The organism is Xanthomonas sp. BRIP62409 (genome assembly GCF_003992965.1).
Classification (GTDB): Bacteria; Pseudomonadota; Gammaproteobacteria; order Xanthomonadales; family Xanthomonadaceae; genus Xanthomonas; species Xanthomonas euroxanthea.
Genome location: NZ_QEZJ01000033.1, coordinates 57672 through 115148, shown reverse-complemented (window position 1 = coordinate 115148; position 57477 = coordinate 57672). Strand labels below are relative to the sequence as shown.

The 57477-nt window shown below is 66.9% G+C and carries 50 protein-coding genes, 1 tRNA gene and 3 pseudogenes (1 of these 54 cut by a window edge); 23 read left to right on the top strand and 31 right to left on the bottom strand.

The features are described 5' to 3' along the window. The 4 genes and pseudogenes from EO170_RS20280 to EO170_RS20265 form a co-directional block, all read right to left on the bottom strand. Nucleotides 1–151, bottom strand: a 151-nt coding sequence (locus tag EO170_RS20280; RefSeq protein ID WP_164741119.1) for a transposase, incomplete at its 3' end; no start/stop codon positions are given. A gap of 922 nt (nt 152–1073) precedes the next feature. Further along, a complete protein-coding gene (locus EO170_RS20275; protein WP_126947732.1) occupies nt 1074–2078 on the bottom strand; it encodes a hypothetical protein in 1005 nt (334 codons plus the stop codon). Between the two features lie 150 nt (nt 2079–2228). Then, nucleotides 2229–2929: pseudogene (locus EO170_RS20270) on the bottom strand (site-specific DNA-methyltransferase). Continuing rightward, nucleotides 2847–3032: pseudogene (locus EO170_RS20265) on the bottom strand (Com family DNA-binding transcriptional regulator); the annotation flags it as partial. The pseudogenes EO170_RS20270 and EO170_RS20265, both read right to left, overlap by 83 nt. On the opposite strand from EO170_RS20265, the gene EO170_RS21855 reads away from it, so the two are divergent. From EO170_RS21855 to EO170_RS20255, 3 genes are all read left to right on the top strand, one after another. Then, nucleotides 2943–3140, top strand: a complete 198-nt coding sequence (locus EO170_RS21855) for a hypothetical protein (protein WP_241239477.1) — start codon at nt 2943–2945, stop codon at nt 3138–3140. The pseudogene EO170_RS20265 and the gene EO170_RS21855 overlap by 90 nt on opposite strands. A 472-nt stretch (nt 3141–3612) precedes the next feature. Continuing rightward, entirely contained in the window at nt 3613–3819 is a 207-nt protein-coding gene (locus tag EO170_RS20260) for a hypothetical protein (RefSeq protein WP_126947730.1), read from the top strand. A 53-nt stretch (nt 3820–3872) separates the two neighbouring features. Then, the gene (locus tag EO170_RS20255) at nt 3873–4094 is read left to right on the top strand and encodes a hypothetical protein (RefSeq protein ID WP_241239476.1); all 222 of its coding nucleotides are present in this window, start codon (nt 3873–3875) and stop codon (nt 4092–4094) included. A 127-nt stretch (nt 4095–4221) separates the two neighbouring features. On the opposite strand, the gene EO170_RS20250 is transcribed toward EO170_RS20255, so the two are convergent. The 4 genes and pseudogenes from EO170_RS20250 to dtd form a co-directional block, all read right to left on the bottom strand. Beyond that, nucleotides 4222–4297 (bottom strand) — tRNA-Ile (locus EO170_RS20250). Between the two features lie 284 nt (nt 4298–4581). After that, nucleotides 4582–4895: pseudogene (locus EO170_RS20245) on the bottom strand (hypothetical protein). Nucleotides 4896–5080: 185 nt separating this feature from the next. After that, a complete protein-coding gene (gene rpoD, locus EO170_RS20240; protein WP_016902493.1) occupies nt 5081–6955 on the bottom strand; it encodes an RNA polymerase sigma factor RpoD in 1875 nt (624 codons plus the stop codon). 107 nt (nt 6956–7062) lie between these two features. Then, nucleotides 7063–7503 carry a D-aminoacyl-tRNA deacylase gene (dtd, locus tag EO170_RS20235; protein ID WP_126947728.1) on the bottom strand — a complete coding sequence of 147 codons (441 nt, stop codon included), beginning with the start codon at nt 7501–7503 and terminating at the stop codon, nt 7063–7065. On the opposite strand from dtd, the gene EO170_RS20230 reads away from it, so the two are divergent. After that, entirely contained in the window at nt 7502–8518 is a 1017-nt protein-coding gene (locus EO170_RS20230; protein ID WP_181901282.1) for a lauroyl acyltransferase, read from the top strand. The genes dtd and EO170_RS20230 overlap by 2 nt on opposite strands. Before the next feature lie 76 nt (nt 8519–8594). On the opposite strand, the gene EO170_RS20225 is transcribed toward EO170_RS20230, so the two are convergent. Next, a complete protein-coding gene (locus EO170_RS20225; protein WP_104650062.1) occupies nt 8595–9116 on the bottom strand; it encodes a GNAT family N-acetyltransferase in 522 nt (173 codons plus the stop codon). A 244-nt stretch (nt 9117–9360) separates the two neighbouring features. Between EO170_RS20225 and ribA the strand changes: the two genes are divergently transcribed. The 3 genes from ribA (at nt 9361) to EO170_RS20210 (ending at nt 12612) form a co-directional block, all read left to right on the top strand. After that, on the top strand, nt 9361–10494 hold the full coding sequence (ribA, locus tag EO170_RS20220) for a GTP cyclohydrolase II RibA (protein WP_104650061.1): 1134 nt from the start codon (nt 9361–9363) through the stop codon (nt 10492–10494). 139 nt (nt 10495–10633) lie between these two features. Beyond that, nucleotides 10634–11110, top strand: a complete 477-nt coding sequence (locus tag EO170_RS20215; RefSeq protein ID WP_126947738.1) for a PH domain-containing protein — start codon at nt 10634–10636, stop codon at nt 11108–11110. Next, a complete protein-coding gene (locus EO170_RS20210) occupies nt 11107–12612 on the top strand; it encodes a PH domain-containing protein (RefSeq protein ID WP_126947726.1) in 1506 nt (501 codons plus the stop codon). Before EO170_RS20215 ends, EO170_RS20210 begins: the two co-directional genes overlap by 4 nt. A 90-nt stretch (nt 12613–12702) precedes the next feature. On the opposite strand, the gene EO170_RS20205 is transcribed toward EO170_RS20210, so the two are convergent. Further along, entirely contained in the window at nt 12703–13761 is a 1059-nt protein-coding gene (locus EO170_RS20205) for a CDP-glycerol glycerophosphotransferase family protein (protein WP_126947724.1), read from the bottom strand. Between EO170_RS20205 and EO170_RS20200 the strand changes: the two genes are divergently transcribed. Continuing rightward, on the top strand, nt 13762–14586 hold the full coding sequence (locus EO170_RS20200) for a glycosyltransferase family 2 protein (RefSeq protein WP_104584075.1): 825 nt from the start codon (nt 13762–13764) through the stop codon (nt 14584–14586). 120 nt (nt 14587–14706) lie between these two features. Here EO170_RS20200 and EO170_RS20195 read toward each other — a convergent pair whose 3' ends face one another. The 5 genes from EO170_RS20195 to def form a co-directional block, all read right to left on the bottom strand. Next, complete coding sequence (locus EO170_RS20195) at nt 14707–15984, bottom strand: O-antigen ligase (RefSeq protein WP_104650057.1); 1278 nt, start codon at nt 15982–15984, stop codon at nt 14707–14709. Nucleotides 15985–16136: 152 nt separating this feature from the next. Beyond that, nucleotides 16137–17858: a glycosyltransferase family 39 protein gene (locus EO170_RS20190; protein WP_104584073.1), complete on the bottom strand. Its 1722-nt coding sequence runs from the start codon at nt 17856–17858 to the stop codon at nt 16137–16139. Nucleotides 17859–17906: 48 nt separating this feature from the next. After that, entirely contained in the window at nt 17907–19217 is a 1311-nt protein-coding gene (gene rsmB, locus EO170_RS20185) for a 16S rRNA (cytosine(967)-C(5))-methyltransferase RsmB (RefSeq protein ID WP_126947722.1), read from the bottom strand. Next, nucleotides 19217–20140: a methionyl-tRNA formyltransferase gene (fmt, locus tag EO170_RS20180; protein ID WP_104650054.1), complete on the bottom strand. Its 924-nt coding sequence runs from the start codon at nt 20138–20140 to the stop codon at nt 19217–19219. Before fmt ends, rsmB begins: the two co-directional genes overlap by 1 nt. Nucleotides 20141–20248: 108 nt before the next feature. Then, nucleotides 20249–20761: a peptide deformylase gene (gene def / locus EO170_RS20175; RefSeq protein WP_104584070.1), complete on the bottom strand. Its 513-nt coding sequence runs from the start codon at nt 20759–20761 to the stop codon at nt 20249–20251. 131 nt (nt 20762–20892) lie between these two features. On the opposite strand from def, the gene EO170_RS20170 reads away from it, so the two are divergent. The 9 genes from EO170_RS20170 to EO170_RS20130 all read left to right on the top strand — a co-directional run bounded on the left by EO170_RS20170 (nt 20893) and on the right by EO170_RS20130 (nt 30573). Further along, nucleotides 20893–22029 carry a LysM peptidoglycan-binding domain-containing protein gene (locus EO170_RS20170; protein WP_104584069.1) on the top strand — a complete coding sequence of 379 codons (1137 nt, stop codon included), beginning with the start codon at nt 20893–20895 and terminating at the stop codon, nt 22027–22029. A gap of 71 nt (nt 22030–22100) precedes the next feature. Then, complete coding sequence (gene dprA, locus EO170_RS20165) at nt 22101–23237, top strand: DNA-processing protein DprA (protein ID WP_126947720.1); 1137 nt, start codon at nt 22101–22103, stop codon at nt 23235–23237. Nucleotides 23238–23280: 43 nt separating this feature from the next. After that, nucleotides 23281–23754, top strand: a complete 474-nt coding sequence (locus tag EO170_RS20160; RefSeq protein WP_003484452.1) for a DUF494 family protein — start codon at nt 23281–23283, stop codon at nt 23752–23754. A gap of 37 nt (nt 23755–23791) precedes the next feature. After that, nucleotides 23792–24532 carry a pilin gene (locus tag EO170_RS20155; RefSeq protein ID WP_126947718.1) on the top strand — a complete coding sequence of 247 codons (741 nt, stop codon included), beginning with the start codon at nt 23792–23794 and terminating at the stop codon, nt 24530–24532. A 27-nt stretch (nt 24533–24559) separates the two neighbouring features. Next, nucleotides 24560–25801, top strand: a complete 1242-nt coding sequence (locus EO170_RS20150) for an RDD family protein (RefSeq protein WP_126947716.1) — start codon at nt 24560–24562, stop codon at nt 25799–25801. Between the two features lie 182 nt (nt 25802–25983). Further along, nucleotides 25984–28479: a DNA topoisomerase I gene (locus tag EO170_RS20145; RefSeq protein WP_104584082.1), complete on the top strand. Its 2496-nt coding sequence runs from the start codon at nt 25984–25986 to the stop codon at nt 28477–28479. Nucleotides 28480–28488: 9 nt separating this feature from the next. After that, nucleotides 28489–29052: a Sua5/YciO/YrdC/YwlC family protein gene (locus tag EO170_RS20140; RefSeq protein ID WP_126947714.1), complete on the top strand. Its 564-nt coding sequence runs from the start codon at nt 28489–28491 to the stop codon at nt 29050–29052. Nucleotides 29053–29140: 88 nt separating this feature from the next. Next, nucleotides 29141–29908, top strand: a complete 768-nt coding sequence (locus tag EO170_RS20135; RefSeq protein WP_126947712.1) for a DUF4124 domain-containing protein — start codon at nt 29141–29143, stop codon at nt 29906–29908. After that, entirely contained in the window at nt 29905–30573 is a 669-nt protein-coding gene (locus EO170_RS20130) for a DUF4124 domain-containing protein (protein WP_126947710.1), read from the top strand. Before EO170_RS20135 ends, EO170_RS20130 begins: the two co-directional genes overlap by 4 nt. A 277-nt stretch (nt 30574–30850) precedes the next feature. On the opposite strand, the gene EO170_RS20125 is transcribed toward EO170_RS20130, so the two are convergent. Continuing rightward, nucleotides 30851–31627, bottom strand: a complete 777-nt coding sequence (locus tag EO170_RS20125; protein ID WP_126947708.1) for an SDR family oxidoreductase — start codon at nt 31625–31627, stop codon at nt 30851–30853. Nucleotides 31628–31733: 106 nt separating this feature from the next. On the opposite strand from EO170_RS20125, the gene EO170_RS20120 reads away from it, so the two are divergent. Beyond that, complete coding sequence (locus EO170_RS20120) at nt 31734–31949, top strand: hypothetical protein (protein WP_047127474.1); 216 nt, start codon at nt 31734–31736, stop codon at nt 31947–31949. A 259-nt stretch (nt 31950–32208) separates the two neighbouring features. Here the strand turns inward: EO170_RS20120 and sppA are convergent, their stop codons facing one another. The 4 genes from sppA to EO170_RS20100 form a co-directional block, all read right to left on the bottom strand. Next, complete coding sequence (gene sppA, locus EO170_RS20115) at nt 32209–34110, bottom strand: signal peptide peptidase SppA (protein WP_104650047.1); 1902 nt, start codon at nt 34108–34110, stop codon at nt 32209–32211. A gap of 84 nt (nt 34111–34194) precedes the next feature. Continuing rightward, nucleotides 34195–35571, bottom strand: coding sequence for an MATE family efflux transporter (locus tag EO170_RS20110; protein WP_104650046.1), 1377 nt, complete (start codon nt 35569–35571; stop codon nt 34195–34197). 390 nt (nt 35572–35961) lie between these two features. Beyond that, nucleotides 35962–36552 carry a DUF3106 domain-containing protein gene (locus tag EO170_RS20105; protein WP_164741116.1) on the bottom strand — a complete coding sequence of 197 codons (591 nt, stop codon included), beginning with the start codon at nt 36550–36552 and terminating at the stop codon, nt 35962–35964. Continuing rightward, the gene (locus EO170_RS20100) at nt 36539–37582 is read right to left on the bottom strand and encodes a hypothetical protein (protein ID WP_126947706.1); all 1044 of its coding nucleotides are present in this window, start codon (nt 37580–37582) and stop codon (nt 36539–36541) included. Before EO170_RS20100 ends, EO170_RS20105 begins: the two co-directional genes overlap by 14 nt. 469 nt (nt 37583–38051) lie before the next feature. Between EO170_RS20100 and EO170_RS20095 the strand changes: the two genes are divergently transcribed. Continuing rightward, nucleotides 38052–40274, top strand: coding sequence for a primosomal protein N' (locus EO170_RS20095; RefSeq protein ID WP_126947704.1), 2223 nt, complete (start codon nt 38052–38054; stop codon nt 40272–40274). Between the two features lie 358 nt (nt 40275–40632). Here EO170_RS20095 and EO170_RS20090 read toward each other — a convergent pair whose 3' ends face one another. Genes EO170_RS20090 through EO170_RS20080 form a run of 3 tightly spaced genes read right to left on the bottom strand, consistent with a single transcriptional unit; the run spans nt 40633 to nt 42646 of the window. Beyond that, nucleotides 40633–41295: a glutathione S-transferase gene (locus EO170_RS20090; protein WP_126947702.1), complete on the bottom strand. Its 663-nt coding sequence runs from the start codon at nt 41293–41295 to the stop codon at nt 40633–40635. Further along, nucleotides 41292–42122: an NYN domain-containing protein gene (locus EO170_RS20085; RefSeq protein WP_164740259.1), complete on the bottom strand. Its 831-nt coding sequence runs from the start codon at nt 42120–42122 to the stop codon at nt 41292–41294. The genes EO170_RS20090 and EO170_RS20085 overlap by 4 nt, the downstream gene beginning before the upstream one ends. Then, a complete protein-coding gene (locus EO170_RS20080; RefSeq protein ID WP_126947699.1) occupies nt 42119–42646 on the bottom strand; it encodes a hypothetical protein in 528 nt (175 codons plus the stop codon). Before EO170_RS20080 ends, EO170_RS20085 begins: the two co-directional genes overlap by 4 nt. Nucleotides 42647–42764: 118 nt before the next feature. Here EO170_RS20080 and EO170_RS20075 point away from each other — a divergent pair, with 118 nt between their 5' ends. Both EO170_RS20075 and EO170_RS20070 read left to right on the top strand, forming a co-directional pair. Continuing rightward, a complete protein-coding gene (locus EO170_RS20075) occupies nt 42765–44057 on the top strand; it encodes an NAD(P)/FAD-dependent oxidoreductase (protein WP_126947696.1) in 1293 nt (430 codons plus the stop codon). Nucleotides 44058–44109: 52 nt separating this feature from the next. Then, nucleotides 44110–44724, top strand: coding sequence for a trimeric intracellular cation channel family protein (locus EO170_RS20070; RefSeq protein ID WP_104584094.1), 615 nt, complete (start codon nt 44110–44112; stop codon nt 44722–44724). A 150-nt stretch (nt 44725–44874) separates the two neighbouring features. On the opposite strand, the gene rpoH is transcribed toward EO170_RS20070, so the two are convergent. From rpoH to rhlB, 6 genes are all read right to left on the bottom strand, one after another. Beyond that, a complete protein-coding gene (gene rpoH, locus EO170_RS20065; protein ID WP_024938885.1) occupies nt 44875–45750 on the bottom strand; it encodes an RNA polymerase sigma factor RpoH in 876 nt (291 codons plus the stop codon). A 199-nt stretch (nt 45751–45949) separates the two neighbouring features. After that, nucleotides 45950–46675 (bottom strand): uracil-DNA glycosylase, encoded by a 726-nt coding sequence (gene ung / locus EO170_RS20060; protein WP_115677953.1) that lies wholly within the window; start codon nt 46673–46675, stop codon nt 45950–45952. Between the two features lie 5 nt (nt 46676–46680). Further along, nucleotides 46681–47523, bottom strand: coding sequence for a response regulator (locus tag EO170_RS20055; protein ID WP_164739090.1), 843 nt, complete (start codon nt 47521–47523; stop codon nt 46681–46683). Nucleotides 47524–47531: 8 nt separating this feature from the next. After that, the gene (gene ftsX / locus EO170_RS20050; RefSeq protein ID WP_104650040.1) at nt 47532–48482 is read right to left on the bottom strand and encodes a permease-like cell division protein FtsX; all 951 of its coding nucleotides are present in this window, start codon (nt 48480–48482) and stop codon (nt 47532–47534) included. Next, complete coding sequence (gene ftsE, locus EO170_RS20045; protein WP_104584147.1) at nt 48479–49165, bottom strand: cell division ATP-binding protein FtsE; 687 nt, start codon at nt 49163–49165, stop codon at nt 48479–48481. Before ftsE ends, ftsX begins: the two co-directional genes overlap by 4 nt. A gap of 75 nt (nt 49166–49240) precedes the next feature. Continuing rightward, entirely contained in the window at nt 49241–50959 is a 1719-nt protein-coding gene (gene rhlB / locus EO170_RS20040) for an ATP-dependent RNA helicase RhlB (protein ID WP_126947693.1), read from the bottom strand. A 198-nt stretch (nt 50960–51157) separates the two neighbouring features. Here rhlB and trxA point away from each other — a divergent pair, with 198 nt between their 5' ends. Beyond that, nucleotides 51158–51499: a thioredoxin TrxA gene (gene trxA / locus EO170_RS20035; RefSeq protein WP_005923050.1), complete on the top strand. Its 342-nt coding sequence runs from the start codon at nt 51158–51160 to the stop codon at nt 51497–51499. Nucleotides 51500–51716: 217 nt separating this feature from the next. Continuing rightward, entirely contained in the window at nt 51717–53612 is a 1896-nt protein-coding gene (gene rho / locus EO170_RS20025) for a transcription termination factor Rho (protein WP_104584097.1), read from the top strand. Nucleotides 53613–53728: 116 nt separating this feature from the next. Here the strand turns inward: rho and aceK are convergent, their stop codons facing one another. Next, complete coding sequence (gene aceK / locus EO170_RS20020) at nt 53729–55468, bottom strand: bifunctional isocitrate dehydrogenase kinase/phosphatase (RefSeq protein WP_126947690.1); 1740 nt, start codon at nt 55466–55468, stop codon at nt 53729–53731. Nucleotides 55469–55729: 261 nt separating this feature from the next. Continuing rightward, on the bottom strand, nt 55730–57477 hold the 3' portion of the coding sequence (locus tag EO170_RS20015) for an NADP-dependent isocitrate dehydrogenase (protein WP_126947687.1). 484 nt of this gene lie beyond the right edge of the window; the window shows 1748 of its 2232 coding nt (coding positions 485–2232); its start codon lies off the right edge, out of view; its stop codon occupies nt 55730–55732.

Here is a 57477-nt window from a genome sequence, read left to right as displayed (position 1 = left end):
CGGCCTCCATGCCACCGTACTTGGACTTCCAGACGTAGTACGTCGCGTCGGATATACCCAGCTCACGGTACACATCCTTGACCTGGCGCCCGCCCTCCACCTGCTTCAGCGTGGCGACAATCTGGCTCTCGGTGAACTTGCTCTTGCGCATCGTTGGTCTCCTTGGTGGTTAGTGTGCCCGGAGACCTCTAGTTATGGATGGATCAATTTTACGGGGAGTCGACAATGGAATTACCTTTTGGGGAGGTAATCAACCTCCCAAAAAATACTCTTGAATTTTAATCACATAACTTTTTATGGGAGGCTGATTACCTTAAATGACCCCAAAAGGTAATCTGTAATTTCCCTTTTGCATCAACCGCTTAGACCCTGTTTCAGGTCACCGATTACCGATTACCTAGTTCCGATGATCATTTGCCGAAATGCACTGGGAGGCCCAGCCACGGAACGCATCGGCACCCTGCCCGCAGAGACCCCAGGAGCGCAGGGATCCGCAGGGAAGAGAGGCCCCCTTGAACCGCGCGGATCGGCAGCAGTAGCGCGGCCCAGTGTCACCCTGCGTGGATGCAGCGAAAACCATGCATGAAGACCGCAGGCGTGGTGGGGCGACGATTGCGCGCGCCAGGGGTAGCGCCATTCGCAGACGTCGGAGTTTTCCTACTGCGCCCGATGTAGAACGCAGGCACCATGAGGCCCAGGTCGGAGCGCTGTTACTCCAGGGTGCCGTTGGACGGCCGCATCGAGCTTGGGCGTGGCTCCACACGGTAGGTACGGGGTCCTACCTGACCGCGCTCCAAGAGGTACACGATGGATGAGACAATCGAGCCCATGAATATGAACGAATCCAGAGAAGTCGCAGGGAGCAGGCACCAGAGAGGCGAGTTCTACACCCTCAGTCCTGACACGCGTGGAAGCCAAGGCCACGGCGTCGTGTTCGAGACCAAAGCGGACTTCCCTCTGCCCAAGCATTCAATGACCTGTTCGGTTAAACCACATTAAAGGCGAATTTTGCCAATAGCCCACCGCAGCATAGCCATAAGCAATGCCATCAAGGTGACTGCATGAGTCTCACGTTATAGCGAAAAGTGGGGAAGCTCAGCAGGGTATTTAGCAAGCCGCCAAGCAGCCCGGAATAAATTTTCCACCTTTAGACATAACACACTAAACTCAATCAGCGGATCACTTTTAGCATTCTCGCCACCAGCCCCGTAGGAGGGTCGGCCGATTCGGATTGTTCTGACGGGCCCGTTAGCAGTAAAAACTTCATCCAAGGTTATCGATGAATAATCAGGATCGCCGGCCATCGGCACTGAATGCAGCAACTTGTTTCTTACCAGACCCAGCAGACGAAGCCATCCAGGGTTTTCTTTGGTGCCAATTTCAGCCAACAGTAATGCGACCAAGGGATTATATCTAGCCTCTGAATTAATTGACTTACTTAACCAATCCTCAAGTCGCGCCAGGTCATTGATATTGGATTTTGCTCCCGCATGAATTGCAGCAACTCTCGCCAAATGATCGCGGGCGCTACAAAGTTCTGCAGCCACCGAATGAAAACTTGAGTGTATATTTGTCAGATGGGTGTTGGAAAACCATTTTCCCACCTTAGCTTCATCTTCAATCGCCCATCGCAATTGATCATGATAGCCATCAGAAATATTCTTAATGCTCGTACCGGCGGCTTTTAAGTGCCTGCATATAAATTCAGCCGAATTTGAATACTCTTCATCCCCTGCTTGGCTGGCCTGAAATGATACCGCCTCCCAAGTTTCTGCGGCTGAAAGTTTACTTACAACATCTCGCGCGCAAAACTCAAAAACTTCCATCTGAATGCGCTCATCATCCGGACTATTTCGATATTTGGCACACATTCCGACCATTTGCGCACCGCACTTCGTGACAAATCGCAGATTGGCAGCAGGATCTTTAAACACAACTGAAGCGCATTTATTACCGACAGGCAGCGGAAAAACACTCCACCCCTCCTGAGTCTGAAATGCACGAAGCCCACCGGTAAAATGGACCTCTTGCGTAGTGTATGTTTTGCTTATTTTAAACTCAGTTATCTTTAGGCTCACCTGACAATTCCTACGCTCCTAGTTCCCGGATGGTGTGGAATTTTTTTCGAAAAATCAAATAGTCGCTATTTCTTGAAAAATAAAACCCGAAAGCTATTGCAAAGCAGCCGCCCGGATGAGGCGGCTTGCGGTGGGTGCACGAGTTAAGTGTTATGAGGCTGTCAGCCGGTCACGGGCCACAGCTGTGTATCGGTCCGTCATCTCAATGCCGACCGCCTCCAAGCCTTCCAGTTGAGCAGCCACCAATGTGGTGCCGGAACCCGCGAACGGATCGAGCACACGTCCCCCTGACTCGCAAATCCGCACCAACTGCCGCATCAATTCGGTGGGTTTGCCGGTCAGGTGGTGCTTGTCGGCTTTACGCACCGACTCACGGATGACACCCGGCAACACCGGCGCACGACGATCCAGCGGCATGTTGCCCTTGCTGCCCCACACGATGTATTCGGCCTGGTTGCGGAAACGGCCCAGCTGCGGCCGCACGCCCTCAGTTTTGTCCCACACGGTGATGCCGCGCCAGGTGAAGCCAGCAATCTGCAGGGCGTCGGCGGTCAGCGGCAGCTGCCGCCAGTCGGTGAACAGCAGCACCGGCGCGCCATCCTTGAGCACGCGTGCGCACTCGGACAACCACAGGTGCATCCACTTCAGGTGCGAGCGCTGGTCGCGCTCATCGCCGACAAAGTCCGCGTGACCACCATCCCGGCAGTACTTGGTGAGGGCGGCCGGGCGCGTGCGGCGGCGGTAAGACCGCCACTGGCATATGGCGGATCAGTGATCAGCGCGTCGAACGAATTGGCTTCGAGCGTCGGCAGGATGGTCAGGGCGTCGCCCTGCAGGAGCTGGTTTTTCATGGTGAGAGCCTTCTTGGATTCGCTCGCGGCGATCGGAGGTGAGGCTCTCGGCCTTCAGGTGATTGAGCGTGCCGCAACGTGGGCACTTGATCTGGAATTCATCGAAGGCGCCGGCCTTGCACAGCAGGCGGGCGCATTCCCCACAACGGAGGTTCTTGAGCATTGCGTGGTCTTGCGGTGGGACGAGATTACGCCGCTGCTCGTGGCGTAATTCGGTCAGGCTGGCACTACTGGAACTGAAAAGTTGCTGCATGGAGTGATGGCGCAATTCGCGCCGGCATACGCTTATGTCGGCCAACACTGCCTTAAGGATCGCGGCGCTCACCAATCGTTTCGGCACCGCCACAGCTGTGAAGTGTGTTGCCTCGAGACTATTGCTATAGCGTTGCGAATTTTCCCGTTGACACGCTCCGAGCAGCGGAGCGAGTATTCCAACGTCGCCGCACATCCGGCGACCGGGATTGGTCTCCCGAATCAAAAGGCGCACCAGCGCCCATCGATCGATGCACGGCGCTTTTTTTCGCCCGCATCGTCGCGGGCGCATGCCGGCCAGCTTTATGGCGGGCGGTGCGCGGGGGCCGCAAGGCCCACCGGTTCCTTTTGGCCGGCAGACCAACCGCGCACTGTCCGCCACCCCGATTGGTCTCGGCGTGGCGGATTCCAAAACACAAAAGGAGTCCAGCATGTCTTACAACACCCAAGTAGCGCCCGTGTCTGCGGCGCGCCAGATGCCCCAGCATGTGGGTCTAATCGCCAACACCCTCGAATGCAGCCATACCGCATGGCTGAGCCTGATAGCACGCCTCGGAAGTACAGGCGCTATCACGATTGCCGACGCTGCTGCAGCGATCACTGCCGTCGATGCCTTAGGTGCGCAGGTGCGGCGATGAGCACTAGCAAACAGTTCCGCGTCTGCACGGACGTCACCCTCAGCTTCGAAGTGATGCAGGGCTATGTGCTGGCCATGCTGCATTCCCACGCGCAGCCTGGTCTGCCGCCGGTCCTGATCGCCTGCGAAGCCACCGGCCTTGATGAGGTCTTGCCGGGCGGCGATGCGCAGAGCGTCGTGCTGGGCCGGCTGCATGTCTGCATGCATGAAGACCCGGCAGTTGATGTCCTCACCTGGCTGCGCAAGCAAGCGTACCGCAACGGAGCGGCACGATGACTACCGCACACGCAATTGCTTATCCAGAAGACGCCAACTACGCGATCAGCGAAGAAGAAGACGTTTCCCGATAGTTTCCCGAGTCAAAAAAAAGGCACTTGGACGCGCGTCGAAGTGCTTTTTTTATTGGTGGGCCCACCAGGATTCGAACCTGGAACCAAAGGATTATGAGTCCTCTGCTCTAACCGTTGAGCTATAGGCCCGGCAGGGTGGGTGGCGAGATGCGGAGCATGTCGGACCGTCCAGCTGAGGCGAAAGTTTACCTGTCCGCGCGCGTCGCTGTCTGCCGACATCCGGCGTCGATGAGGACAAGCGCCTACACCCACCTGCGCTTGCCCGCACAAAAAAGCCCGGCGCAAGCCGGGCTCTTGAATCTGGACGCAGTCAGTGAGCGTTGCCCACCATTGGCAGTGCAAGATCCGTAGCTACAGGCACCCAGCAATCAGCACACCAGCACTCCCGAATCCCCACTCCCCAATCTCAGCCTCTAAGCCACCTCAAGCTGCGCATCGACCAACTGCCGGCCCGCGCGGAATCCCTGCGCGATGGCTTCCTGGTAGGTCTCCCAGCCCGCTTCCCGACCACTGATGCGTGGCTGGCGTTTGCCGCCCAATGCATACACGTCGACCCACAGCGTCCACCTGGCGCCAGGGGACGCCTGCTCGGCGCGTACGCGAATCTCGTGCTCGCGGTATGTGGTGGTTTCAAACCGGCTTTGCCTGCTCATACGACGGCCTCGTTCCATTCGTCCATCAACTTAGAAGCCACGGCTAGAACGTCACGTGAGCCTGGAACAAACATTGGCTTCATGTTGCGCCGCTGTCTGGCTTCGTCGCCGAGGCGTGAACGTCAGCTGCGCCATCCCCGACGCATCTTGGTTCGGCAAACGTCCACCCAACAAGCATAGCCTGCGATACGCCCCACAACGCAACAGCCCCGCAAGTGCGGGGCTGTTGTGTGATCACTGCACCGGTACGACGACCGGATCAGTCGATGTCCAGGAACGAGCGCAGCTGCTCCGAACGGCTCGGGTGACGCAGCTTGCGCAACGCCTTGGCCTCTATCTGACGAATCCGCTCGCGGGTGACGTCGAACTGCTTGCCGACTTCTTCCAACGTGTGATCGGTATTCATGTCGATACCGAAGCGCATCCGCAGCACCTTGGCCTCGCGCGGGGTCAGCCCGGCCAACACGTCACGCACCGTTTCGGAGAGATTGATGTTGGTGGTGTTGTCGATCGGGGATTCCACGTTGGTGTCCTCGATGAAGTCGCCCAGATGCGAATCCTCGTCGTCGCCGATCGGGGTTTCCATCGAGATCGGCTCCTTGGCGATCTTCATCACCTTGCGGATCTTGTCCTCGGGCATGTCCATTTCCTTGGCCAGCTCCTCCGGCGTGGCCTCGCGGCCGAACTGCTGAAGCATCTGGCGGGAAATGCGGTTCAACTTGTTGATCGTTTCGATCATGTGCACCGGAATACGGATGGTGCGCGCCTGATCGGCGATCGAACGGGTGATGGCCTGACGGATCCACCACGTTGCATACGTCGAGAACTTGTAACCGCGACGGTATTCGAACTTGTCCACGGCCTTCATCAGGCCGATGTTGCCTTCCTGGATCAGGTCGAGGAACTGCAGGCCGCGGTTGGTGTACTTCTTGGCGATGGAGATGACCAGGCGCAGGTTGGCCTCGACCATTTCCTTCTTGGCCTTGCGTGCCTTGGCTTCGCCATAGGCCATCGCGCGGCTGATCTCCTTGATCTCGCCCAGGGTCAGGTAGTTGGCCTTCTCCATCTCGATCGAGCCCTGCTGCTCGGAGACGATCTGGTCCTTGACGTCGCGCAGCGCCGACGACCACTTCTGCTTGCGCTTGAGTGCGTCTTCCACCCATTCCAGGTTGGTCTGGTTGCCTTCCCAGGAGCGGATGAAATCCTTGCGCGGCATGCGTGCCACGGTGGTGGCCAGGTGCAGCACCTTGCGCTCGTGGTCCTTGATGCCGTTGACCACGCCACGCAGCTGGGTGACCAGCGCATCGGTCAGCGGCAGCGGCAGCTTGAGCGTGGTGAAGATGGCGGCCATGTCCTCGCGGGCCTTGACCACCAGCTTGTGCTCGGCGCCGTTCTTGGCATAGATCTTCTTGAACTTGGCGTATTCGTTGGCCAGGTTCTCCATGCGCGTGGCCACTTCCACCGGGTCCGGACCGGTCGGGCCGGCCTCTTCCTCGGCAGCGTCGTCATCGCCATCTTCGTCGTCGTCTTCATCGACCGCGTCTTCGTCCACGGCGACCGGGCCGGCGGCGGCCAGCGCGGCAGCGGCGGCGTCGGCTTCTTCGATCAGGTCGTTGAAGCCGACCACGATCTCGGCCAGACGCTTCTTGCCTTCCTTGTGCGCTTCGTAATCGGCCAGCAGCATTTCGGTCGACAGCGGGAACACGCCCAGTGCTGCCTGGACCTGGCTCAGGCCTTCTTCGATACGCTTGGCAATGGCGATTTCGCCTTCGCGGGTCAGCAGCTCGACCGTGCCCATTTCGCGCATATACATGCGCACCGGGTCGGTGGTGCGGCCACCTTCGGTGTCGAGCGCGGTCAACGCGGCGGCGGCTTCTTCGGCGGCGGTGTCGTCAACCTCGCGGTTGCCGGTGTTGCCATCGTTGAGCAGCAGGGTTTCGGCATCGGGGGCAACTTCATGGACATCGATGCCCATGCCGTTGATCATGCTGATGATGTCTTCGATCTGCTCCGGGTCGACCAGGTCGTCGGGCAGGTGGTCATTGACTTCGGCGTAGGTCAGATAGCCCTGTTCCAGGCCCTTGCTGATCAGTAGCTTGATGTCGGATTGCTGGGCAGGACGTTCGTTGGCCATGAGTGCTCGCGCCACCGGCTTTGAGATTGGAAAGAGAACCTAGCATTATACCAGCGTGAAGCCCGGTCTGCCGGATTCAAGACAGGACCGCTGGTGGACGTGGGTTTCTAGGGTCTGAGAAGGAAAGTCACCGGGCCATCGTTGACCAGGTCGACAACCATATGGGCACCGAAGCGCCCGGTTTCCACCCCGCCGCGATGTTTTTGCCGGCAGATCGCCACCAATTGATTGAACGCCCGTTCAGCCTCCAGAGGCGGCGCGGCCGTGCTGAAGCCGGGGCGATTGCCGGAACGGGTGTCCGCAGCCAGGGTGAACTGGCTGACCAGCAGCAGGCCGCCGCCGGTGTCGGCGAGTGAGTGGTTCATCTTGCCGGTGTCGTCGGCGAACACGCGGTAGCCGAGCAGGCGCTCGGCCAGGCGCCGGATCTGCGCGTCGCTGTCGCCGGGCTCGACCCCGACCAGCGCCAGCAGCCCGGGACCGATCTGCCCGACGGTCTGCGTATCGACCGTGACTGCGGCGCGGGTGACACGTTGGATCAGCGCAAGCATGGGCACTCTCAGGCAGCAAACCGTGCCGCGCAGCATGCCCAGCGCCGCCCGTGCTGTCACGCGCGGGCCTTGGCCGGCCGCGCTGTTTAGAATTGCGCAGATGAAACCCGATGTCCGTGCCCGCCTGCTCTACGCCACCGCCGCAACCGTGGGCCGCCTGCCGTGGCCGCTGCTCAAACGTGTGGCCGATGCGCTGGCCTGGAGCTGGCGCAAGCTCGATGCACGCGAGGCCCGCGTGACACGCCGCAACCTGGAGCTGGCGTACCCGGAACTGGATGCCGGCCAGCGCGCGCAGCTGCATGCGCAGGTGCTGCGGTCGACCGCGCGGCAGACGCTGGAAGTGCTGCGTACCTGGACCCGCCCGCCGGCCGAGAACCTGGCGCGGCTGCAGCGCAATGGCCAGGAACTCTACGACGCGGCGCTGGCCTCCGGGCGCGGCGTCATCGTGGCCGCGCCGCACTTCGGCAACTGGGAGCTGCTCAACCAGTGGCTGTCCGAACGCGGGCCGATCGCCATCGTGTACCGCCCGCCGGAATCGGACACGGTGGACGGCTTCCTGCAACTGGCCCGTGGCGGCGACAACGTGCGCCAGGTGCGCGCAGAAGGCCCGGCGGTGCGGCAGTTGTTCAAGGTGCTCAAGGACGGGGGTGCGGTCGGCATCCTGCCCGACCAGCAGCCGAAAATGGGCGATGGCGTGTTTGCGCCGTTCTTCGGCATCCCCGCCCTGACCATGACCCTGGTCAACCGGCTTGCCGAGCGCACCGGCGCGATCGTGCTGTATGGCTGGTGCGAACGCGCCGGCGGCGACCTGCAGTTTGCGTTGCATGTGCAGCCGGCCGACCCGGCAGTGGCCGACGCCGACCCGGTGCGCGCCGCCAGCGCGCTCAACGCAGGCATCGAACAGATCGCCCGGCGCGACCCGGCGCAATACCAATGGACCTACAAGCGCTACACGCTACGCCCGCCGGGCAGCGGCGAGGCCAATCCATATGCGACCGAGCGGCATCCGCACTGACCGCGGCGGGCTGCAGACAGATCCACTTGCGCAAAGCACCGCCGCCGTTGCGGCGTCGGCAACCACCGTCGCAGGCTCAATCGTCGTGCGGATCGGCCGGGGTGGCCAGGATGCGCTGATAGAACGCCAGGTCCAGCCAACGGCCGAACTTGAAACCGGCCTCGCGCACGGTGCCGGCGTGGGTGAAGCCGAATTGTTCGTGCAAGGCGATGCTGGCCTGATTGCTGGCATCGATACCGCCGACCAGCACATGCACGCCGCGCTGTTCTGCCGCCGCGATCACACCCTGCAACAGCAGGCGTCCCAGGCCCTTGCCGCGATGGTCGCGGTGCACGTAGACCGAATGCTCGACGCTGTACTTGAACGCCGGCCAGGCGCGGAAGGTGCCGTAGCTGGCAAAGCCCATCAGGCTGCCGTCGGCCGCTTCCACCCCGATCACCGGAAAGCCGCCTGCGCGCTTGGTGGCAAACCAGCCGATCATGCTTTCCGGCGGCCGCGGCCTGTAGTCGTACAACGCGGTGGAGGTGGCGATGGCGTCGTTGAAGATGTCCAGGATGGCGCTGGCGTGGCGGTCTTCGCTGCAGTCGATAAGAGACATGGGATCCGATACGGGCAGGGGGTCCTGGGATTAAAAGGCATTGCCCGGCGATGAACAACGCAGCCGGCATGCAACCAATCCCTGCCTGCCGTGCAACTCAAACGGCGGGCGCTGGATGCAGCGTTCCACCCGGCCGTGGCGACTGGCGATTGCGAACCACGCGACAATGGCTGCATGCGGCAGGCAGTGGCCGCGGCAGCGTCCGCCTTGAAGCGGGCGTGGCAATCCCCATCTGGAGTCGTGCATGAGCAGCCCCGTCCCCTCCCCCAGCGCACAGGCCTTCGGTGATCCGGCGGCGATCCGCTGCGAGCGCGCCGCCTCCGAGCTGCGCGCCGGCCGCCCGGTGCTGCTGACCGCGGCCAACGGGCAGGCACGCGCGGTACTGGCGTTGGACAGCAGCACCGCGCAGTCGTATGCGGCCTTCGCACGTGCGGCGCAGCGGCGGCACTATCTGTTCGTCACCCCGACCCGTGCCCAGGTGCTGGGCCTGAACGCCCCGCAGGGCGCACGCGTGGCGCTGGCCGAGCACGACTACGACCAGCTCGCGGCCCTGGCCTACCTGCGCGACACCCCGGTCCCGACGCAGTGGACCGCGGGCGATACGCTGGACGCAGGCGCGGTGGAGATCGCGCGGCTGGGACTGCTGCTGCCGGCGATGCTGGCGGTGGAGCTGCACGACGCGGATGACCAGGCCGCCTTCGCCGGCTGCCAGTCGCTGGCACTGGACGATCTGGCCAGCGGTTGCGCCACATCCGCCGCTGCCGGCTACGAGTTGGTCACCCGTACGCCGGTGCCGTTGCGCGGGCTGGGGATGAGCGAGTTCGTGGTGTTTCGCGGCGGGGTGGCGCAGCGCGACCAGGTGGCGATCGTGGTCGGCCAGCCCGACCTGTCGGCCGCAGTGCCGGTGCGCGTGCATTCCTCCTGCCTGACCGGCGATCTGTTCGGCTCGCTCAAATGCGATTGCGGCGACCAGCTGCGCCATGGCCTGGCCAAGCTGAAGGACCTCGGCGGCGGCGTGCTGCTGTACCTGGACCAGGAAGGCCGCGGCACCGGCATCGCCGCCAAGATGCGCGCGTACGGCTACCAGCATGCCGGCCTGGACACCATCGACGCCGACGCGCAACTGGGCTTTGGCCCGGACGAGCGCCGCTATGGCAGTGCGGTGGCGATGCTGCGCGGCCTGGGCATCGGCCGGATCCGGCTGCTGACCAACAATCCCGCCAAGGCCGAGCGCCTGCGCGCGGCCGGTATCGCGGTCGAAGACCGCATCCCGGTGACCGGCGACATCACTGCGGAAAACGAGCAGTACCTGCGCACCAAGGCCGCGCGCGCCGGGCATGCGCTGGATGTGGACGCGCTGATCCTGGCCGCGCAGTAAGCGCCGCCAGCGCCGGATGCGCCCGCCCTCGGCGCCCGGCTATGCTTGCGCACCGCTTCTGCAGGCCAGCCTTGTGCACGACGCTCCACCGCCGCACCCCGAGGTCATCGTCACCGCCGCGCCGGCCGAGGGTCCGGCCGTGGACCACACGCAGTGGCAACCGCTACCGCAGCGCGGGGCCTATGTGGCCGGCGTCAACGGCGCACTGGGCGGCGGATGTGCCGGGCTGATCGCGGCCGGCGTGACCGCCACGGGGTTGCACGCCTGGCATCACTGGCCGCTGGTGCTGGGCCTGACCCTGGTTGCCGCGTTGCTGGGCGCGTGGTTCGCGGTCAAGCGGCATCGACTCACCCACTGGAAACTCGACCACCACGGGCTGGCGCTGCAACGCGGTCATCTCTGGCAGAGCGACACGCGCATTCCGATTTCGCGCGTGCAGCACGTGGACCTGCGCCGCGGCCCGATCGAACGCGCCACCGGGCTGACCACGCTGGTGGTGCATACCGCCGGCAGCAGGCTCAACGCGGTGGCGTTGTCCGGCCTGGATCAGGGCGATGCCGAACGCCTGCGCGACCGCCTCGCCCGCCAGCTCGATCACGACGACGACGCGCTGTGAGTGCCATCGGACATCCCGGCCAGGACGAGCAGCGCCTGCATCCGCTGTCGTGGGTGTTCGTGCTGTTGCAGCAGATCCGCCAGTTCCTGATTCCGCTGGCGGCGTTGATCCTGTTCGGCAGCCGCGATGGCAGCCGCGACTCGGCCGACCACATCGCCACCGGCGTGGTGATGGCGGTGCTGGTGGCGATCTCGGTGCTGCGCTATTTCACCTACCGCTACCGCATCGGCACCGATGGCGTGGCGATCCGCAGCGGGCTGCTGGAACGCAGCCGGCGCGATATCCCGTTCGCGCGCATCCATAACGTGGTGGTGCATCAATCGCTGCTGCACCGGCTGGCCGGGGTGGCCGAAGTGCGGCTGGAATCGGCCGGTGGCCACAAGCCCGAAGCGGAAATGCGCGTGCTGCGGCTGGACCAAGCGCTGGCGCTGGAAGACCTGATCCGTCGCCGCACGCATGATGCCGACGCCAGTACGCCGCAGCCCGCGGCCGACAGCAACAGCTTGCTGCGCCTGCCGTTGGGCGAAGTGATCCGGCTGGGGCTGATCTCCAATCGCGGCATGGTGGTGGTGGCTGCCAGCTTCGGCGTGATCTACCAGATGATCCCGCGCCGCACGGTGTCCAACTTCGTCGAGCACAACGGCGAGCTGGCGTACCGCTATGTCAGCCAGGTCCATCCGGGGACGGCCGTCGCCGCGACCCTGGTGGTGCTCGGCACCCTGGCCGTGCTGATCGCGATGCGCGCCTTGTCGGTGGCCCTGGCGGTGGCGCAGTACCACGGCTTCCACCTCAGCCAATCCGAGCGCCGCCTGACCGTGGAGCGCGGCCTGCTGACGCGCATCCGCAGCAGTGTGGCACTGCGCCGCATCCAGTCGTGGACGTTGTACGAAAGCCGCCTGCATCGCCTGTTCGGCCGTCGCCAGTTGCGGGTGGAGACCGCAGTGGCCGGCACCGCCGACAGCGAAGGCAGCGCATTGAAGGAACTGGCGCCGATAGCCGACCCGCAGCGCTGCGATGCCTTGTTGCAGCGCCTGCTGCCGGGGATTGCCTGGCCGCCTGCGCAGTGGCAGGCGATCGCCACGCATTGCTGGTGGCGCTTGAGCCTGCCCACGCTGTTGGTGCTGCTGCCGCTGGTCGGCGGCCTGGCCTGGCAATTCGGCAACCAGGCGGCGTGGTTGCTGCTGTGGTTGCCGTGGAGTGCGTTCAAGGCGCATCGCCAGGTGCACCGCATGGGCTATGCGGTGGATGCGCGGTTTGTCGCCGTGCGCGGCGGCTGGTGGAAACGCTGGTGGCGGCTGGCCGAGCTGGACAAGCTGCAGGCGCTGCAACTGCAACGCTCGCCGCTGGATCGCCTGTCCGGCACCGCAACGCTGTGGCTGGACACCGCCGGCGCCAGCCCGACCGGCCCGGGGTTACGCCTGCGCTTTGTGCCGTTGGCACAGGCGCAGGCGCTGCAGGCCCGGTTGGGTGCCGCGTTGACGCGGCGCAGGTTGCGTTGGTGAGTTGGGAATCGGGAATCGGGATTGGGGATTGGGGATTGGTTGAAGACTGCTGATAGGCAGCCACTTGGAGCCACTGATCAAACCCCGGTTTCAGCGCCGGGACGGGCCCCAGTATCCGAGTTCGCGGCGGATCTGCAGGCCGCGCCACACTGCGCCCAGCGGCTTGCGCCGCAGTGGACCGAGCTTGCCGGCGATGAAGTCCTCGGTCGCTGCAATCACCCGCTCCGACGATTGCCCGTCGCGGTACGGGTGGATCGCATCGGCATACCTGGCCAGCGCACTGCGCAGCGCCGCATCCGGCGCCAACGCGCGCGCCAGCTGCTGCGGTAATTGCCCGGGCTGCTGGAAGTCCAGCATATGCGTCTGCGGCACGCGGTTGCGGAAGGTCACCACCGGTTTGTGCTGCACCACGAACTCGGACACGATCGATGAGGTATCCGACACCAGCACATCGGCCGCACGCTGCGCGGCCATGACCTGTTCGGGTTCGACAAAGCACGCATGCGGCCCGGCCAGCGCGCGATAGCGATCGAACAGCTCCGGCGCGCACTTCGGGTGCAGGGTCAGCAGCCAGTAATGCGCACCGCGCGCGATATCGGCGGCGATCTGCTCGTAGAGCGCGGGCGCGGCGCTCAGGCGCTCGGTAAACGTGGAGCCGAACAGGATCACCGGCCGCCCGTTGGCGGGCGCGCGCAGTGCCGCGCTGCGTCCGCCATCGTCGCGAAACACCGGGTCGAGCTTGGGCCAGCCGGTTTCGACCACCGCGAAATGCCCTTCGCGCGCGGCGAGTGCGCGAAACGGCGCCGTGGTGGCCGGGCCCTGCGTGCAATACAGATCGAACAGTCCACGCACGCGGAAGTGCCCACGGTTGTCTTCGCGTTTCTGCACGTTGAAACCATGGAACAGCTGCACCTTGGCACCGGCAATGAACGGCGGCACCCAGTTGGCCGCGCTGAACACTGCCTGCGGGCGCAGCGACAGCGCCTGGCGCAGGCCGACCTGGCGCACATCCGGCAACACCAGCCCGCGCGCACCACCCTCGAACCAGGCCGACACGGCGTGCCCGCGGGCCTGTAATGCCTGCGCCAATGGCGCCAGAATAGGCAACGCGTAACGCTCCGTTGCGAACAGCAGGTATTGAGCCATCACATGTCCTCTTCGACCGCACCCGACGAACGGCCGCGCATCAGCGCCTGCATTATCGCGTTCAACGAGGCCGATCGCCTACGCGACTGCCTGCGCTCGCTGGCGTTCTGCGACGAGATCGTGGTGGTGGACTCCGGCTCCACCGATGCCACCGTGACGCTGGCCACCGCACATGGCGCACGCGTCCTGCAACGTACCTTCGATGGCTATCGCAGCCAGAAGGCGTTCTGCGTGGCGCAGGCCAGCCATGACTGGGTGTTGTGCCTGGATGCCGACGAGCGCGTCAGCGATGGCTTGCGTGCGTCGATCATTGCCGCGCGCGATGGCGGTTTTGCCGGTGCGGCCGGCTATCGCTTCGCACGGCTGTCGGATTATTTCGGCCGGTTCCTGCGCCATGGCAATGCGTATCCGGATCGGGTGCTGCGCCTGTTCGATCGACGCCGCGGCGGCTGGCGCGGCAAGCGCGAGATCCACGAAGCGGCCAGTGTCGACGGGGCGGTCATGACCCTGGCGGGCGACCTGATCCACTACCCCTACCGCTCGCTGGCGCAGCAACTGGCCAAGACCCAGCGCTACGCGCAGATGATGGCCGAGCACGACTACGCGCGCGGCAAGCGTGCGACCTGGAGCAAGCTGGTGCTGGCACCGGCCTGGCGCTTCTGGCGCGGCTACCTGCTGCGTGGCGGGTTTCGCGATGGCTGGCACGGCTTGATCTACGCCTATGTCCGCGCCAACTACGTGCGCCAGAAGACCATCATGTTATGGCTGCTGCAGCACAACCAACCGGTGCAGGATCCGCCGCGCGTGGACGATCGCCGCGACGGCTGAACGCAGCGACCCGCATGCGACCGCCGCGACGGCTGCGCCCGCCGCCAGGTCGGCGCTCCGAGCCAACAGTCACCTTTCCGATGATGGGGCCGAGCCCACCACCCACCGCAAGGCCGCTCGCTAGGCCTTGTCGGCCGCTCGCACCGAGTATGCCTGCGCCTGGCGCGCCGCCAGGCCGACCAGCACACCGACCATCGCCGTGTAGAAGCTGGCCGACACCTGGTGCGCAAACATCGACTGGGTCAGTCCGCACAGGGCATAGCTCACCACGATCATCACACCGGCCGCTGCCGGCCCGCGGAACTGGCGCTGGCCGCTGCGTCGATGCAGCCGCACGAAGATCCACAACGGCACGCCGTAGACCGCAAACAACAACAACAGCCCCGGTACTCCCTGGGTGGCGCCCCACTCGGCCAGATCGTTGTGCGCATGGCCCAGATGACAGCGCAGCAGCCAGGTGTCGCCGGCGCACACCGGCAGCTCGCGCATTGCATCGTCGAAGCGCCCGACGCCGATGCCGGTCAGCGGATGCGCGCGCAAGGTATCCCAGGCCACGTGCAGCCGTTCGATACGGGCACCGGCAGACGAGTCGCTGTCGCCGACTTCGTAGCGCCGCAGGTCGCTCTGCAACTCGCCCAGGCGCATCTGCTCGGTCAAGGCCGGCACGCTGAGCACCACGCCCACCGCCAGCACCGCACCGCCGACGAAGGTCAGCAAGCGCAGGCGTGCGCTCTGCCAGGGCGCGCCCCAGATCAGCACGCCCAGGGTCACCAGCAACGACAACCACACCCCGCGACTGCCGCTGAGCACGATCACCACCACCGTGGCGATGGCCGCGCCCACCAGCCAGCGCACGTGGCCGACCGGACGGCAGAACACCGCCACCACCAGCAGCATCAGCGCGATATCGGCAAACACGATCGCATTGGTCCAGCCTTCGGCGCGGGGGGCCCCGTTCATCACCTGCAGGATGGCGATCACCATTGCCGCGAACACGCCGGCCAATGCGCCCCGCCAGAGCCAGATCTGGCGCGGCTGCAGGGCGTACGCCCACACCGCCGCCCACGGAAGCACCAGAAAGCGCGAGCGGTTGTCGACATCGCGCAGCCCGTGTTCGAACAGCACGATCGACAGCAGCGACATCGCGATCACCGCCGCCGTCAGCCAGCCCAGCGCGCGCACCGACCAGCTGCGCGCGACGATGCCCGCGCGCAGGCTGCGCCAGCCCACCAGCGAGCCAAGCAGCAGGCACAGCCCGAAGGGCAGCAATCCACTCGGCATGTTGACCACCAGCGCGGTCAACGCAAAGACACCCAGTTCGGCAATGCCCACACCTGCCGGTGATGCAATGGGGGCCGAGGAGGAAAGTGCAGCGGGCTGGGTGGGCAAGGAATTCATTCAGACATCGGTGGCGAATGGGGGTGAATCGGGCGGCACGCGTCAGCGACGCCGGCCAAGCTAACGATGTCCCGCATGAATCCATGCTAGACGACGGCCGGCGGCGGCGTTGACGCGCCGCCGATCGTGGCCGGAACCTGTGCTGCGCCGGCTCATTCGGTGTCCAGGTTGCCCTGCTCCTGCGCTTCCACTGCCCGCTGCTCGGCACTTGCCACGCAGCTGCCGTGCACGGCATCGGCCGGTACCAGCCACCAGCGACGGCGGTTGGCCACGCCCACCATCTGGCTGCGGCTGCGGTCCACGCAGGCCAGCAGCGCGGTCTCCTGCGCCATCAGCCAGCGTTGCTCCGGGTCTTGTGCCTGCCAGGCCACCGCACGCTGCAGTTGCTGCTCCCACGGCACCTTGAAGCCGAAGGTCTGCGCGGGGCGGTCGGCCATCAGCAGGTTCTGCTCCTTCCAGGCCACCAGCCCGAGCTGCGCATCCGGGCCGATCCGGCGCCCGGCCTCGCGCATCACCGCGCCCGCCGAACTGGAATCGTTGAAGATCGGATAGCAGACCAACCCGAACGCCACCCACCACGCGCCCAGCAGCGATGCGGCGGCAAGCGCGGAACGGCGCACCCGCAGCAGCAACAGGCTGGCCACGCCCCACAGGCCCACCGCCAGCAGCAGCCAGCCGAGCGGGTCGGTGGCCTCGCTGCCGACTCCGCGGCTGTCCATGATCTTCTGCTCGAACCCCGGATGCCCGATCAGCATCGCCGCACCGCCGGCAACGAAGGCCACCGTCAGCAGCACTACGAATCCGAACAGCAGCCGCTGCACCCCGGCACGGCGCAGCAGGCCTGCCGCCAGCGGCGCCAGGGCCAGGCAGAACATCGGCAGCGCCGGAAGGATGTACACATCGCGCTTGCCGCTGGGAATGGTGAAGAACACCAGCACCAGCAGCCACCAGGCCAGCGGCAACAGATAGCGCGCATCGCGTCGCTTGAGCCGGCGCCACCAGGCCGGGATCGCCCAGGGCAGCAACAGGATGGTCGGCAGCCACATCGTGGCCATGCCCTTGAAGTGGTACCAGACCGGCTGCGCGTGATCCCAGGAATTGGCGTAACGCTTGGCGGTCTGGCGCAGCAGGATGTCGTTGAGATAGACGCGGTACTCGGGCTGGCCGGCAGTCAGCGCGGTCACCATCATCGGCACGAACCACAACAGGATCGCGATGAAGAAGAACAGCGGCCCCAGCCAGAAACGCCGGTCGCGCACATGCACGCGCACGCCCGGCCAGCCGCGCGCCGCCGCAATGCCGGCCGGGATCAGCATCAGCAGGGCGATGATGCCGACCCCCTTGGTGATCACGCCCAGCCCGGCGGCGAACCAGCCCAGCGTCCACCAGCGCCAGGCCGGCCCCAGCAGCAGATGGCGCAGCAATCCGTAATTGGCCAGGGTGATCCAGAACACCACCAGCGGATCGATCTGTGCCTTCTTGGCCTGGAAGGTGAAGTGCAGCGTGAACAGCAGCATCCAGGCCGCATAGGCCCCCACGCGCCGCGTCCATAGCCGCCGCCCGAGGTCGTACACGCAGGCCAGCGTGCCCAGCGCCGCCAGCAGCGACGGCAACAGGAACGCCACCCGCCAGTTGCCCAGCAGCGTGTAGAACAGCGCCTGCAGCCACATCAGCATCGGCGGCTTGTCCGAGTACAGCTCGTTGCCGCGATGCGGGAACAACCAATCGCCGCTCATCACCATCTGCTTGGCAACCAGCGCAAACCGCGGCTCGTCCGACGGCCAGGGGTCGCGCAGTCCCAGGCCGGCACCGATCACCAGCACAGCCGTGATGGCCAGCAGCCAGAAATCCTTGGAAGCACGAGTCTTGAGCATGACGGGTGGCGATGGGTGCGGAGGTGGAGCGCCGGGTTCGGCGCGCGGTCAGGACGCTTTTAGCAAAAGCGCGTAGAAAAAACCGTCGCAGTGCCGCTCGCCGGGGAAACGCTGCCGTCCGGCACCGGCCGCATGCCCGAATTGCGCACCCAGCGGCTGCGCCCGTGCGTCGGCAGTGCGTTGCAGGAAGGCATCCACCTGCATCTGGTTCTCGCGCGCCAGCAGGGAACAGGTGGTATAGAGCAGCTGCCCGCCCGGTCGCAGCGTGCGCCAGCTGGCATCGAGCAGACGCGCCTGCAATGCGCACAAGGCGTCGATATCGTCGGCACGGCGATGCAGCAGCACGTCCGGCTGACGGCGCACCACGCCGGTGGCCGAACACGGCGCATCCAGCAGCACCGCATCGAACGGCTGGCCGTCCCACCATGCGGCGGTCTCGGCCGCATCGGCCGCGTGCAGGGTCACCTGCGCGCCCGGCACGGTGCGCTGCAGGGTCTGCTGCACCCGCTCCAGCCGGCGCGCATCCACATCCAGCGCGGTGAGCTGCAGGCCGGGATGGCGCTCCAGCAGATGCGCGGCCTTGCCACCGGGCGCGGCGCAGGCATCGAGCACACGCGCAGACGGCGCCAGCACCAGCGCATCGGCGACCTGCTGCGCGGAGCCGTCCTGCACCGAGACATCGCCCTCGGCAAAGCCCGGCAACTGGCTCACCGGCACCGCGCCGTGCAGACGCACCGCATCCGGCAACACCGCGTCCGTTTCGGCGGCGATGCCCAGCGCGGCCAGGCCTGCGACATAGCCAGCCGGGTCGATCCGCGAGCGCTGCACGCGCAGCCACATCGGCGCCATCTGCGCGCTTGCCTCGAAAATGGTCTCGGCCTGGTCGCCCCAATCGGCGCGCAGTTGCTTGCGCAGCCAGGACGGCCAGCCCGCATCGGCGGATACCGCCGGAAACCCCTCGCGCTGGGCGCGCCGCAGGATCGCGTTGACCATGCCGGCCTGACGCGGCCGGCCCAACGCGCGGCACGCGTCCACGGTGGCCGACAAGGCCGCATGCGCGGGGAGCTGCAGCACGTCGAGCTGGGCGAAGCCGGCCATCAGCAGCGCCTTCAGTTCGGCATCGCGCGGCGGCAACGGGCGTTCCAGCCACTGCCGCAATGCCACGTCATAGGCCGGGCGGCGGCGCAGCACCGCAAAGCAGATCGCCTCCACCAGCGCGCGGTCGCGTGGATCATCAAGACCGGGCAGGGTCGCGGCCAGTTCGGCCTTGAGCGAGCGGCCCTGGTCGAACACGGCCGTCAGCACCCGTGCCGCGGCCAGACGCGAGCCCACGCCCGCCATTGCGGTCTCTGCCGGCATCAGCGCAGCGCCGGCAGGTCGCGGCGTGCGTTGAGGTAGTCGGCAGCGGTGATCGCCTTGCCGCCCTCGCGCTGCAGCACGCGCACCCGCAGCGCGCCCTGCCCGCAGGCGATGTCGATGCCTTGCTTGCTGGCGGCGAGCAGGGTGCCCGGCGCCTGCTGATGCGCCAGCTCCAGCGCCACCGCGCCATGCAGGCGCACGCGCTCGCCGGCCAGCAGCGCCTCGGCCACCGGCCATGGATTGAACGCGCGTACGCGCCGCGCCAGTTCCTGCGCCGGCTGCGCCCAGTCCAGCCGCGCCTGCGCCTTGTCCAGCTTGTGCGCGTAGGTCACGCCCTCGTCCGGCTGCGGTTGCGCCACCGGACGGATGCCGGCACGCAGCAGGCCCAGGCCATCGGACAGCACCTGCGCGCCCAGCGCGGCCAGGCGGTCGTGCAACTGCCCGCCGGTTTCCTGCTCGCCGATTGCGATGCGCTGCGACAGCAGCACCGGGCCGGTATCCAGCCCGGCTTCCATCTGCATCAGGCAGACGCCGGTTTCGGTATCGCCGGCCTCGATCGCGCGCTGGATCGGCGCGGCGCCACGCCAGCGCGGCAGCAACGAGGCATGCACGTTCCAGCAGCCGTGGGTCGGCGCGGCCAGCACCGCCTTGGGCAGGATCAGGCCGTAGGCCACCACCACCATCAGGTCGGCATTGAGCGCGCGCAGCGTGGCCAGCGCCTCGGGCGAACGTAATGTCTGTGGCTGCAACACCGGAATGCCGCGCGCGATCGCCTCCAGCTTGACCGGCGAGGGCGTCAACCCACGGCCACGGCCGGCAGGCCGATCCGGCTGGGTATAGACCGCCACCACTTCATGCCGCTGCGCGGCGGCGCGCAACGAGGCGACGGCAAAATCCGGCGTACCGGCGAATACGATTCTCATAGGGCGGGGGTTCGGGAGTGGGGATTGGGGAGTCGCAACGGCGGATTCGGCAATCGGTGAGAGAACCGGCTTTGCGAATCCCGACTCCCAAGTCCCAAATCCCGGCCGTCAGGCCACGTGTTTACGCTGCTTGGCCAGCTTCTTGCGCACCATCTCGCGCTTGAGCGGCGACAGGTAATCGACGAACAGCTTGCCGTCCAGATGGTCCATCTCGTGCTGGATGCACACCGCCAGCAGGCCATCGGTGCTCAGTTCCTGCGCCTTGCCCTGGCGGTCGAGATAGCGCACGGTGATCGCATCGGCGCGGGCGACATCGGCATAGATGCCCGGTACCGACAGGCAGCCTTCCTGATATACCTGCTCGCCCTGCCTGCTCACGATTTCCGGGTTGACGAACACCTGCGGGAGATTCTTCTCCTCGCTGACGTCGATCACCATGAAACGCTTGTGCACGTCCACCTGACTGGCGGCCAGGCCGATGCCGGGCGCCTCGTACATGGTCTGGAACATGTCGTCGAGCAGGGTCTGGAATGCCGGGCTGGTGAGCTCGGCAGCATCGACCGGCACGGCCTTGGTGCGCAACCGCGGGTCGGGGAATTCGAGGATAGGGAGCAAAGCCATGGGATTACCCGTCTGGGAACACCGGCGCTGCGCCGGCAAGACGCTGTCATTCTAGCGCAATGCTTGCGTGACGCCCCGGTTTCTGGACTATAGTGCGCGGACCTGTTGGGGAATCAGGCAAGAAGGCACTCATGTTGAACCGACTTCGTACGGTCGTCGCTGCGGCGATGCTGACCGTCGCGACCTACGCTGCCGCGCAAGCGGTGGGCGAACATCCAGACACCTACGTGGTCCGCAAGGGCGATACCCTGTGGGACATTGCTGGACGTTTCCTGCAGAAGCCGTGGTTGTGGCCGGAAATCTGGCAGGCCAACCCGCAGATCCAGAATCCGCACCTGATCTACCCCGGCGACGTGATCAGCCTGGCCTACCTGGATCGCGTCGCCAAGGGCACCGTCCAGCCTGGCCCGCGCCAGGAAGCGCCGATCAACGCGATTCCGCTGGCGGAGGTCGAGCCGTTCCTGAAGAACCTGCGCGTCACCGACGACTTCGACCAGCTGCCGTACGTGGTGGGCCTGGAAGGCGGCCGCGCGCGCGCCACCACCGGCCAGGTGGCCTATGTGGTCGGCCTGGACGATGCACAGCCGGGCCAGCGCTTTGCGGTGGTGCGCCCGACCGTGAAGTTCAGCCTGCCCAAGCACAACGAAGACCTCGATGCGGCCGGCAACATCACCGCGGGCGCCGGCAACATCTGGAAGAACTACATCGCGCCGAGCACGCGCCGCGAGTTCCTGGGCTACGAACTGGCGCAGGTCAACGTCGGCACCATCACGCGCAGCGCGGCGGGCGGCAATTCCAAGGCGGCCACCCTGCTGCTGCAGGACAGCGGCCGCGAAGTGCGCGCCGGCGATCGCATCGTTGCCGTCGAAGCGCAGCCGTACGACCTGCAGTTCATCCCGCATCCGCCGTCGGAACAGGCGCTGCAGACCGAATTGCGGGTGCTGGCCATCTCCGATGCCTTCATCGTCGGCGGTACCCGCGATGTGATCGCCATCTCCGGCGGTGCCCGCGAAGGCATCAACAACGGCACGGTGTTCTCGATCTGGCGCAAGGGCCGCACGGTCAGCGACCGCGTCAAGCATTCGCGCTTCTCGCGGACCGACGACGACTTCAGCGGCCCGGCCGGCTCCACCGTCGGCCTGCCCGACGAATACGCCTCGCACGCGATGGTGTTCCGCACCTTCGACAAGGTCAGCTATGCGCTGGTGATGGAAAGCGTCAAGCCGACCGGCCTGGGCTACTTCGTCAAGCATCCCGACGCGCAGTAAGCGAAAATTCCGATGCGGTAATGCGACGGCGCCCGAGGGCGCCGTCGTCGTTTGCGGTCCAGGCTTGAGGCATGGCTCTCACCACTCCCGACCTGCGCGCATTCCTGATCCTGCTCATGGCGGGTGGCCGCAGCCCGCCGCGCAGCGCACTGCTGCGCTGTTTTGGCAGCCCGGCAGAGATACTGGTCGCCGGGCACGAGGCCTGGCGTGCCGCCGGCTGCGACGATCTGCAGGCGGCTCGCCTGCAGGCACCCGATGCGCGCGTCCTGGACGCCGCCCTGCACTGGTGCGAGCAGCCCGGCCATCACCTGATCGGCCTGAACGACCCCGACTACCCCGCCCTGCTGCGCCACATCGTCAACCCGCCACTGGCCCTGTTCGTGGACGGCGACCCGAACGCGCTCTGGCACCCGGGCGTGGCCGTGGTCGGCAGCCGCTCCGCCACCGCCGGCGGCCGCGACCACACCCGCGCATTCGCCTCCAGCCTGGCCGGCGCCGGCCTGGCCATCGTCAGCGGCATGGCCGCCGGCGTGGATGCAATCGCGCACGAGGCCGCGCTTGCCCGCAGCGACGCCATCACCGTGGCGGTGGTGGGCACCGGCACGGATGTGGCCTATCCCGCGCATCACCAGTGCCTGCGCGATCGCATCGCCGCGCATGGTGCAGTGGTCAGCGAGTACCTGCCAGGTACCAGGGCGGTCGCGGGACACTTCCCGGCCCGCAATCGGATCATCGCCGGGCTGGCCCTGGGCACCCTGGTGGTGGAAGCAGCCATGCGCTCGGGTGCGCTGATCACCGCGCGGCTGGCGGCGGAGGCCGGGCGCGAGGTGTTCGCCCTGCCCGGCTCGCTGCACAATCCGCTCGCGCGCGGCTGCCATCACCTGATCCGGCAGGGCGCCACCCTGGCGCAGGAGCCGGCCCAGATCATCGACGGCCTGCGCCTGCTGTCGGGCGAACTGGCAGACGCCTTGCGCCAGCGCCTGGCCGCCCCCACTGATCAGGCCAGGACACCACCGCAGGCCGGCACGGCGCGCTCGGATCCGGACTACCAGCGCTTGTGGCAGGCGCTGGGCCACGACCCAACCCCTATGGATTCCCTGGTCGAACGCACCGGATTGACGGCCGCCGCGCTGTCCTCCATGCTGCTCATCATGGAACTGGAGGGAGACGTGGTCGCCGAGCACGGTCGCTATACCCGCAATCCCTAGTTTCTTCACCTCCACAGCGTCGCGCGACGCAGGCCGAGGGGCAATGAAAGAGAGCATTCTTGATGTACTGCTGTACCTGTTCGAACATTATTTCAGCGAAGATGCGGACCTGGTCCGCGACCGTGACTCGCTTCAGAATGGCCTGATCCAGGCCGGTTTCAGTCCCGCAGAAATCAGCAAAGCCTTCGACTGGCTGGACGCGCTCTCCGAGCAGCGGCCCAGTGTCGCGCGCCCGCATGTCGATGGACCTGTACGCATCTATCACGGCCCGGAGCTGGACAAGCTCGATGTGGACTGCCGTGGATTTCTGCTGTTCCTGGAACAACACCGCATCCTGGACGCCGACCAGCGCGAGCTGGTGCTGGACCGCGCCATGGCGCTGGATCAGGACGAACTGGACCTGGACGACCTCAAATGGGTGGTCTTGATGGTGCTGTTCAACCAGCCGGGCGCCGAAGCGGCCTATGCCTGGATGGAAACGCAGATGTTCCTGGACGAGCCTGAACCCGTACACTGAAGCGGAAGCCGCAACGGAAGCGTGCGAGGGGACGGCAATGAGCAGTTGGTATTACGCCGAGGGCAACCGCCATCGGCGTGGCCCGGTGGCCGGCGAGGCCTTGCTGGCACTGTATCGCGATCACGCGATCGCACTGGACACCCTGGTCTGGCGCGCAGGATTTGCCCGATGGGTACCGCTGTCAGCATGCGCCGACGAGCTCGCCCCCCCGATTTCCACCGCCATGCGCACCGCAGTGCTGCCGCTGCCGCCGCCGCTGCCGCCGGTTCCGCCTGCGGCTGTTCACGCCGCTGCCGCCAGTTCGTCCCCGTCGTCAGCGCAGCGCCTGCCCGGCAACGGGCCGGGTTGGCCGCTGGCGCTGGTGCTGGGCGCGGTGGTGGGCCTGTTCGTGCTGGTGGCGGTGATCGGCATCCTGGCTGCGATCGCGCTGCCGGCGTATCAGGACTACACCGCGCGTAGCAAGGTCGCCCGGGCGATCACGGCGCTGGCGCCCTTGAAGCCGCAGATCGCCGGGTTTCTCGCCCAGCAAGGCCGTTGCCCGGTCAATGGCGATGCCGGCTTCCTCGCGCCAGAGCGGTATGCAAACGAGGTGCTGACCAGCGTGCAGATCGGCCGTTTCGACACCACCGAATGCGGCGTCGAGGCGCTGCTGCATGCGCCGACAATGACCAGGATCGACGGCAAGGCGCTGTGGCTGGATTTCGACGCAGACGCCGGCACCTGGCAGTGCAGCTCCGAGATCGACGACGACCAACTGCCACCGGACTGCCGCGGCTAGTCAATCGCTTTACCCAAGGGGACTTCAATGACGCAGTGGTACTACGCCGACGCACAACGCGAGCGCCAGGGGCCGGTGGACACGGACACGCTTCGCGCGCGCCTGTCCGACGGCCTGATCGATGCATCCAGCTTGGTCTGGCGCGAAGGCTTGCCGCAGTGGGTAACACTTGGCGAGGTCGCGGCCGAGCTGGACGTCGCCACCGCGGTGCCAATGCCTCCCGCGCCGACCGCCGATGCGGACCTGGACGTTCCGCGCAGCGCGCCGCAGGCGACGGCTGACCCGGCCAGCGGCGCGGCGGACGGTACGCGCGCCGCAGCCACGTCATTTGCCGCCAGCACTGCGGACGCTGCGCCTGGGCAGACCGAACCCGGCCTTGCCGATCAGCATGCGGTAGTCGATCACCAGCAGCTTCCGGCGCGCGAGCACGCTGCACCGGCAGATGCTGCACCGGTCGATCCAGTGGCGTGGGCCACCACGCCGGCAGACGCGGCCACAACTCCAGCGGCCCCAGACCCGATCCTGACCACCACCGCTAACGCGCCTACGCCGGCCTCTACCTCGTCGCATCCATCCGCCGGCGTGCCGGTTCCGGACGCCTGGGGCTCTGCCGCCGCGCCTGCAGCCACCGTTGCCTTGCATGAAGCCCCGGTTGTCTACGCCGGACTGTGGCGGCGCGTGGCCGCCAGCATCCTGGACAGCCTGATCACCAGCTTTGCGGTGTACCTGATCGTGATTCCGTTGGTGTTCGTCGTGGCGCTGGCGACCACCCGGGGCGATTCCGGCTCGGCGCTGGACGACGGCAGCGCACTCGGCACCGCCATCCTGGTGCTGTCCTATGGCATCGGCCTGGCGATCCCGACGCTGTATTTCGCCTGGATGCAGTCCAGCCGGCATCAGGCCAGCCTGGGCAAGCTCGCCTGCGGCATCAAGCTGGTGCGTGCCGACAGCAACGGCGGCCGGGTCGGTTTCTGGCGCAACGTGCTGCGCTATCTGGCCTACATGCTGATCAGCGTGCTCACCCTGGGCATCGGCGCGATCGTGGCGGCGTTCATGGCCGGCATGACCGCGCGCAAGCAGGCCCCGCACGACAAGGTCTGCGACACCCTGGTGGTGGACCGCTGGGCCTTCACCGATCACCCGGAGCGGCAATCCAGGGGTCTGGATACGGTCACCATCGTGGTCCTGGCCATTTATGCGGTGCTGCTGGTGTTCTCGGTCGTGGCGCTGGCCTTCCTGCTGACCGCCATCGGAATGAGCCAGAACTAGCAGTTCGCGGCACTGGCCGCTTGACACGGCGGCGTCCGCCGTGATCTTTCTAATAAGAGAACTGAACGCCCGGGCTCGTTTCCCGGGCGTTGACGTGTGGGAAACAGGCGATCTGCTTCCCTCCACCGGCCAATTAGGCCACGCTACCCGCCCCCCGGGCCCTGCCCAAAGAATTCGCCACCATGCCCAAGCACCTGCTCATCGTCGAATCGCCTGCCAAGGCCAAGACGATCAATAAATACCTCGGCAAGGACTTCACCGTCCTGGCCTCGTATGGGCACGTGCGCGATCTCGTCCCCAAGGAGGGAGCGGTCGATCCGGACAATGGCTTTGCGATGCGCTACGACCTGATCGAGAAGAACGAGAAGCATGTCGAAGCCATTGCGCGCGCCGCCAAGAGCGCCGACGACATCTATCTGGCCACCGACCCGGACCGCGAGGGCGAGGCGATCAGCTGGCACATCGCCGAGATCCTGAAAGAGCGCGGGCTGCTCAAGGACAAGACGATGCAGCGGGTGGTGTTCACCGAAATCACCCCGCGCGCGATCAAGGAAGCCATGCTCAAGCCGCGCGCGATCGCCGCCGATCTGGTCGATGCGCAGCAGGCCCGCCGCGCGCTCGACTATCTGGTCGGCTTCAACCTGTCGCCGGTGCTGTGGCGCAAGGTGCAGCGCGGGCTGTCGGCCGGCCGCGTGCAGTCGCCGGCGCTGCGCATGATCGTGGAACGCGAGGAAGAGATCGAAGCCTTCATCGCACGCGAATACTGGTCCATCGATGCGCATTGCCGGCATCCGTCGCAGCCGTTCAATGCGCGCCTGATCAAGCTGGACGGGCAGAAGTTCGAGCAGTTCACCGTCACCGACGGCGATACCGCCGAAGCGGCCCGGCTGCGCATCCAGCAGGCCGCCCAAGGCGTGCTGCATGTCACCGATGTGGCCAGCAAGGAGCGCAAACGCCGCCCTGCCCCGCCGTTCACCACCTCCACGCTGCAGCAGGAAGCCTCGCGCAAGCTCGGCTTCACCACCCGCAAGACCATGCAGGTGGCGCAGAAACTGTATGAAGGCGTGGCGCTGGGCGACGAAGGCTCGGTCGGTCTGATCAGCTATATGCGTACCGACTCGGTGAACCTGTCGCAGGACGCGCTGGCGGAAATCCGCGATGTGATCGCGCGCGATTTCGGCACCGCCTCGTTGCCGGACCAGCCCAACGCCTACACCACCAAATCCAAGAACGCGCAGGAAGCGCATGAGGCGGTGCGTCCGACCTCGGCGCTGCGCACCCCGGCGCAGGTGGCGCGCTTCCTGTCCGACGACGAGCGTCGCCTGTACGAGTTGATCTGGCGCCGCGCAGTGGCCTGCCAGATGATCCCGGCCACGCTCAACACCGTCAGCGTCGATCTGTCGGCCGGCAGCGAGCACGTGTTCCGCGCCAGCGGCACCACCGTGGTGGTGGCGGGCTTCCTGGCGGTCTACGAAGAAGGCAAGGACACCAAGAGCAGCGAGGACGAGGACGAAGGCCGCAAGCTGCCGCTGATGAAGGCCGGCGACAACATCCCGCTTGATCGCATCGTCACCGACCAGCACTTCACCCAGCCGCCGCCGCGCTTCACCGAAGCGGCGCTGGTCAAGGCGCTGGAGGAATACGGCATCGGCCGGCCGTCGACCTACGCCTCGATCATCCAGACCCTGCAGTTCCGCAAGTACGTGGAAATGGAAGGCCGCAGCTTCCGTCCCACCGACGTGGGCCGCGCCGTGTCCAAGTTCCTGTCCGGGCATTTCACCCGCTACGTGGATTACGACTTCACCGCCAAGCTCGAAGACGACCTGGATGCGGTCTCGCGCGGCGAGGAAGAGTGGATCCCGTTGATGGAGAAGTTCTGGGGCCCGTTCAAGGAACTGGTCGAGGACAAGAAGGATTCGCTGGACAAGACCGACGCCGGCAGCGTGCGCGTGCTGGGCACCGACCCGGTCAGCGGCAAGGAAGTCAGCGCACGCATCGGCCGGTTCGGCCCGATGGTGCAGATCGGCACCGTCGAAGACGAGGAGAAGCCCACCTTCGCCTCGCTGCGGCCGGGCCAGAGCATCTATTCGATTTCCATCGAGGACGCGCTGGAACTGTTCAAGATGCCGCGCGCGCTGGGCCAGGACAAGGACCAGGACGTCAGCGTCGGCATCGGCCGCTTCGGTCCGTTCGCACGCCGCGGCAGCGTCTATGCCTCGCTGAAGAAGGAAGACGACCCGTACACCATCGACCTGGCGCGCGCGGTGTTCCTGATCGAGGAGAAGGAAGAGATCGCGCGCAACCGCGTGATCAAGGACTTCGAAGGCAGCGACATCCAGGTGCTCAATGGCCGCTTCGGCCCGTACATCAGCGATGGCAAGCTCAATGGCAAGATCCCCAAGGATCGCGAGCCGGCCACGCTGACGTTCGAAGAAGTGCAGCAGTTGCTGGCCGATACCGGCAAGCCGGTGCGCAAGGGCTTCGGCGCCAAGAAGGCCACGCTCAAGAAGAACGCGGTGAAGGATTCGGCCAAGGAGGCCAAGGACGCCGCCAAGAAGACCGCGGTCAAGAAAACCGCCACCAAGACGGCGGCGAAGAAGGCGCCGGCCAAGAAGGCCGCTGCCAAGAAGGCCACCAAGCGCGTGGTCAAGAAGACCGTGAGCAAGGCCGCAGGCTAAGGGCGCCGCATGCAGCACATGCTCAGCCTGGACAGCGCCGTCGCCACCCTGACCCAGGGCGGCGTGATCGCCTATCCCACCGAAGCGGTGTGGGGACTGGGCTGCGACCCGCGCCAGCAGGCCGCGGTGCTGCGGCTGCTGGAGATCAAGCGTCGTCCGGTCGACAAGGGCGTGATCGTGGTCGCTGCCAGCGTGGATGTGCTGCACGCGTGGGTGGATATGGACGCGCTGGCGCCGGCCCGCAGGCAGGAGGTGCTGGCCAGCTGGCCGGGGCCGCATACCTGGATCCTGCCGATCACCGCCCAGGCGCCACGCTGGGTCACTGGCACGCACGACGGGCTGGCGGTGCGCATCAGCGCGCATCCGGTGGTCGCCGCGCTCTGTGCGGCCTGGGGTGGCCCGTTGGTCTCCACCAGCGCCAACCTGGCCGGCGAACCACCCGCGCGCAGCCGCCAGGCGCTGGACCCGGCCCTGCTGGCCAGCATCGACGGGGTGATGGATGGCGAGGTGGGCGCGTTGGCGCAACCGACCCGGATCCGCGATGCCCGCAGCGGACAGATCCTGCGCGACTGAGCAGTGACCACGCGCCGCCTGTCGGCGCGCTTGCCTGCACACCGCCTCCCCCTTTGCCCATAGCCCGGCAGACGCGCACACTGCGGCCATGCGTACCGTCCTGACCCTTCTGTTGCTGGCCACCACGCTGCCTGCGTCGGCGGCCAGCACCACCAGCAAACCGGATCCGAATGTGCGGATCTACCGCTGCGTCAGCAGCACCGGCACCGTCGCCCTGCAGGATGCGCCGTGCAGCAGCGGGCGCCAGCAGGTAATGGACCTGCAGCGCCCGCAGGATCCACCGCCGCGACCGAAGCGCGCCGCCGCCGCCCCGGCCGCCGTCGCCACGCAGCCGCCGCGCGAGGTGCGCATCATCACCGTGCAGCCGCCGCAGCCGATGTACGAGTGCACCACCGAAGAGGGCGAGCGCTATACCAGCGACAGCCCGGAAGGCAATCCGCGCTGGGTGCCGACCTGGGGCCCGGCCTATGTGGGCAATGGCATTGGCCCGCCGGTCAGCGGCGGCGGCATCCAGCGTCCGCCGATCTCGGTCAGCCCACGCCCGGCGGGCGCGGTGCAGGGAAGCTCCGGACGGGGGGGAAGCCTGCGCGGCAGCGCAAGCTTCGGAGGCGGCGGCTACCACGGCGGTTACAACGGCGGCGGCCACGGGGGCACGGTGATCGTGCCCTACGGCAACGTGCAGATCCGCGACGAATGCCATGCCCTGCCCGAACAGGAAGTCTGCGCGCGCCTGGCCGACCGTCGCTGGGAATTGATCCGCCGCTACAACAACGCCCTGCAGAGCGAACGCCAGGATCTGAGCCGCGAGCAGCGCGGCATCGACGCGCGCCTGCAGCGCGACTGCGGCGGCGCATGAAGCGCTGGCTGTGGGTGGCACTGCTGGCGAGCGCCGAGTTGGCCAACGCACAGGAAGTAGCGATCTACCGCTGCACCGATCCGGCCGGCGCGCTCACCGTGCAGAACATGCCGTGCCCGAAAGGCATGCAGCAGCAGAAGAAGCTGATGACGGTACCGGCCGCGGTGCCGTTCACGCAGGGTGGATCGGGCGCAGCAGCGCCGGCGCGGACAGCGCCCGCTGCGCAGCCGCAGGCCACCCCCAAGACCGATGCCGCTGCCTCCGCCCCGGCTGCGACGCCAGCACCGGTGGCAGCGACGCCACCTGCCGCGCCCTCGACATCCACGCTGCCACCGCCGCCCTTGTTCGAATGCACCGCACACGACAACGGGCGCTATTTCACCGAAGACCGCGAGCCGGCCACGCGCTGCCTGCCGATGCAGACCACCAACCTGGCCGGCGGTCCGGCGACCGGCGGCGGCAGCGCCTGCGAGGTGGTCACCGATCGCTGCGCGCCGGTGCCGGACCAGCGCCTGTGCGAGGCCTGGCGCCAGCGTGCCGAGCAGGCCGAATCCACCTGGCGTTTCTCCGACGAGGCGCAATCGGCCGAGCGCAAGCAGCGCTACGTGCAGATGCGCCGGGTGCTGGACGAAAGCCGCTGCGCGCATCCATCCGCCACGCCGTGATGCCGGCAGCGGCGCTCCGGCGCAGGTCAGTCGATGTACCGGCACTGCGCTGACCGGGCTGATTCTTCAAGCCACCGGCAACCGTCACCATCACCAGTTGGCAGGCGCGGTGCATTGCGCCGCGGCGCACGCGGGCATCCTCGCTGTCGCCAGCCCAGCGTGCAGGCGCAGCTGGCAAAAACCTAGAGGAGTGCCGCGCCGACGGGCCGGCGCATGTCTGCGCATCTTCCGATGCCATGCATGGGCACTGTCCGCGTGACCATGCATGCATTGCGTGTCAGAACCCGTAGCGCAGGAAGCCGCCATCCACTGCGATGCATTCGCCGGTGACGTAGCTGGCTGCCGGCAGGCAGAGGAAGCCGACGGCGGCGGCCACTTCTTCCGGTTCGCCGATGCGGCGCATCGGGGTGCGTTCGATGACCTGCTCGTAGTAATCCGGGTCCGACAACGGCCCGGAGGTGCGACGGGTGCGGATGTACCACGGCGCCACCGCGTTGACGCGGATGCCGTCCTCGGCCCATTCCACCGCCAGGTTGCGGGTCATCTGCTGCAACGCGGCCTTGGTCATGCCGTAGGGCGCGCCGCTGCGCACATGGGTGATGCCGGAGACGCTGCCGACGTTGACGATCGCCGATGCTGCGTGGCGGGTCAGCAACGGGTGCGCATAACGCGACAACTCGAACGCGGCGAACACGTTGGTTTCGAAGATGCCGCGCCATTGGTCCTCGGTGTAATCGATCGCCGCGCGGGTGATGTTGCCGCCGGCATTGTTGATCAACAGATGCAGGCCATCGGCGTGGTCTTCCACCCAGTCCAGAATCGCGCGACGCTCTTCATCGTCGGCCACATCGGCGGCCAACCCATGCAGCTCGCGTTCGGGAAATTCCTCGGCCAACTCGTCGCGTGCCTGCGCCAGCGCATCAGCATCGCGCGCCACCATCAGCAGATCCGCGCCGAAGCCCAGCAATTCGCGCGCGATGGCAAAGCCAATGCCGGCGCTGGCACCGGTGATGAGCGCGGTCTGTCCATCCAGCCGCCAACGATGGGTTGTCACGTGGGTGATCCTCTTTCAAGACGCAGGAAACGGCCGCCGCAGCGCAGTTGACGCGCAACGATGGCCCCGGCGTTAGGATACCGCCACCCCGAGCGAGGTCACGACGATGAAACGGCATTGGATTCTTGCGACCAGCCTGATGCTGCTGCTGGGCGCGTGTCAGCGACCGCAACCTGCGCCCACCGAGCAGAAGCCCGAGCCACAGGCCACCGCCCTGCGCGACCACATCCAGCAGCCGTTGAACAAGGCACATGCGGTGCAGGCAGCAAGCGACCAGGCCGCAGACGATCAACGCAAGGCGATCGACGCGGCCACGCAGTAACCGAAGCCTGCTGCCTGACACGCGCGCGTTTGTGTCCAGGCAGCAATGCACGTGCGCGCAGGCGATTGCGCGCAAGGCGAGCACTGCATCTGTGCGCACGGCCAACACGCATAAGTTCGCTCGACCGTGGCGCCATGCGTTCTGCCATCTGTTTTTTGCGTCGTTGGCGCGCCCGCATCGTGGCGTTGCCTGAGCGCTGACACGACAACGCCGGCACGTGGCCGGCGTTGTCGATCCCTCACGCTGGCATCGTGCCGCGTCAGAACCCGCAGAAGCAGTACGCCAGCGACTTGACCGGGGTGCCGCCCGCCTTGCTGTCGTGCACGGCGTCTTCGACGAAGCGCAGCTGCGTGTCCACTTCCGGCAGCGAGCGCGCCAGCAATGCACGTGCCATGCCCGAATCGCCCAGCATCCAGGCACCCATGCGGCTGCCGGCAAATCCGCTCATGAACTGCGAGAACGGCGTGGCCGGCTTTTCCACGTAGCGCACGCGGAACTTGCCGCGGCTCAGCTTGGCGCGGTTGGCCGCATCGGCCACCGCTTCGGACATGCCGCCGAACGCGTCCACCAGACCATGCTGCCTGGCCTGCGCACCGCTCCACACACGGCCGCGTGCGACCTTGTCGATGGCGTCCACCGACTGGTGGCGCGCCTGCGCCACCTTGCCGGTGAAGTCGGCGTAGCCCTTGTTGATCACCGCCTGGATCACCTGGCCGGCGGCCGGGTCCAGCGGACGGGTGATGTCGAAGGCGCCGGCAAACCGCGTGGTGCCCACGCCATCGGTGTGCACGCCGATCTTGTCCAGCGCGCGGGTCAGGTTGGGCACCATGCCGAAGATGCCGATCGAGCCGCTGATGGTCGACGGATCGGCATAGATGCGATCGGCGTTCATGCTGATCCAGTAGCCGCCCGAGGCGGCCAGATCGCCCATCGACACCACCACCGGCTTGCCGGACTGCTTGAGCGCGACCACCTCGCGGCGGATCTGCTCGGAGGCAAACACCTCGCCGCCGGGCGAATCCACGCGTAGCACCACCGCCTTGACCTCGTCGTCGTCGCGCGCCTGGCGCAGCAACGCGGCGGTGGACTCGCCACCGATGCGGCCGGCCGGCTGCTCGCCGCCGCTGATCTCGCCGGCGGCCACCACCACGGCCACCTGCGGGCGGCTGTCCATCGCCGAACGCTGCGCCTGCAGCTGGCTCAGATAGTCGTTGAAGCCGATGTTGCGGAAGCCGCTGTCGGCATCGCTGTCGGCCACGCCGCGCTTGGTCAGCAGCGCGTCGACTTCCTCGCGGGTCTTGAGCCCGTCGACCAGCTTCTGCTGCAGCGCGAACTTGGCCAGGTCGCCACCGGCGGCGGTCACGCCCTCGGGCAGCGTATCGATGCCGGCGCTCAGCTGCGCCGGGCTGAGCTTGCGTGCGGTGCCGACATCGGCCAGGTAGCGCTGCCAGACGTCGTTCATCCAGAACAGGTCCGCTTCCTTGGCGTCGGCCGACGCGGCATCGAGGATGTACGGCTCGGCGGCGGACTTGTACTCGCCCACACGGAACAGATGCACGTCCACGCCGAGCTTGTCCTGCAGGCCTTCGCGGAAGTACTGCCGGTAGCGGCCAAGTCCTTCCAGCAGCACGCTGCCCATCGGGTCGAGATAGACCTCGTTGGCCTGCGCGGCCAGCAGGTACTGGCCCTGGCTCATGCTCTCGCTGAAGGCGACGATCTGCTTGCCGGAGGTGCGCAGCTTCTGCAGCGCCGCGGCCACTTCACGCTGCGAGGCGAAACCGGCCGGCTGGAACTTGTCCAGGTTCAACACCACCCGCTCGATCTTGCGGTCCTTGCCGGCCGCCTCGATCACCCGCACCAGATCGCGCAGCTGCACTTCCTCGGCGCTCTTGTCGCCGACCGCCTTGGCCAGCGAGCGGCTCACCGGATCGGCGCTGAACTGCTCGACCAGCGTGCCCTCGGGGTTGATCACCAGGGTGGTGCGCTCGGCCAGCGGCTTGGTGCCGTCGCCCCGCGCGATCGCCACCACGAACAGCAGCAGCATCAGGAACAGAAAACCGAAGAACACCAGGTTGAAGATCAGGCGCCGGGTGAAATTCATCACATCCCAAAGGCCGACGAAGAAACTGGCGATGGGACTGCGACGCACGGGGTGGTTCATGGAAAACTCCGTCGAAAGACGCTGCATGCAATTCAATGGTGTCCAGCATACCGGCTGCGTGGCGCGCGCGGCATGCGCTGGAAGTCAGGGGGTCGTGCCGGCAGTCAGTCGCCGGCTGGTCTGCCGGAAGCGCAAGCCCATCAGGACCGACGCCACGGTCAGGCCCAGGATCAGGCCGATCCACATGCCTTGCGGTCCCCAGCCCAGCCCCAGGCCGAGCCCGGCGCCGATCGGCATGCCGACACCCCAGTACGAGAACATCGCCAGGAACATCGGCACGCGGGTGTCCTTGAGCCCGCGCAGCGCGCCGCTGGACAGCACCTGGATGCCATCGGGAAACTGGAACGTGGCGGCAAACAGCAGCAGCACCGACGCCAGCGCCGCCACCGCCACGTCATCGGTATAGACGCTCACGATGGCATCGTGGCCCAGCAACAGCACGCTGGCCGACAAGGCCTGGGTGCCCAGCACGATGGCGTAGCCGGCCCAGGCCGCGCGCCGCATGCCCAGCGGATCGCCGCGCCCGACCGCATGCCCGACCCGCACGGTGGTGGCCTCGGCCACGCCCATCGGAATCATGAAACACAGCTGCGCGACGTTGATCGCAATCTGGTGCGCGGCCGCTTCGGTGGAGCCGAGCCGGCCGATCAACAGGGCGGTGACGATGAACAGGCCGCCCTCCATCAGCACGGTGATGCCGATCGGCAGACCGGTGCGCAACAGGTCGCCAATCGCGCGCCAGCGCGGCCCCTCGAGATGGGCGAACAACTGCAGATGCGCAAAGCGACGCGAGCGCCACAGATACAGCGCAAACACGCTGGCCTGCACCCACATGGTGATCGCCGAGGCCATGCCCAGGCCTTGCGCACCGTGCTCGGCGAAGCCGAATCTGCCATAGGTCAATGCATAGCCCAGCGGCGCCAGCACCAGCAGGCCGCCAAAGCCCAGCAGCATGGTCGGCAGGGTCCAGTGCATGCCCTCGCTGAGGTAGCGCATGCAGAAGTAGAACGTCAGCGCCGGCCCGCCCCAGCGCACCGCGTGCAGGAAGTCGGTTGCGCCCGGCACGATGTCCGGCGCAATCCCGAAGGTGGGCAGCAGCGGCGGCACCGCGCTCAGGAACGCGAACATCACCGCACCCAGTCCCAGCGACAGCCACAGGGCCTGGCGGAACAGCGGGCCGATCTCGTGCTCGCGGCCGGCACCGCGCAGCTGCGAGACCGAGGCGGTCAACGAGATCAGCGTGCCAATCGGCACCAGCATCGGCAGCCACAGCAGCGAGGTGCCGATGGTGACCGCCGCCAGCGTGGCGGTGCCGTGGTGGCCGGCGATGACGTTGTCGACAAACCCGATCAGGCCGGTGGAGACGTGGCCGAGCACCAGCGGCAATGCGAGCAGGCCGGTGGTGCGCACTTCCGCGGCGAAGCGCGGCGTCGCGGAGGTGGGTGCAGAAGAGACAGACATGAAAACCGATCGCTGCGCGGACTACGGCCGTGCCGGGAGGCGCTGGCACCGGGTCGCGTGGGGCCGCTATCTTACCCGGACTTCCGGGATGGGCAGTTGGGTCGCCGGAGAGACCACGCCAGGCCGGGAACACGCGGGGCGGCAGATGCGCCGCGTCAGGCGGCCGTGGTGGCCGGCCCCCCGGACCCGGATGCCTGGGCACGAGCGGAGTCGATGTCCTGCGGCGTGACGATCGCCCCCAGGGCCACTGCACTGCCGAAGACGGCAGCCCTGCATGCCCTCCACGCCGTGTCCGCCTCGGTGCGCGGCATCGAGGATGGACACCGAGCACGCGTGGAGACGATGCCAGCGCGCGGGGCCGGTGCACCGGCGCCGTCCCGCCGCTGCCGCTTAGCGCGCCAGCTGGCGCTTCAACCAGGCGCTGCGCGTTGCCGGTGCCTGCGCAAGCAGGGCGTCGCGCAGGGCATCGCGCTCCTGCGGCGGCGTGCGTTGTGCCAGCACCGCCAACTGCTCCAGCTGCCCGGCATCCAGGCTGCGCAGCGCCGCCAGCAACGTGTCGCGCTGCGCTGGCGGCACATAGCCGATCAAGGGCTGCAACTGCGGATAGAACGCGCCCAGCTGCGAACCCAGGCGCCAGCCATCGCGATGCAGGCGATCCATCGCGGTGAACTGCGTGCGCAGCGCGCGCTGCTGGTCGTCGGGCAAGCCATGCAGACGCTCGCGTGCCTGCCGCACTACCACCCGGTCGGTGGCGGTGAGCCCCTTCCAGGCCGCATAGCGGGCGCGCAACTCGGACCGCTGCGCAGGCGTCAATGCGTCCCAGCGCGCGCGTTGCTGCGCGGCGCTCGGGGTTGTGGGCGTGGAGGCCGCGGCTGCCGGCGTGCGCGCGCTGCCTTCTTCCAACGGCGCCGGCAGGGTTTGCGCTGCGGCCATGCCGACCGCGGCCAACGCCAGCAGGCCGCACCACTTAATTATCGGCATCGACGGTCTCCAGGGCGGCGGCGGCAGGCTGGGCGGTGGCGGCAGTGGCATGCGCGCCGGATTCGTCGGCCGGCACCGGATGCCCGGCCGCGTACCAGGCGTAGAAATCGGCCGAACGCGCCAGTTCCAGGTCCGGGTCGGCCAGCATCGCCTGGTCGCGCGGATCCAGGCCGGGGTTTGCCACCGCGTCCGGCAGGTCGGCGGCGGGAAGGTCCTCCACCAGCACCGGCGCGGCATCGGTGACGTGCAGCACGCCGGCCGGGGCCTGCGAGACCGGCTCGGGCGGCAGCGCCGGCCGGCGATGCGTCCACCACCAGCCCAGCGCCGCGAGCAGCAGCGCCAATGCCAGCACAGCCAGCACGATGCCGGCGTGGCGGCGGTCGATCCGCGGCCAGTGCCATTGGCGGGCAGGCCGGGCGCGCGGTGCGGCCGGGCGCCGCGCCTCGGCGGTGGCAGCCACGGGCGCGGCCGCGGCAGGCTGCAACGGCATGCCGGCCAGGGCCGACTCACGCAGCTGTGCCAGCCGGCTCACCTGGGCCGGGCCGAGGTCGCGCAACTCCTGCTGCGCCGCCTCGGCCAGCACCCGCCAGGCCTGCGCGTCCGGGTTGCCGGCCGCATCGCGCGGGCAGGCGCGGGCCAGGGACTGTCGATAGGCCCCCACCTCGATGCCTTGCACCTCGCTGGCGGGTTCTTCTTCCAGCCCGGCGACGATACGCAGCAGGAGCGCCAGGCGGTCGGTGGTCTGCATCCGCCCCAGTGCGGTGAACGGAGGCAACCAGGTCCCCGGCATGGGCTCGCGTCGCAGCGGCGGGGCGGTTGCCAGCAGGCTCCAGAAGCGCATCGGCCAGCCGGCCATCGGGCGACCCGCCGCCTGGCTGCTGAACGCCCGAAACGCAGCCGCCAAGGCCCGCTCGGCCGCCGCGCCATCGCCACATTGTAGTTGTGCGAGCACCAGACCCCGGCGTTCGACACCGCGCAAAAACGCTGACAACGCGGCAGGGGTGACAGGGGCGTCGGGGACTACGGTCATGAGAACTCCAGCATCGGCCGGCATGATACCGACGCAATCGGCCCCCGCCGATGGCTTGACAGATCGACCCGGCTACGCTGCGCTCCGCTGCCGCCGACCGCCGTCATCGACGCGGGTTGTGCACAGCGGCAGACATGCCGATACGCAGGCGTCTGTCAACTGTTGATTTTTCTTTGTTGCATTCGTGTTTCACGCCTAAGTTATTGATCCTGATGGCTTTAAGCCGATTGGCTAAAAAATGTCCAACAGGTTGCAGAGGCTAGTGAATCCGCCTTCACAGCGTGGAGCACGAGACTAATTCACAGGCTTATCCACAGGCAGTGTGGATAAACCCGTTTCCTTAACCCTCACATAGGTTTACGTCGGATTTATCACTTCGGTCACACAAACACGTTGTAAGCCCGCGCACCGATCCGGCGCCATCGGCAGGCCCGTGCCGGGTACTGGACAGGGTCGGTAGACTGGCCGGATGTCTTCGACCGTCGCCACCCTGCGCGTCGCCTTGCCGGTGCCGCTGCCCCAACTGTTCGACTATCTGCCCCCGGCCGAGGCCCCGCTGACCGACCCGGCGCGAGTCGGCTGCCGGGTGCGGGTGCCGTTCGGGCCACGCGAGCTGGTCGGGGTGGTGGTGGAGATCGGGCAGTTGGCCTCCGCCGAGGGGCTGCGCGCGGCGCTGGCATGGTGCGACGACGCTCCGCTGCTGGTTGACGAGCTGGCCCGTTCACTGCAATGGCTGGCGCGCTATACCCACGCACCGCTGGGCGAGGCCCAGTCCAGCGCTCTGCCCGGCCCGTTGCGCCGCGGCGAGCCGCTGGCCGAGACCCATGCCTGGGCCTGGCAACTGACCGAGGCCGGACGCACCGCCGCCGCCAGCCTGCGCGCCGGCAGCCGCCCCGCCTTGCTGGCCGCCCTGCTGCTGCCCGGTGCGCTGGGCGAAGAACAGCTGGACCCGTTGCTGCCGCAATGGCGCGAGGCCGCACGCAGCCTGGCCAAACGCGACTATGCCGCGCGCGTGGCGGTGCCGGCCGACAGCATCCCGCCCCGCCCCGGCAGCGGCCCGCAGCTCAACGACGAACAACAGGCCGCCGCCGACGCCATCCGTGCGCAGCGCGGTTTTGCCACCTATCTGCTCGACGGCGTCACCGGCAGCGGCAAGACCGAGGTCTACCTGCAGGCAATCGCCGACTGCGTGGCGGCCGGTCGCCAGGCGCTGGTGCTGGTGCCGGAGATCGGCCTGACCCCGCAGACGCTGGGCCGCTTCCGCGCCCGCCTGGGCGTGCCGGTGCACGCGCTGCATTCGGGCCTGTCCGATGGCGAGCGCGCGCGGGTGTGGGCGGCGGCCTGGCGCGGCGAAGCCAAGCTGATCGTCGGCACGCGCTCGGCGGTGTTCACCCCGCTGCCCAATGCCGGGCTGATCGTGATCGACGAAGAACACGACGGCAGCTACAAGCAACAGGACGGCATCCGCTATCACGCCCGCGACTTCGCGCTGGTGCGCGGCAAGGCGCTGGATGTGCCGGTGATCCTGGGCAGCGCCACGCCGTCGCTGGAAAGCCTGCATAACGCCTATTCCGGCCGCTACCAGCATCTGCGCCTGTCGCGCCGGGCCGGCGAGGCGCGTCCGCCACGCGTGCGCGTGCTCGACGTGCGCAAGCGCCCGCTTAAGGACGGCCTGTCGCCGGACGTGCTGGCCGGCATTGGCGCCACCCTGGCGCGCGGCGAGCAGGTGCTGGTATTCAAGAACCGCCGCGGCTATGCGCCGGTGCTGCTATGCCACGACTGCGGCTGGACCGCCGCCTGCCAGCGCTGCAGCACGCCGCTGCACCAGACCCCGATGACCGTGCACGCCGGTGGCCGGCGCCTGCAATGCCACCACTGCGGCGCGCGCCAGCCCGCACCGCTGGCCTGCCCGGCCTGCGCCAGCCTGGCGCTGCAGCCGCAAGGCATCGGCACCGAGCGGCTGGAAGAACGCCTGACCGAGGCGTTCCCGGACTTTCCGGTGGTGCGCATCGACCGCAGCACCACCCAGCGCCGCGACGCGCTGGAAACCCAGCTGGCGCGCCTGGGCAGCGCCGCCGGCATCCTGGTCGGCACCCAGATCCTGGCCAAGGGCCACGACCTGCCACGGCTGACCATGGTGGTGGTGGTCGGCATCGACGAAGGCCTGTTCTCGGCCGACTTCCGTGCCGCCGAGAAACTCTCCCAGCAGCTGATCCAGGTGGCCGGACGCGCCGGACGCGCCGACCGTCCCGGCGAGGTCTGGCTGCAGACCCACCACCCCGAACATCCCTTGCTGCAGACCCTGGTCAACGGCGGCTACCACGCCTTTGCCGATGCCGAACTGCAGCAGCGCCAGGCCGCGGGATTTCCGCCGTTCGCGCATCTGGCGCTGTTCCGCGCCGAAGCCAAGGATGTGGCAGCGGCCAACCAGTTCCTGCTGGCGGTGCGTGGCCTGACCACGGCGGACACCACCACGCAGTCGCCTGCGTTTGCCGCAGTGGAATGCTACGGCCCGATGCCGGCGCCGATGCCGCGCCGCGCCGGGTTCCAGCGCACCCAGTTGCTGTTGTCCGCGCAACAGCGTTCGGCGCTGCATCGTCTGCTGGACGCGCAGCTGCCGGCGATCCATGCGCTACCGCAGGCGCGGCGCGTGCGCTGGTCGCTGGATGTGGATCCGATCGATCTGTACTAGTGACGGCATATCGCGCACCGCGCTGCCACCAGACTCACGTTCTAGCCAATGCGCCCACGCTCCGTAGGAGCGCACCCGGGCGCGACGGCGTTACCGGCAATGCCCTCGCGCCCAGGTGCGCTCCTACACACAACGCGAGGCCAGCAAGCCGCGCGGTGGGATCGTGCGTTGTAGGAGCGCACTCGGGCGCGACGCGGCGTTACCGGCAATGCCGTCGCGCCCAGGTGCGCTCCTACAGGCAACGTGAGCTGCCGGGACGCGCGGTGCACGGGGCCGACTGCCTTGCAGCAGCGTATGGGGTCGGCGGCACGCGTGCTGCCTGCCATGCACCACGCTGGCTTGCGCGCGGACCCGACACTCAGGTCAGCGCGGTCATTACGCCACGCTGGTAGGCAGGCCGCGCGCGCAAGCGCTGATACCACGCCTGCAGATGCGGCAGCGCGGGGCGCTCGATCGGCATTTCGAACCAGGCGTAGATGAAGCTGCCGAGCGGAATATCGCCCATCGCAAACTGCGCGCCGGACAGATACGGCTGCTGCGCCAGGGCCGCATCGGCGCGTGCCAGCAGTTCGCCCGAGCGCGTCAGCGCCGCGGCGATGCGCGCAGGATCACGCTCGGCCTCCGGTGTGCGCAGCACGCCCCAGAACAGGTCGCGAAACACGCCGGCAAACGTCGAGGTGGTCCAGTCCATCCAGCGATCGCCCAGCGCGCGTTCGGCCGGTGCCTGCGGATACAGGGCCGGCGCATATTGCGCGGCCAGGTAGCGCACGATCGCATTGGACTCCCACAGCACCAATTCGCCATCCTGCAGCGTCGGCACCAGACCGTTGGGATTCAACGCGCGATAGGCGGGCGTGTCGTTATGACCAAACGCACCGCCGACTTCGATCGAGGTATACGACAGCCCGGCTTCTTCGGCGCACCACAGCACCTTGCGCACATTGCTGGAATTACGCCGCCCCCATAGCGTGATCGGGCCGTTCCCTGCAGCCGATGGCGTTGCAGCGTCAGCCATGGTCATTTCCCCGCTGCCGGCTTGGGCGTGGTGCGCGCCGGGCGCTTTGTGGAAGTCGCCTGCGTGGCGAGAGCGGCCGCTGGCTGCGCTGTTTTCGCCCGCCCGCCCTTGGGCGCATCGCGCACCCACAGGGCCTGCTCGTCCTGCTTGATCTCGAACAGGCCGATCGCACGCACCAGGTCGCTGAGCTTGCGATAGCCGTAATTGCGTGGGTCGAACGAGGCCTGGTTGGCCACCTGCTTGCCCACCGCACCCAGATGCGCCCAGCCATCGTCTTCGCAGGCACTGTCGATCGCATTGCGCAGCATCTGCACCAGCCGGGTGTCGCCGCGCAGCGCGGTGGCGTCCTTGCGGCCGGCGGCGGTGTCGCTGGCCGCTGCCGCCTGCTCGCCCAGCGCTTCGACATAGGTGAACTTGGAACAGGCATTGACGAACGGCGCCGGGGTTTTCTTTTCGCCGAAGCCATACACCTTCATGCCATCGGTGAGCAGCCGCATCACCAGCGGAGTGAAGTCCGCATCGCTGGAGACGATCGCAAAGCCATCCAGGTTGCGCGCATACAACAGGTCCATCGCATCGATCACCATCGCCATGTCCGAGGCGTTCTTGCCCGAGCTGTAGGCAAATTGCTGGATCGGCCGGATCGCATATTCGTGCAGCGCCGCTTCCCAGTTCTTCAGGTGCGGGCTCTTCCAGTTGCCGTAGGCGCGGCGCACGTTGGCCACGCCATAGCGCGCCACTTCGGCCAGCACCACGTCGATCTTGCCGGCCGGCGCGTTGTCGGCATCGATCAGCAGGGCGATGCGTTTGTCGGGATTGTCGATCATGGTCATTCCTCGAAGGTGTCGGCAGAGTCGGTGTCGCTGGCGGTGTCGCTTGCGTCGTCCGTTTCGGTGGCGTCGGCATCGGTCGATGGCAGCGTGTATTGGCTGCCATCGTGCATGGTCAGCACGCCATCGCTCAGGATCTCGCGCTCGGCCCCGCCGCTGACCCAGGTGGCATGCACGCGGCCGCGGCCGCGATCGCCCTCCACCGTGAACACGAAATCGTCGGCGCCCGGCGCCAGACCGGTACGCACCAGATCCACCCGCATCGTGTGGATCCGGCCGATCTGTTCCTGCACCACCGCATCGTCCTGCAACGCGGCGCGTGCCTGATCGGCGAACAGCGACCAGCCGAAGACGATCAGCCAGCCCAGCGCGCCCAGCACCACCATGCCGAACAGCACCACGCAGGCCCCCAGCCCGATCAGCCCGATCGTGACGCCACTGACCTGCTTTCCGGGCGTCCGCGCGGCAGCCGCTGCCATCGCGGGCGAAGAAGGTGGTGGTGGCAACGGTGGGGGTAATGCCGGCATGCGGTCACCAGGTCGATGAGATGCGACATGATGCCGCAGGCGGGACGCCTTCAGGCGTCATGTTCATTGCCGATGCGGCATGCTGATGCGCCCGCGTCGCATTCCATCAGACCTGACGATGACTACTTCCCCCTCCCAAGCTCCGCTGCACCTGGTGGTGGTCGGTGGCGGTTTTGCCGGCTTATGGGCCACCCGCGCGCTCGACGATCCTGGCATCCGCATCACCCTGATCGACCGCCAGAACCACCATTTGTTCCAGCCGCTGTTGTATCAGGTCGCCACCGCCGGCCTGTCGGCACCGGATATTGCCGCGCCGCTGCGCCACATCCTGCGCGAACAGCGCAACGTCGAGGTGCTGCTCGGCGACGTTGCCGAAATCGCACCGGGCCGCCGCGAAGTGGTGCTCGCCGATGGCAACGCGCTCGGCTACGACATGCTGCTGCTGGCTACCGGCGCCACCCATGCCTACTTCGGCAACGATCAATGGGCCGAGCACGCGCCCGGCCTGAAGACGCTGTACGACGCGCTGGTGTTGCGGCGCAAGTTGCTGCTCGCCTTCGAGCGTGCCGAAGCCGAATCCGACCCGGCCGCACGCGCGGCCTGGCTGAGTTTTGCCGTGGTCGGCGGCGGCCCGACCGGTGTCGAGCTGGCCGGCACGCTGGCCGAAATCGCCCGCCACACGCTCAAGAACGAGTTCCGCCATATCGACCCGCAACAGGCGCGCGTGCGCCTGGTCGAAGCCGGCCCACGCGTGCTGCCCTCGTTCCCGGACGATCTCACCGCCAAGGCGCGCAAGCAGCTCGAGCGGCTGGGGGTGGAAGTGCACACCGGCACGCCGGTCACGCATATCGATGCGCTGGGCTACCAGTTGGGCGACACCTTCGTGCCTGCACGCACGGTGGTGTGGGCCGCCGGCGTGGCCGCATCGCCGCTGGCGCGCACGCTCGGCGTGCCGCTGGACCGCGCCGGCCGCGTGCTGGTGCAGCCGGACCTGAGCGTGCCCGGCCACCCGGAGATCTTTGTCGGCGGCGACCTGGCCGCGGTCCAGCAGGACGGCCGCCCGGTGCCGGGCGTGGCACCGGCGGCAAAGCAGATGGGCAAGCACATCGCCAAGGCGATCCGCGCCCGCCATCGCGGCCAGCCTGCACCGGCCTTCCGCTATCAGGACTACGGCAACCTGGCCACGATCGGCCGCATGGCCGCCATCGTGCATGTCGGCAAGCTCAAGCTCTCCGGCATCGTGGCCTGGTGGTTCTGGCTGGCCGCGCACGTGTACTTCCTGATCGGCTTCCGCAACCGCTTCGTGGTGCTGGTGAACTGGGCGATGGCGTACTGGAGCTACCAGCGTGCCGCGCGCATCATCTTCGGCGGCGCCACCGACGACCCGCCGCCCAGCAGCAAGGACGGATGACAGCGCCACGGGCCGTACGCGATGCTGTGCGGCCTGATGCGACGGTCTGATCGTGGCCACTCTCCTGTTTCTGCTGGATCTGCTCGGCACCTTCGTGTTCGCCCTCAGCGGCGCCACCGTGGCGGTGCGCAATCGCCTGGATCTGTTCGGCGTGCTGGTGCTGTCGTGCGCGGCGGCGGTGTCGGGCGGCATCGTGCGCGATGTGCTGATCGGCGCCACCCCGCCAGCGGCGCTGGTGCATCCGCAGTACCTGCTGGTCGCCTGCCTGGCCGGCGTGGCCGGTTTCTACTGGCATGCGGCGGTGGAACGGCTGCGCAACCCGGTGCAGCTGTTCGACGCGGCCGGGCTGGCGCTGTTTGCGGTCTACGGCACCAGCAAGGCACTCGACTACCAGCTCAGCCCGCTCAGCGCGACCTTGCTGGGCATGCTCAGCGGCATCGGCGGCGGCATCGCCCGCGATCTGCTGGTGGCGCGGACCCCGGTGGTGCTGCAGGCCGAGCTGTACGCCGTCGCCGCGCTGGCCGGTGGCGGCCTGGTCGCAATCGGGCACGTGCTTGAGGTGCCGCAGGCCTGGTCGCTGGCGACCGGCGCGCTGGTCTGTTTCGGGCTGCGTTTCATGGCCATCCGCTACGGCTGGCACCTGCCGGTGGCGCGCCTGCCGGAGTAGTGCGGGCGGCCGCAGTGCGTGGTCGATCATCGGCGAACAACCACGACGAAGCACCACGCGTCTTCGCACGCAACGTATCGCCAGCACCACACATGCAAACGGCCCGGAAGACCGGGCCGTTTGTGCAACACCTGGGGCATGATCGAAGGATCAGGCCACGAACAGCGCCTTCATCTTCTTCAGCGCATTCGCCTCGATCTGGCGGATACGTTCGGCCGACACACCGTACTCGTCGGCCAGCTCCTGCAGTGTCACCTTGGAGTCGGAATCCAGCCAGCGACGCTTGACGATGTCGCGCGAGCGCGTGTCCAGACCGGCCATGCCTTCGCGCAGCAACTGCAACTGATTGTCTTCGCTGTCGTGACGCTCGTAGGCCTGCGACGGATCTTCGTCGTTGGCCACCAGGTAGCTCACCGGCGACGGCGGGCCGTGATCGTCGTCTTCGTCAGACGAGGCATCGAAGCCGATATCGCGACCGGACAGACGCGACTCCATCTCCATCACTTCGCGCTCGGAGACGTTCAGGTCCTTGGCGACGGCCGTCACTTCGGAGGCATTGAGCCAGCCCAGGCGGGTCTTGGACTTGCGCAGGTTGAAGAACAGCTTGCGCTGCGCCTTGGTCGTGGCGACCTTGACGATGCGCCAGTTCTTCAGGATGAACTCGTGCATCTCGGCACGGATCCAGTGCACTGCAAAGCTGACCAGGCGCACGCCCATTTCCGGGTCGAAGCGCTTGACCGCCTTCATCAGGCCGATATTGCCTTCCTGGATCAGGTCGCCCAGCGGCAGGCCGTAGCCGTTGTAGCCGCGAGCGACGTGCACCACGAAGCGCAGGTGGGAATGGACCAGTTCGCGCGCGGCATCCAGATCCAGCTCGTCACGGAAGCGACGGGCAAGATTCTGTTCCTCATCGACCGACAGCACCGGGATCTGGTGCACGGCACCGATGTAGGCGTCCAGCGAACCGAGCGCACTGGGAATCGGGAGATTGTTTGCCACAAGGGCAGTCGAGGTAATCTGGTTCATAGGGCACCATCTTAGCAGTCGAACTATTGGACTGCCGGGTACAGGAAGAGTTCCCAGCGTTCCATTTATAGGACGTTCGGGCTTTTGGCATCACCGTCGTTCTACGGCGCAGTTTCCGAATTCTGGCCCCTACGCTACCACCGCCGCCCTGCGCAGACCGTGACAACCACGTCGCGAAATGCAACGGCGCCAGCGCCGTTCAGCCGCTGGCCGAAGTGGTGTCCAGCGTGTTGCGCGGCGGCAGCGACCAGTCGATCGGGCCCAGCCCGCGACGCTGCAGGTGTTCGTTGGTCTTGGAAAAGTGCTGGCAGCCCAGAAAGCCGCGATGCGCCGACAACGGCGACGGATGTGGGGCCTTGAACACGCGATGGCGCGCCTGGTCGATGACCTTGCCCTTGGACTGCGCATAGCTGCCCCAGAGCAGGAACACCAGGCCTTCGCGCTCGCGGTTGAGGGTTTCCACGACATGGTCGGTAAAGCCTTCCCAGCCCTTGTTCTGGTGCGCGCCGGCCCGGCCCTGCTCCACCGTCAGCACCGCATTGAGCAGCAGCACGCCCTGGCGCGCCCACGGCATCAAATAGCCATGGTCCGGCCGCGCAATCCCCAGGTCGTCCTGGATCTCCTTGTAGATGTTGAGCAGCGACGGCGGCACCGGCACGCCGGGCAGCACCGAAAAACACAGCCCATGCGCCTGGCCTTCGCCGTGATACGGGTCCTGGCCCAGGATCACCACCTTGACCTGCTCGAACGGGGTGGCGTCGAAGGCGGCAAAGATCTGCGGACCCGGCGGGAACACCCGCGCCCCGGCCGCCTTGCGCTGGCGCAGGAATGCAGACAGCGCCTGCATCTCCGGGCGCAGCAGCCAATCGCCCACCCGCGCCTTCCATGACGGTTCCAGCTGGATACGCGCTTCCACTTCAGCCACGTCGGTCATAGCGTGACGGCCTGGTCCTCGAGCCGTGCCAGGCGCAGCTGGAACAGCACCTTGGTCACCAGCAGACGTTCTTCGATGGGTTTTTGCACCAGATCGTTGGCGCCGGCGCGCAGCAGTTCGGACTGGTTGCGCGGATTGGTGTCGCCGGTCATCACCAGCACCGGCAGGCGGCGCTTGCCGTAGGCGAAATCGATGCGGATGCGCTCGACCACGTCACGGCCGTTGAGCTCGCCCTTCAGGGTGACGTCGGTCAGCACCACGTCGATGCGGCGTTCGGTGCGGCCCAGCGATTCGGCGGTCAGCAGCGCAAAGGCGTCCTCGGCGGTGAGTACGTGGATGACCTTCAGGCTCTGCCGCTCGAGCATGCGCTTGGTCGCCTCGGCCACCACACGGCTGTCCTCGATGTACAGCACGGTCGCGCCGACCACCGGCTCGGGCTGCACATAGCCGCGGATGAAGGTCGCCAGGGCTTCGTGGCCCAGCGCCTTGTCGAAGTAGTCGGTGACGTACTCGGTGAAGCGACGCTCCACCAGATGCTGCTGCGCGTCGCCGGAGACCACGATCACCGGCACATAGGCCTGGCCGGCCGCCTCGCGCACGCTGCGCGCCAGCGTCAGGCCGTCACCGTCGGGCAGCGACAGCGAGGTGGTGACCAGATCCACCGCACCGGCTTCCAGCGCCTGGCGCGCCTCGGCGATGCTGGAGCAGCCGATCACCTGCACGTTGGGCAGATCCCGCTGCAGCACATCGGCGATCAGCTTGCGCACCAGCTTGGAGCCATCGACCACCATCACGCGCGGCGCGTCGCTGATCAGATGCTTGAGATCTGGTGGATGCATGGCAGGCCTCAGGTCTCGGTGGGACGGGTCTGGCGAAGGAAGTGGCCGGTCACCAGCCAGGCGCCCAGCCAGCCCAGGACCAGGGTGCCGACCAGCACCATCGCAGAATGCAGCAGATCCAGCCCGTGCAGGGTAAAGGAGCTGCCGTAACTGTCGGCCAGGCCCGCCAACGGCGCGCGCAGCGCCAGCCCGGAGGCGGCGATCAGCGCCAGCGCCACGGCGCCGGCACCGAGCCCGTACCAGGCACCCAGATACAGGAACGGGCGCCGGATGAAGCCATCGCTGGCGCCCAGCAACTGCAGCACGCCGATTTCCTCGCGCCGCGACTGGATATCCAGACGCACCGTATTGCCGACCACCAGCACCGCGCCGATCCCCAGCAGTGCCGACAGCACCTGCACCAGCCGCTCGCCGAAATGCAGCCAGCCATCTAGGCGCTTGCGCCACAGCGCGTCGTGCTGCACCTGATCGGCCTGCGGCAAGGCCTGCAGCGCGCCGGCCAGTTGCGCATCGTCGGCCGTCTCGGTGGGCGTGACGATCAACAGCGTGGGCAGCGGGTTGTCGCCGAGTGCGTCGATCGCCTCGTCGAGCTTGGCGCTCTCGCGCAGCTCGGCCAGCCCCTGCGCCGGCGTGCGCAACGTGACCTGGGCAACGTCCGGGCGGCCACGCAGTTCACCGGCCAGCGCCTGCGCGGCCTCGGCACCGATCTCGACCTTCAGGAACAGATTGATCTCGCGCGACTGCTGCACGCTGCCGGCCAGCAACTTGACGTTGTCCAGCGCGATCGACAACCCCAGCGGCAAGGCCAGCGCCAGCGCCATCACCACGATGGTCAGCAAGGTGGCCCAGGGCTTGCGCATGGCCCGCCCCAGGCTGAAGGCGATGCTGTGCAGATGGTGGTCGATCCACACGCCGAACCGCGAGGGGGCGACGGCTTCGGTATTGGCGGGCTTGCTCATTCGGCCAGATCCTGCGGCGAGATGTCGTCGACCAACCGGCCGTGGTCCAGGATCAGCACGCGCTTGCGCATCTGCTTGAGCAGGGCCAGATCGTGACTGACCACCAGCACGCTGGTACCGCGTGCCGGCAGCTCGGCGAACAACTGCATGATTTCGGCAGCCAGTGCCGGGTCGAGATTGCCGGTGGGCTCATCGGCCACCAGCAGGCGCGGCTCGCCGACGATGGCGCGGGCAATGCCCACGCGTTGCTGCTCGCCGGCCGACAACTGCGACGGCAGCGCCTTCTCGCGATGGGCCAGCCCGATCCGCTCCAATGCCGAACGCACGCGCTTGCCGATCTCGGCACGGCGGGTGCCGCGCAGGATCAACGGCAAGGCCACGTTCTCGGCGATGCTGCGGTCGTTGAGCAGGCGATGGTCCTGGTAGACCGCACCCACCTGACGACGATGCAGCGGAATCTGCCGGCCGCGCACCTTGAGCAGGTTGCGCTCGCCCAGCAGCACCGTGCCCTGGCTGGGCCGCTCGCTGAGATGGATCAATTTGAGCAGGGTACTTTTGCCGGCGCCGGAGTGGCCGGTCACGAACAGCATCTCGCCATCGGCCACTTCGAAGCTGACATCGGTCAGCGCCTGGTGGCCACCGGCGTAGTGCTTGCTGACGTTGTCGAAACGCAGAACGGTCATCCAGCGATTATGCCGGAGCGCCAGCGCTTGCGTCGCATCGCCGGAGCCCGGCGATGCGATTGGCATTGCGTGCGATCAGCTGCCCGACACCAGCGAACGCAGGCGACGACCGATACGGCTCAGCAGCGACGGGCTGCCGGACGGTTTGGCCGCGCTGCGCACCGGCTTGGCGACCACCTGGGTGGGCTTGCGCGGTGCGGCGGGTGCGGCGACCGGCGTGGAGGCCACTGCCGGCTCGGCCCCTTCGACCGGGCGGCCATTGCGGCGGCGGCGCCGCTTGCGCGGTGCGCGCTCGGCATCGGCCACGATGGTGGACGGTGCCTCGACCGACGCGGCGGCAACCACCGGCGTCTCGCTCGGCGCGGCCACTGCCGGGGCTTCGCCCTCCACCCGTGGCTTGCGACGCGGACGCGGCTTGCCATCGGCACTGCCGCCGTCGCGACGACCGCCGCCACTGCCGCTGCGCGCTGCACCGCCCGGGCCGCTGCGACCACCGCCGCGACGCTGCTCTTCGGCGGCCCGCTGCTCGCGCGCCTCGCGGAAGATCGTACCCACGCTGTCGCCAGCGTCGTCATCGGCCTCCTCGCCTTCCATCGGCGCGCGCGGGGTGCGCGGCAGCGGCGTCAGCAGCTCGGCGGTCACCGGCTCGACCGGGATCTTCTGCTCGATATAGGCCTCGATGTCCGGCAGGCTCATCGCATAGCGCTCGCAGGCGAAGCTGATCGCATCGCCTTCTTCGCCCAGCCGCGCGGTGCGGCCGATGCGGTGCACGTAATCTTCCGCATCGAACGGCAGGTCGTAGTTGTAGACGTACTTGACGCCATCGATATGCAGGCCGCGCGCGGCCACGTCGGTGGCGACCAGGATTTCGAGCTGGCCCTTCTGGAAGCGGTTGAGCAGCGACTCGCGCTTCTTCTGCGGCACATCGCCCGACAGCACGCCGACCCGGTAGCCATGCCGCTCCAGCGTGCGCGCCACGCGCTCGACGAACGCCTTGGTATTGACGAACACCATGGTGCGCGCGCCTTCGCTGCGCGACAGCAAGCCCAGCAGCAAGGTCTGCTTTTCTTCGTCGGACGGGAAATAGATGCGCTGGCGCACCCGTGCGGCGGTGATGGTCTCGGTTTCGACCACCAGCTTTTCCGGCTCGTTCATGTGCTCGTAGGCGAGCTCGAGCACGCGATGACTGAGCGTGGCCGAGAACAGCAGGGTCTGCCGGGTGCCGCGCTCGGGCATGCGCCGCAGCAGGAAGCGGATGTCCTTGATGAAGCCCAGGTCGAACATGCGGTCGGCTTCGTCCAGCACGCAGATCTCGCAGGCGTGCAGCGAGACCACCTTGTGCTGCTTGACGTAGTCGATCAGCCGGCCCGGGGTGGCGATGATCACGTCCACGCCCTGCTGCAGCAGCTCGCGCTGCTTGTCGTAGTCCACCCCGCCGTAGACCAGTGCAAAGCGCAGGCCCAGGTCGGCGCCGAACTTGACCGCATCCTTGTGGATCTGGATCGCCAGCTCGCGGGTGGGCGCCAGGATCAGCGCGCGCGGGTCTTCCGGCTTGCGGTCGGCCAGCGCCGGGCGGATCAGCAGGCGGTTCATCACTGCCACCAGAAACGCCAGGGTCTTGCCGGTGCCGGTCTGGGCCTGGCCGGCGACATCGCCGCCCGGCAGCGCGACCGGCAGGGTCAGCGCCTGGATCGGGGTACAGCGGGTGAACCCGGCGCTCTCCAGCCCGGTGATCAGCGCCGGATGCAGGTCGAACGTGGAAAAAGTCAAATCGGTCAGCGGTTTGTCGCTCATTATTCCGTCTTCGTGAGGCGCCCTGGGCAGCCCGGGCGCGGCTTGCATCGATGCCGACAGCGTCGCAAACTGCGGCTGTTGTGGCGGACAGCGCGGCTTCAGGACTGACACTTGATTCAGTCGCGCAATGCCCCAGTTTAACGCAATGTAGCGGCCTGCCCGTTCGGGCGGGCCGTTTTGGTTTCCAGGAGACCCAACGTGAGCGACAAGGTTCAACATGTCGGCGATGCCGACTTCGATACAGCTGTACTGCAATCCGGCGAACCGGTACTGGTGGATTTCTGGGCCGAGTGGTGCGGACCCTGCAAGATGATCGCCCCGGTGCTGGACGATCTGGCCGATACATATCAGGGCAGACTGAAGGTTGCCAAGGTCAATGTGGACCAGAACCGCGCCCTGGCCATCAAGTACCACGTGCGCTCGATCCCGATGCTGTTGCTGTTCAAGGACGGGCAGGTGCAGGCCACCCAGATCGGTGCGGTTGGCAAGGGCCAGCTGACCCAGATGATCGACAAGACCCTGGGCGGCGCGGCTGCCTGAGCGAGTGGGCGTCCAGCGATGGGCGCCCCGTGATGCGCCAGCAGTTAAATCCTGCTGAGGCAGGCGCTTGCGCGGTTGCGCGCAGCGGTGATAGTGTCAGTCGATCCGGAGCACGTTCGTGCGCCGACGTACCTCTCTAGAAACCTCTTCTAGACTCCCATCACCTAAAGTTCGCCCCCCAGCCGGGCGCTCGCACTCTTAGCGAGGAATCACGCACTTGTCCGATCATCCTTCCTCCGATACCGGGAGCAGCGTCGACGCTCCTGTCGAGAAGCGCGTGCGCAAGCCGCGCGTGAGCAAGACCGCCGCTGCCACCGACGATGGTGGCGCGCAGCAGCCCAACCTGCCCTTGCCCGCCAGCCCCGCACCCGAGACCCCACGTGCCCCGCAGGCACCGTCGCACGCTGCCGACCCGGCACCGGCGCAGACGTCCAGCGATGGCGCCTCCTACGCCGGTAACGCCCCCAGCGCCAGCCAGGGCAACCAGGGCAACCAGGGCAACGACAACACCCATGGCGACTCCCGCGAGGGTGGCCAGACGCAGCAGCAGCGCTTCAATCAGGCGCAGCAGCAGCAGAACCAGAATCAGGCACAACACCGGGGCCAGGGCCAGAACCAGGGTCAGCCCCAGGCGCAAAGTCAGGGCCAGGACCAGGGCCAGAATGGCGGCCAGAACCCGCAAGGCCAGGGCCAGAACCAGCAGGGCAACCGCCGTGACCGCTTCCGCAACCGCCGTGACCGTGGGCGCGACCGCTTCGGCAACGAAGGTGGCGGCGGCATGCCGTCGTCGGATGGCAGCAACGAGCCGTTCGTCGCGCGCCCGCACCCGGCCGTGCCGGAGGGCTTCCCGGTCTATTCGCTGAGCGATCTCAAGCGGATGCCGGCGCAGAAGCTGCTGGATATCGCCGATCAGCTCAACATCCAGGAAGGCGTGGCGCGCGCGCGCAAGCAGGACGTGATCTTTGCCCTGCTCAAGGTGCTGACCCGCCACGGCGAGGGCGTTGCCGCCGACGGCGTGCTGGAAATCCTCCCCGACGGCTTCGGCTTCCTGCGTGCCGCAGAAGCCAGCTACCTGGCCGGCCCGGACGATACCTATATCTCGCCCAGCCAGATCCGTCGCTTCAACCTGCGCACCGGCGATCACCTGTCCGGCCGCATCCGCTTCCCGAAGGACGGCGAACGCTATTTCGCGCTGTCGATCGTCGACACCATCAATGGCGAGCCGCTGGAAGCCAGCAAGAACAAGGTGCTGTTCGAGAACCTGACCCCGCTGTTCCCGCGTCGGCGCTTCCGGCTGGAGCGTGGCGATGGGTCCACCGAGGACATCACCGGCCGCATCCTGGATCTGATGGCGCCGCAGGGCAAGGGCCAGCGCGCGCTGATCGTCTCCCCGCCCAAGGCCGGCAAGACGATGATGATGCAGCAGGTGGCCACGGCCATCACCAGCAATCATCCCGAAGTGCACATGATCGTGCTGCTGATCGACGAGCGCCCGGAAGAAGTGACCGAAATGCAGCGCACCGTGCGCGGCGAGGTCATCTCCTCCACCTTCGACGAACCGGCCGCGCGTCACGTGCAGGTCGCCGAGATGGTGATCGAGCGCGCCAAGCGCCTGGTCGAGCACAAGAAGGATGTGGTGATCCTGCTCGACTCGATCACCCGCCTGGCACGCGCCTACAACAACGTGGTGCCCAGCTCCGGCAAGGTGCTCACCGGCGGTGTGGATGCCAATGCCCTGCACCGTCCCAAGCGCTTCTTTGGTGCGGCCCGTAACGTCGAAGAAGGCGGCTCGCTGACCATCATCGCCACGGCGCTGGTGGAAACCGGCAGCAAGATGGACGAGGTGATCTACGAAGAGTTCAAGGGCACCGGCAACAGCGAAGTGCACCTGAACCGTCGCATCACCGAAAAGCGCGTGTACCCGGCGATCGACATCAACCGCTCGGGCACGCGTCGCGAAGATCTGCTGATCGAGCCGGAGCTGCTGCAGAAGATCTGGATCCTGCGCAAGCTGCTGCACCCGATGGACGAAATCGCGGCAATGGAATTCCTGCTGGACAAGATGAAGACCACCAAGTCCAACGACGAGTTCTTCAGTTCGATGAAGCGCTGACCCGGTCGGCGTCATCGAGACAAAAAGCCCCGCACCGCGGGGCTTTTTTGTGGGTGCGGGGTTTGTACGGGCAGGCACTTCGCATGGCCCATGCCATGCAGGTCGGCATCGGGCGGCTACGCCAGACGACGCGAGTCCGCGTAGGGCGGCGTGTCCGGATAATCATCCTCGCGCAGCCGGGTTTGCAGGTCGCGCCACCATTGCGGGTCGAACAGCTCCGGGTGCAGGTGCTTGACCGCTTCCAGCTGCGAGGGCGGCAGGCCCATGAACAGCGCGAAGCGCTCGGGGAACACGTCGCGCGGGCCGACATGGAACCAGGGCTCGGCGGCCATCTGTTCTTCGTAGGTGGTGGCGGTTGGCCAGTCGCGGAAGGTGCATTCGGTGATCAGGCACAGCTCGTCGTAGTCGTAGAACACCGCGCGCTGATGGCGGGTGATGCCGAAGTTCTTCAGCAGCATGTCGCCGGGAAAGATGTTGTTGCGCGCCATGTCCTTGATTGCCTGGCCGTAGTCCAGCGCGGCCGCATGCGCGGCTTCGGGCAGCTGTTCGCGCAGGTAGAGATTGAGCGGGCGCAGGCGGCGCTGCACGTAGCACAGCGCGATCAGCACGTCCTGCCCATCCTCGCTCAGACTCGTCGCGCAGCTGGTCTGCAGCTCGTCCAGCAACGCCGGCGCGAAGCGCGATTTGGGAAACCGCAGGAAGCGATACGGCTGCGCGTCCAGCAAGCGGCCGATGCGATCGAGCTGGAACACCAGCTCGTACTTGCCCTCCACCTGCGCGCGGCTCATGGTCTTGGGATAGGCGAAGCGGTCGCGAATCAGCTTGAACACCAGCGGATAGCTGGGCAGCGTAAACACCACCATGACCATGCCGGGCGTGCCATCGGCATGCACCAGCTGCTCGGACGGATGTGCCTGGAAATGGCTGAAAAAGGTGCGATAGCGTTCGGTCTTGCCCTGCTTGGCGCGCCCGAGCATCGTGTAGAGCTCGTCGACCGGCTTGTGGGTGAGCAGGCTGCGCAAGAACACCACCGCATCGCCGACGGTGGACAGATCGGCCTGGAAATAACTGCGCGAGTTGCTGAACAGTTGCGCGACATCGCTGCGCCGGGTCAGCACCGCTTCGGCGCGCAGGCCGGCGGCGTCGTTGACCAGGGCGATGACGCAGGGCGAGAAGCGATGTTCGCCGAACACCCGGCCCACCAGGTAGGCGCGGCGCTCGCGATAGAACACCGTCTCCAGCAGTTCCACACTGCGCACCGGGTGCTCGCCCCAGTGCGCGAGATCGTCTAGCAGGCGCACCGCGATCGCCGCCGCGCAGCGGGTGCGATGCGCATACGGCACGTCGAAGGAATAATCGCCGAGCACGCGCACCAGCATGTCGGTCAGCCGGCCGGGCGAGACCGCGTAGGTATGCCGCGCCACCGGCACGGTGATCGCATCGGTCGGCTCGATATCCAGCGCGATGAATTCGATATCGGCATCCACGCCGTGGGTGCCGAAGTAACGCCGGGTCAGGGTGTTGTAGAAGGTCTTGTACAACTCCTGATCGATCAGCCCGCGCAGCAGCGCGGCGTAATGCACGCGTGCACGCATCCACAGCGCGCGATCATGCGCTTGCCCCAGCAGTACCGCGCGCAGGCGCAGCATGCATTCGCTGATGTACTGGTCGTACAGCGCGATCCGCGCCACCGCGTCATCACGTGCGCCGCTCCAGTCGCGCGTTTCGAAGCGCTGTTTGGCGCGTGCGGTGATCTCGGCAAACCGGGCGTGGTAGTCCTCGAAGGCGTCGTACACGGCATGGGCGATCGCCAGCGCACGGCGCTCGGACTGCGGCGGTAACGGGAGCTGGCTCATGGCCGCAGTGTACCCAGCGCATGTTGCCACGTGCAGCCAAGACCACCGGCCAATCGAACAGGCGCGCAAATGCCGAGGCCGCTCGCAACCAGACGCAGGAGCTCTCGCAGTCAGGGCATTGCCAGGTCGTGAGACCTGGCACGCAACGACCGCGTTCTCGCGGTTGCACGCACACGCCGGAAACGACAAGGCCCGCCTCTCATCGAGGCGGGCCCTGCCTGTCGCATCGCTGCACACACCGCCGACAGGCGGTGCGCCGGATCAGGCCTTCAGCGTGGCCAACACGTCGTTGAAGGTCTTGCTGGGGCGCATCGCCTCGCTGACCTTGGCCAGATCGGGGTGGTAGTAGCCGCCGATCTCGACCGGCTTGCCCTGGGCGCCGTTGAGCTCGGCCACGATGGTGGCTTCGTTCTCGGTCAGCGCCTTGGCCAGCGGTGCGAACTTGGCCTGCAGGGCGGTGTCCTCGGTCTGCGCAGCCAGGGCCTGCGCCCAGTACATCGCCAGATAGAAGTGGCTGCCGCGGTTGTCCAGTTCACCGACCTTGCGCGCTGGCGACTTGTTGTTGTCCAGGAACTGGCCGTTGGCCACGTCCAGCGCCTTGGCCAGCACCGTGGCCGACGGGTTGTCGTAACGGTTGCCCAGATGCTCCAGCGAGGCGGCCAGGGCCAGGAATTCGCCCAGCGAATCCCAGCGCAGGCTGTTCTGTTCGACGAACTGCTGCACGTGCTTGGGCGCCGAGCCACCGGCACCGGTCTCGAACAGGCCGCCACCGGCCATCAGCGGCACGATCGACAGCATCTTGGCGCTGGTGCCCAGCTCCAGGATCGGGAACAGGTCGGTGAGGTAATCGCGCAGCACGTTGCCGGTGACCGAAATGGTGTCCTGGCCCTTGCGGATGCGCTCCAGCGAGAAGGTGGTCGCTTCCACCGGCGGCAGGATGCGGATATCCAGGCCGTTGGTGTCGTGATCCTTCAGATAGGTGTCGACCTTGGCGATGACCTGCGCATCGTGCGCGCGGGCCTTGTCCAGCCAGAACACCGCAGGCGTCTCGCTCAGGCGCGCACGTTCGACGGCCAGCTTGACCCAGTCCTGGATCGGCGCGTCCTTGACCTGGCACATGCGCCACAGGTCGCCGGCTTCCACCGCATGTTCGAACACGGTGGCGCCGGTGTCGTCGGTGACCTTGACGGTGCCGGCGGCGGCAAGCTGGAAGGTCTTGTCGTGCGAGCCGTATTCCTCGGCTTTCTGCGCCATCAGGCCGACGTTGGGCACCGAACCCATGGTGGACGGATCGAATGCGCCATGCGCCTTGCAGTCGTCGATCACCGCCTGATAGACATCGGCGTAGCAGCGATCCGGGATCACCGCCTTGGTGTCCTGCAGCTTGCCTTCGGCATTCCACATCTGACCGGAGTCGCGGATCATTGCCGGCATCGACGCATCGACGATCACGTCGCTGGGCACATGCAGGTTGGTGATGCCCTTGTCGGAGTTGACCATCGCCAGGGCCGGACGCTGCGCGTATTCGGCCTGGATATCGGCCTTGATCTGCGCCTGCTGGTCTTCCGGCAGCGTGGCGATACGTGCATACAGGTCGCCGATGCCGTTATTGGGATCGAAGCCGACCGACGCGAGCGCATCGGCATGCTTGCTCAGCGTGTCCTTGTAGAACTCGCCGACCACCACGCCGAACAGCACCGGGTCGGAGACCTTCATCATGGTGGCTTTCAGATGCACCGAGAACAGCACATCCTTGGCCTTGGCATCGGCGATCTGCGCGTCGATGAAGCTGGCCAGCGCGCGCTTGCTCAGCACCGCGGCATCGACGATCTCGCCGGCCTTGACCGCGACCTTGTCCTTCAACACGCTGCTGCTGCCGTCCTTACCGACGAACGCGATCTTCAACGCGCCGGCGGCCGCCACGGTGGTGGATTGCTCGCTGCCAAAGAAATCGCCGTCGTCCATGTGCGCCACGTGCGACTTCGAATCGCTGCTCCACTTGCCCATGC

Coding starts and splice junctions, on each gene's coding strand:
- EO170_RS20260 (WP_126947730.1), top strand. CDS start 3,613: ATGTCTTACAACACCCAAGTAGCGCCCGTGTCTGCGGCGCGCCAGATG.
- EO170_RS20255 (WP_241239476.1), top strand. CDS start 3,873: ATGCAGGGCTATGTGCTGGCCATGCTGCATTCCCACGCGCAGCCTGGT.
- rpoD (WP_016902493.1), bottom strand. CDS start 6,955: ATGGCCAACGAACGTCCTGCCCAGCAATCCGACATCAAGCTACTGATC.
- EO170_RS20230 (WP_181901282.1), top strand. CDS start 7,502: ATGGGCACTCTCAGGCAGCAAACCGTGCCGCGCAGCATGCCCAGCGCC.
- dtd (WP_126947728.1), bottom strand. CDS start 7,503: ATGCTTGCGCTGATCCAACGTGTCACCCGCGCCGCAGTCACGGTCGAT.
- EO170_RS20225 (WP_104650062.1), bottom strand. CDS start 9,116: ATGTCTCTTATCGACTGCAGCGAAGACCGCCACGCCAGCGCCATCCTG.
- ribA (WP_104650061.1), top strand. CDS start 9,361: ATGAGCAGCCCCGTCCCCTCCCCCAGCGCACAGGCCTTCGGTGATCCG.
- EO170_RS20200 (WP_104584075.1), top strand. CDS start 13,762: ATGTCCTCTTCGACCGCACCCGACGAACGGCCGCGCATCAGCGCCTGC.
- EO170_RS20195 (WP_104650057.1), bottom strand. CDS start 15,984: ATGAATTCCTTGCCCACCCAGCCCGCTGCACTTTCCTCCTCGGCCCCC.
- EO170_RS20190 (WP_104584073.1), bottom strand. CDS start 17,858: ATGCTCAAGACTCGTGCTTCCAAGGATTTCTGGCTGCTGGCCATCACG.
- rsmB (WP_126947722.1), bottom strand. CDS start 19,217: ATGCCGGCAGAGACCGCAATGGCGGGCGTGGGCTCGCGTCTGGCCGCG.
- fmt (WP_104650054.1), bottom strand. CDS start 20,140: ATGAGAATCGTATTCGCCGGTACGCCGGATTTTGCCGTCGCCTCGTTG.
- def (WP_104584070.1), bottom strand. CDS start 20,761: ATGGCTTTGCTCCCTATCCTCGAATTCCCCGACCCGCGGTTGCGCACC.
- EO170_RS20170 (WP_104584069.1), top strand. CDS start 20,893: ATGTTGAACCGACTTCGTACGGTCGTCGCTGCGGCGATGCTGACCGTC.
- dprA (WP_126947720.1), top strand. CDS start 22,101: ATGGCTCTCACCACTCCCGACCTGCGCGCATTCCTGATCCTGCTCATG.
- EO170_RS20160 (WP_003484452.1), top strand. CDS start 23,281: ATGAAAGAGAGCATTCTTGATGTACTGCTGTACCTGTTCGAACATTAT.
- EO170_RS20155 (WP_126947718.1), top strand. CDS start 23,792: ATGAGCAGTTGGTATTACGCCGAGGGCAACCGCCATCGGCGTGGCCCG.
- EO170_RS20150 (WP_126947716.1), top strand. CDS start 24,560: ATGACGCAGTGGTACTACGCCGACGCACAACGCGAGCGCCAGGGGCCG.
- EO170_RS20145 (WP_104584082.1), top strand. CDS start 25,984: ATGCCCAAGCACCTGCTCATCGTCGAATCGCCTGCCAAGGCCAAGACG.
- EO170_RS20140 (WP_126947714.1), top strand. CDS start 28,489: ATGCAGCACATGCTCAGCCTGGACAGCGCCGTCGCCACCCTGACCCAG.
- EO170_RS20135 (WP_126947712.1), top strand. CDS start 29,141: ATGCGTACCGTCCTGACCCTTCTGTTGCTGGCCACCACGCTGCCTGCG.
- EO170_RS20130 (WP_126947710.1), top strand. CDS start 29,905: ATGAAGCGCTGGCTGTGGGTGGCACTGCTGGCGAGCGCCGAGTTGGCC.
- EO170_RS20120 (WP_047127474.1), top strand. CDS start 31,734: ATGAAACGGCATTGGATTCTTGCGACCAGCCTGATGCTGCTGCTGGGC.
- sppA (WP_104650047.1), bottom strand. CDS start 34,110: ATGAACCACCCCGTGCGTCGCAGTCCCATCGCCAGTTTCTTCGTCGGC.
- EO170_RS20110 (WP_104650046.1), bottom strand. CDS start 35,571: ATGTCTGTCTCTTCTGCACCCACCTCCGCGACGCCGCGCTTCGCCGCG.
- EO170_RS20105 (WP_164741116.1), bottom strand. CDS start 36,552: ATGCCGATAATTAAGTGGTGCGGCCTGCTGGCGTTGGCCGCGGTCGGC.
- EO170_RS20100 (WP_126947706.1), bottom strand. CDS start 37,582: ATGACCGTAGTCCCCGACGCCCCTGTCACCCCTGCCGCGTTGTCAGCG.
- EO170_RS20095 (WP_126947704.1), top strand. CDS start 38,052: ATGTCTTCGACCGTCGCCACCCTGCGCGTCGCCTTGCCGGTGCCGCTG.
- EO170_RS20090 (WP_126947702.1), bottom strand. CDS start 41,295: ATGACCATGGCTGACGCTGCAACGCCATCGGCTGCAGGGAACGGCCCG.
- EO170_RS20085 (WP_164740259.1), bottom strand. CDS start 42,122: ATGACCATGATCGACAATCCCGACAAACGCATCGCCCTGCTGATCGAT.
- EO170_RS20080 (WP_126947699.1), bottom strand. CDS start 42,646: ATGCCGGCATTACCCCCACCGTTGCCACCACCACCTTCTTCGCCCGCG.
- EO170_RS20075 (WP_126947696.1), top strand. CDS start 42,765: ATGACTACTTCCCCCTCCCAAGCTCCGCTGCACCTGGTGGTGGTCGGT.
- rpoH (WP_024938885.1), bottom strand. CDS start 45,750: ATGAACCAGATTACCTCGACTGCCCTTGTGGCAAACAATCTCCCGATT.
- EO170_RS20055 (WP_164739090.1), bottom strand. CDS start 47,523: ATGCATCCACCAGATCTCAAGCATCTGATCAGCGACGCGCCGCGCGTG.
- ftsX (WP_104650040.1), bottom strand. CDS start 48,482: ATGAGCAAGCCCGCCAATACCGAAGCCGTCGCCCCCTCGCGGTTCGGC.
- ftsE (WP_104584147.1), bottom strand. CDS start 49,165: ATGACCGTTCTGCGTTTCGACAACGTCAGCAAGCACTACGCCGGTGGC.
- rhlB (WP_126947693.1), bottom strand. CDS start 50,959: ATGAGCGACAAACCGCTGACCGATTTGACTTTTTCCACGTTCGACCTG.
- aceK (WP_126947690.1), bottom strand. CDS start 55,468: ATGAGCCAGCTCCCGTTACCGCCGCAGTCCGAGCGCCGTGCGCTGGCG.